The sequence below is a fragment of the Streptomyces sp. MK37H genome (genome assembly GCF_018035285.1).
GTDB classification, from domain to species: Bacteria; Actinomycetota; Actinomycetes; order Streptomycetales; family Streptomycetaceae; genus Streptomyces; species Streptomyces endocoffeicus.
In genome coordinates this window covers 1-54,245 of record NZ_JAAAYH010000014.1, presented here as the reverse complement: position 1 = coordinate 54,245, position 54,245 = coordinate 1, and the positions used below count along the sequence as shown (strand labels likewise).

Annotated in this window: 64 protein-coding genes and 2 pseudogenes; 58 read left to right on the top strand and 8 right to left on the bottom strand. The window is 70.0% G+C overall.

Features of this window, described 5'->3' with window-relative positions; genetic code table 11:
• The 10 genes from GWI24_RS04070 to GWI24_RS04025 all read left to right on the top strand — a co-directional run.
• A partial coding sequence (locus GWI24_RS04070; RefSeq protein WP_210944517.1) for a hypothetical protein occupies positions 1-711 on the top strand: 711 nt, incomplete at its 5' end.
• 151 nt (positions 712-862) lie between these two features.
• Complete coding sequence (locus GWI24_RS04065) at positions 863-1,702, top strand: protein transporter Sec31 (protein WP_210944516.1); 840 nt, start codon at positions 863-865, stop codon at positions 1,700-1,702.
• Positions 1,702-1,872, top strand: coding sequence for a hypothetical protein (locus tag GWI24_RS04060; RefSeq protein ID WP_210944515.1), 171 nt, complete (start codon positions 1,702-1,704; stop codon positions 1,870-1,872). The genes GWI24_RS04065 and GWI24_RS04060 overlap by 1 nt, the downstream gene beginning before the upstream one ends.
• A gap of 7 nt (positions 1,873-1,879) precedes the next feature.
• Positions 1,880-2,023: a hypothetical protein gene (locus GWI24_RS04055; protein ID WP_210944514.1), complete on the top strand. Its 144-nt coding sequence runs from the start codon at positions 1,880-1,882 to the stop codon at positions 2,021-2,023.
• The gene (locus tag GWI24_RS04050; protein ID WP_210944513.1) at positions 2,020-2,562 is read left to right on the top strand and encodes a hypothetical protein; all 543 of its coding nucleotides are present in this window, start codon (positions 2,020-2,022) and stop codon (positions 2,560-2,562) included. Before GWI24_RS04055 ends, GWI24_RS04050 begins: the two co-directional genes overlap by 4 nt.
• Positions 2,559-3,065, top strand: coding sequence for a hypothetical protein (locus GWI24_RS04045; protein ID WP_210944512.1), 507 nt, complete (start codon positions 2,559-2,561; stop codon positions 3,063-3,065). The genes GWI24_RS04050 and GWI24_RS04045 overlap by 4 nt, the downstream gene beginning before the upstream one ends.
• Positions 3,062-3,649 carry a hypothetical protein gene (locus GWI24_RS04040; RefSeq protein ID WP_210944511.1) on the top strand — a complete coding sequence of 196 codons (588 nt, stop codon included), beginning with the start codon at positions 3,062-3,064 and terminating at the stop codon, positions 3,647-3,649. Before GWI24_RS04045 ends, GWI24_RS04040 begins: the two co-directional genes overlap by 4 nt.
• Entirely contained in the window at positions 3,646-3,915 is a 270-nt protein-coding gene (locus GWI24_RS04035) for a hypothetical protein (RefSeq protein WP_210944510.1), read from the top strand. The genes GWI24_RS04040 and GWI24_RS04035 overlap by 4 nt, the downstream gene beginning before the upstream one ends.
• 86 nt (positions 3,916-4,001) lie before the next feature.
• The gene (locus tag GWI24_RS04030; RefSeq protein ID WP_210944509.1) at positions 4,002-4,139 is read left to right on the top strand and encodes a hypothetical protein; all 138 of its coding nucleotides are present in this window, start codon (positions 4,002-4,004) and stop codon (positions 4,137-4,139) included.
• A gap of 80 nt (positions 4,140-4,219) precedes the next feature.
• Positions 4,220-4,729: a hypothetical protein gene (locus GWI24_RS04025; RefSeq protein WP_247615838.1), complete on the top strand. Its 510-nt coding sequence runs from the start codon at positions 4,220-4,222 to the stop codon at positions 4,727-4,729.
• A gap of 82 nt (positions 4,730-4,811) precedes the next feature.
• Here GWI24_RS04025 and GWI24_RS04020 read toward each other — a convergent pair whose 3' ends face one another.
• Positions 4,812-5,402: a hypothetical protein gene (locus GWI24_RS04020; RefSeq protein ID WP_210944508.1), complete on the bottom strand. Its 591-nt coding sequence runs from the start codon at positions 5,400-5,402 to the stop codon at positions 4,812-4,814.
• A 146-nt stretch (positions 5,403-5,548) separates the two neighbouring features.
• Between GWI24_RS04020 and GWI24_RS04015 the strand changes: the two genes are divergently transcribed.
• The 32 genes from GWI24_RS04015 (at position 5,549) to GWI24_RS03860 (ending at position 31,847) form a co-directional block, all read left to right on the top strand.
• Positions 5,549-5,833, top strand: coding sequence for a hypothetical protein (locus GWI24_RS04015; protein ID WP_308343437.1), 285 nt, complete (start codon positions 5,549-5,551; stop codon positions 5,831-5,833).
• A 168-nt stretch (positions 5,834-6,001) separates the two neighbouring features.
• Positions 6,002-6,397, top strand: a complete 396-nt coding sequence (locus GWI24_RS04010) for a hypothetical protein (RefSeq protein WP_210944507.1) — start codon at positions 6,002-6,004, stop codon at positions 6,395-6,397.
• Between the two features lie 64 nt (positions 6,398-6,461).
• The gene (locus tag GWI24_RS04005) at positions 6,462-6,941 is read left to right on the top strand and encodes a helix-turn-helix domain-containing protein (RefSeq protein WP_210944506.1); all 480 of its coding nucleotides are present in this window, start codon (positions 6,462-6,464) and stop codon (positions 6,939-6,941) included.
• Between the two features lie 16 nt (positions 6,942-6,957).
• Complete coding sequence (locus GWI24_RS04000) at positions 6,958-8,250, top strand: PBSX family phage terminase large subunit (protein ID WP_210944505.1); 1,293 nt, start codon at positions 6,958-6,960, stop codon at positions 8,248-8,250.
• On the top strand, positions 8,250-8,453 hold the full coding sequence (locus GWI24_RS03995; RefSeq protein WP_210944504.1) for a hypothetical protein: 204 nt from the start codon (positions 8,250-8,252) through the stop codon (positions 8,451-8,453). The genes GWI24_RS04000 and GWI24_RS03995 overlap by 1 nt, the downstream gene beginning before the upstream one ends.
• Positions 8,437-10,023, top strand: a complete 1,587-nt coding sequence (locus GWI24_RS03990; RefSeq protein ID WP_210944503.1) for a phage portal protein — start codon at positions 8,437-8,439, stop codon at positions 10,021-10,023. The genes GWI24_RS03995 and GWI24_RS03990 overlap by 17 nt, the downstream gene beginning before the upstream one ends.
• Before the next feature lie 33 nt (positions 10,024-10,056).
• The gene (locus GWI24_RS03985) at positions 10,057-11,160 is read left to right on the top strand and encodes a phage minor capsid protein (RefSeq protein WP_247615837.1); all 1,104 of its coding nucleotides are present in this window, start codon (positions 10,057-10,059) and stop codon (positions 11,158-11,160) included.
• Between the two features lie 446 nt (positions 11,161-11,606).
• Positions 11,607-12,419: a hypothetical protein gene (locus GWI24_RS03980; RefSeq protein ID WP_210944501.1), complete on the top strand. Its 813-nt coding sequence runs from the start codon at positions 11,607-11,609 to the stop codon at positions 12,417-12,419.
• Positions 12,420-12,433: 14 nt separating this feature from the next.
• A complete protein-coding gene (locus GWI24_RS03975; RefSeq protein WP_210944500.1) occupies positions 12,434-13,498 on the top strand; it encodes a major capsid protein in 1,065 nt (354 codons plus the stop codon).
• Positions 13,499-13,500: 2 nt separating this feature from the next.
• Complete coding sequence (locus tag GWI24_RS03970; RefSeq protein WP_210944499.1) at positions 13,501-13,884, top strand: hypothetical protein; 384 nt, start codon at positions 13,501-13,503, stop codon at positions 13,882-13,884.
• Positions 13,881-14,438: a hypothetical protein gene (locus tag GWI24_RS03965; RefSeq protein ID WP_210944498.1), complete on the top strand. Its 558-nt coding sequence runs from the start codon at positions 13,881-13,883 to the stop codon at positions 14,436-14,438. Before GWI24_RS03970 ends, GWI24_RS03965 begins: the two co-directional genes overlap by 4 nt.
• A 13-nt stretch (positions 14,439-14,451) precedes the next feature.
• On the top strand, positions 14,452-14,964 hold the full coding sequence (locus GWI24_RS03960; RefSeq protein WP_210944497.1) for a hypothetical protein: 513 nt from the start codon (positions 14,452-14,454) through the stop codon (positions 14,962-14,964).
• Between the two features lie 12 nt (positions 14,965-14,976).
• Positions 14,977-15,396 carry a hypothetical protein gene (locus GWI24_RS03955; RefSeq protein ID WP_247615836.1) on the top strand — a complete coding sequence of 140 codons (420 nt, stop codon included), beginning with the start codon at positions 14,977-14,979 and terminating at the stop codon, positions 15,394-15,396.
• Positions 15,393-15,710, top strand: coding sequence for a hypothetical protein (locus GWI24_RS03950; RefSeq protein ID WP_210944496.1), 318 nt, complete (start codon positions 15,393-15,395; stop codon positions 15,708-15,710). The genes GWI24_RS03955 and GWI24_RS03950 overlap by 4 nt, the downstream gene beginning before the upstream one ends.
• Positions 15,711-15,721: 11 nt before the next feature.
• On the top strand, positions 15,722-16,066 hold the full coding sequence (locus GWI24_RS03945) for a hypothetical protein (RefSeq protein WP_210944495.1): 345 nt from the start codon (positions 15,722-15,724) through the stop codon (positions 16,064-16,066).
• A complete protein-coding gene (locus tag GWI24_RS03940; protein WP_210944494.1) occupies positions 16,063-16,500 on the top strand; it encodes a minor capsid protein in 438 nt (145 codons plus the stop codon). Before GWI24_RS03945 ends, GWI24_RS03940 begins: the two co-directional genes overlap by 4 nt.
• A gap of 10 nt (positions 16,501-16,510) precedes the next feature.
• Positions 16,511-16,984 carry a phage tail tube protein gene (locus GWI24_RS03935; RefSeq protein ID WP_210944493.1) on the top strand — a complete coding sequence of 158 codons (474 nt, stop codon included), beginning with the start codon at positions 16,511-16,513 and terminating at the stop codon, positions 16,982-16,984.
• Positions 16,984-17,481 carry a hypothetical protein gene (locus tag GWI24_RS03930; protein WP_210944492.1) on the top strand — a complete coding sequence of 166 codons (498 nt, stop codon included), beginning with the start codon at positions 16,984-16,986 and terminating at the stop codon, positions 17,479-17,481. Before GWI24_RS03935 ends, GWI24_RS03930 begins: the two co-directional genes overlap by 1 nt.
• 205 nt (positions 17,482-17,686) lie before the next feature.
• Positions 17,687-20,362, top strand: a complete 2,676-nt coding sequence (locus tag GWI24_RS03925) for a phage tail tape measure protein (RefSeq protein WP_210944491.1) — start codon at positions 17,687-17,689, stop codon at positions 20,360-20,362.
• The gene (locus tag GWI24_RS03920; RefSeq protein ID WP_210944490.1) at positions 20,362-23,088 is read left to right on the top strand and encodes a hypothetical protein; all 2,727 of its coding nucleotides are present in this window, start codon (positions 20,362-20,364) and stop codon (positions 23,086-23,088) included. Before GWI24_RS03925 ends, GWI24_RS03920 begins: the two co-directional genes overlap by 1 nt.
• A gap of 1 nt (position 23,089) precedes the next feature.
• Positions 23,090-24,313, top strand: coding sequence for a poly-gamma-glutamate hydrolase family protein (locus tag GWI24_RS03915; RefSeq protein ID WP_210944489.1), 1,224 nt, complete (start codon positions 23,090-23,092; stop codon positions 24,311-24,313).
• A gap of 9 nt (positions 24,314-24,322) precedes the next feature.
• Positions 24,323-24,727 (top strand): hypothetical protein, encoded by a 405-nt coding sequence (locus GWI24_RS03910; protein ID WP_210944488.1) that lies wholly within the window; start codon positions 24,323-24,325, stop codon positions 24,725-24,727.
• A 10-nt stretch (positions 24,728-24,737) separates the two neighbouring features.
• On the top strand, positions 24,738-25,790 hold the full coding sequence (locus GWI24_RS03905; protein WP_210944487.1) for a hypothetical protein: 1,053 nt from the start codon (positions 24,738-24,740) through the stop codon (positions 25,788-25,790).
• Between the two features lie 65 nt (positions 25,791-25,855).
• Positions 25,856-26,641: an N-acetylmuramoyl-L-alanine amidase gene (locus GWI24_RS03900; RefSeq protein WP_210944486.1), complete on the top strand. Its 786-nt coding sequence runs from the start codon at positions 25,856-25,858 to the stop codon at positions 26,639-26,641.
• A 109-nt stretch (positions 26,642-26,750) separates the two neighbouring features.
• A complete protein-coding gene (locus tag GWI24_RS03895) occupies positions 26,751-26,975 on the top strand; it encodes a holin (protein ID WP_210944485.1) in 225 nt (74 codons plus the stop codon).
• A gap of 8 nt (positions 26,976-26,983) precedes the next feature.
• Positions 26,984-27,238: a hypothetical protein gene (locus tag GWI24_RS03890; RefSeq protein ID WP_210944484.1), complete on the top strand. Its 255-nt coding sequence runs from the start codon at positions 26,984-26,986 to the stop codon at positions 27,236-27,238.
• Positions 27,235-27,924: a collagen-like protein gene (locus GWI24_RS03885; RefSeq protein ID WP_210944483.1), complete on the top strand. Its 690-nt coding sequence runs from the start codon at positions 27,235-27,237 to the stop codon at positions 27,922-27,924. The genes GWI24_RS03890 and GWI24_RS03885 overlap by 4 nt, the downstream gene beginning before the upstream one ends.
• Positions 27,925-28,111: 187 nt before the next feature.
• Positions 28,112-29,347 (top strand): helix-turn-helix transcriptional regulator, encoded by a 1,236-nt coding sequence (locus tag GWI24_RS03880; protein ID WP_210944482.1) that lies wholly within the window; start codon positions 28,112-28,114, stop codon positions 29,345-29,347.
• Positions 29,348-29,451: 104 nt separating this feature from the next.
• Positions 29,452-30,063, top strand: coding sequence for a hypothetical protein (locus tag GWI24_RS03875; RefSeq protein WP_308343435.1), 612 nt, complete (start codon positions 29,452-29,454; stop codon positions 30,061-30,063).
• Positions 30,060-30,305, top strand: coding sequence for a hypothetical protein (locus GWI24_RS03870; RefSeq protein ID WP_210944481.1), 246 nt, complete (start codon positions 30,060-30,062; stop codon positions 30,303-30,305). Before GWI24_RS03875 ends, GWI24_RS03870 begins: the two co-directional genes overlap by 4 nt.
• A gap of 250 nt (positions 30,306-30,555) precedes the next feature.
• Positions 30,556-30,699 carry a hypothetical protein gene (locus GWI24_RS03865; RefSeq protein ID WP_210944480.1) on the top strand — a complete coding sequence of 48 codons (144 nt, stop codon included), beginning with the start codon at positions 30,556-30,558 and terminating at the stop codon, positions 30,697-30,699.
• Positions 30,700-30,998: 299 nt separating this feature from the next.
• On the top strand, positions 30,999-31,847 hold the full coding sequence (locus tag GWI24_RS03860; protein ID WP_210944479.1) for a phosphotransferase: 849 nt from the start codon (positions 30,999-31,001) through the stop codon (positions 31,845-31,847).
• 131 nt (positions 31,848-31,978) lie between these two features.
• Here GWI24_RS03860 and GWI24_RS03855 read toward each other — a convergent pair whose 3' ends face one another.
• Positions 31,979-32,311, bottom strand: a complete 333-nt coding sequence (locus GWI24_RS03855) for a helix-turn-helix transcriptional regulator (RefSeq protein ID WP_308343433.1) — start codon at positions 32,309-32,311, stop codon at positions 31,979-31,981.
• Between the two features lie 996 nt (positions 32,312-33,307).
• On the opposite strand from GWI24_RS03855, the gene GWI24_RS03850 reads away from it, so the two are divergent.
• The 9 genes from GWI24_RS03850 (at position 33,308) to GWI24_RS03810 (ending at position 40,701) form a co-directional block, all read left to right on the top strand.
• Positions 33,308-34,099, top strand: coding sequence for a helix-turn-helix transcriptional regulator (locus tag GWI24_RS03850; RefSeq protein ID WP_308343432.1), 792 nt, complete (start codon positions 33,308-33,310; stop codon positions 34,097-34,099).
• A 5-nt stretch (positions 34,100-34,104) separates the two neighbouring features.
• Complete coding sequence (locus GWI24_RS03845; protein WP_210944477.1) at positions 34,105-35,295, top strand: M20 family metallopeptidase; 1,191 nt, start codon at positions 34,105-34,107, stop codon at positions 35,293-35,295.
• A gap of 137 nt (positions 35,296-35,432) precedes the next feature.
• Positions 35,433-35,606, top strand: coding sequence for a hypothetical protein (locus tag GWI24_RS03840; protein WP_210944476.1), 174 nt, complete (start codon positions 35,433-35,435; stop codon positions 35,604-35,606).
• A gap of 164 nt (positions 35,607-35,770) precedes the next feature.
• Positions 35,771-36,211, top strand: a complete 441-nt coding sequence (locus tag GWI24_RS03835) for an asparagine synthase-related protein (RefSeq protein WP_210944475.1) — start codon at positions 35,771-35,773, stop codon at positions 36,209-36,211.
• Positions 36,205-36,495 (top strand): PqqD family protein, encoded by a 291-nt coding sequence (locus GWI24_RS03830; protein ID WP_210944474.1) that lies wholly within the window; start codon positions 36,205-36,207, stop codon positions 36,493-36,495. Before GWI24_RS03835 ends, GWI24_RS03830 begins: the two co-directional genes overlap by 7 nt.
• Positions 36,459-36,908, top strand: a complete 450-nt coding sequence (locus tag GWI24_RS03825; protein ID WP_210944473.1) for a lasso peptide biosynthesis B2 protein — start codon at positions 36,459-36,461, stop codon at positions 36,906-36,908. The genes GWI24_RS03830 and GWI24_RS03825 overlap by 37 nt, the downstream gene beginning before the upstream one ends.
• A gap of 182 nt (positions 36,909-37,090) precedes the next feature.
• Positions 37,091-38,980 carry an ATP-binding cassette domain-containing protein gene (locus GWI24_RS03820; protein WP_308343431.1) on the top strand — a complete coding sequence of 630 codons (1,890 nt, stop codon included), beginning with the start codon at positions 37,091-37,093 and terminating at the stop codon, positions 38,978-38,980.
• 703 nt (positions 38,981-39,683) lie between these two features.
• Positions 39,684-40,190 carry a phage antirepressor KilAC domain-containing protein gene (locus GWI24_RS03815; RefSeq protein ID WP_210944472.1) on the top strand — a complete coding sequence of 169 codons (507 nt, stop codon included), beginning with the start codon at positions 39,684-39,686 and terminating at the stop codon, positions 40,188-40,190.
• Positions 40,141-40,701: a GNAT family N-acetyltransferase gene (locus tag GWI24_RS03810; protein ID WP_374103272.1), complete on the top strand. Its 561-nt coding sequence runs from the start codon at positions 40,141-40,143 to the stop codon at positions 40,699-40,701. The genes GWI24_RS03815 and GWI24_RS03810 overlap by 50 nt, the downstream gene beginning before the upstream one ends.
• A gap of 73 nt (positions 40,702-40,774) precedes the next feature.
• Here GWI24_RS03810 and GWI24_RS03805 read toward each other — a convergent pair.
• The 3 genes and pseudogenes from GWI24_RS03805 to GWI24_RS03795 all read right to left on the bottom strand — a co-directional run.
• Positions 40,775-40,930, bottom strand: a pseudogene (locus GWI24_RS03805) (GNAT family N-acetyltransferase); the annotation flags it as partial.
• Positions 40,931-40,989: 59 nt separating this feature from the next.
• Positions 40,990-41,367 carry a MerR family transcriptional regulator gene (locus GWI24_RS03800; RefSeq protein WP_210944471.1) on the bottom strand — a complete coding sequence of 126 codons (378 nt, stop codon included), beginning with the start codon at positions 41,365-41,367 and terminating at the stop codon, positions 40,990-40,992.
• A 36-nt stretch (positions 41,368-41,403) separates the two neighbouring features.
• A complete protein-coding gene (locus GWI24_RS03795) occupies positions 41,404-41,805 on the bottom strand; it encodes a MarR family transcriptional regulator (protein ID WP_247615835.1) in 402 nt (133 codons plus the stop codon).
• 108 nt (positions 41,806-41,913) lie between these two features.
• Between GWI24_RS03795 and GWI24_RS46055 the strand changes: the two genes are divergently transcribed.
• Positions 41,914-42,354, top strand: a complete 441-nt coding sequence (locus GWI24_RS46055; RefSeq protein WP_308343430.1) for an STAS domain-containing protein — start codon at positions 41,914-41,916, stop codon at positions 42,352-42,354.
• On the opposite strand, the gene GWI24_RS03785 is transcribed toward GWI24_RS46055, so the two are convergent.
• Entirely contained in the window at positions 42,332-43,081 is a 750-nt protein-coding gene (locus GWI24_RS03785; RefSeq protein WP_210944470.1) for a Clp protease N-terminal domain-containing protein, read from the bottom strand. The genes GWI24_RS46055 and GWI24_RS03785 overlap by 23 nt on opposite strands.
• A 54-nt stretch (positions 43,082-43,135) precedes the next feature.
• Positions 43,136-43,408: a hypothetical protein gene (locus GWI24_RS03780; RefSeq protein ID WP_210944469.1), complete on the bottom strand. Its 273-nt coding sequence runs from the start codon at positions 43,406-43,408 to the stop codon at positions 43,136-43,138.
• Positions 43,409-43,628: 220 nt separating this feature from the next.
• Here GWI24_RS03780 and GWI24_RS03775 point away from each other — a divergent pair.
• The 4 genes and pseudogenes from GWI24_RS03775 to GWI24_RS03760 all read left to right on the top strand — a co-directional run.
• A pseudogene (locus GWI24_RS03775) lies at positions 43,629-44,204 on the top strand (N,N-dimethylformamidase beta subunit family domain-containing protein); the annotation flags it as partial.
• 212 nt (positions 44,205-44,416) lie between these two features.
• Positions 44,417-46,918: a glycosyltransferase gene (locus tag GWI24_RS03770; RefSeq protein WP_210944468.1), complete on the top strand. Its 2,502-nt coding sequence runs from the start codon at positions 44,417-44,419 to the stop codon at positions 46,916-46,918.
• Positions 46,919-46,958: 40 nt separating this feature from the next.
• Entirely contained in the window at positions 46,959-47,348 is a 390-nt protein-coding gene (locus tag GWI24_RS03765) for a hypothetical protein (protein ID WP_210944467.1), read from the top strand.
• Positions 47,345-48,358 (top strand): glycosyltransferase family A protein, encoded by a 1,014-nt coding sequence (locus GWI24_RS03760; protein ID WP_210944466.1) that lies wholly within the window; start codon positions 47,345-47,347, stop codon positions 48,356-48,358. Before GWI24_RS03765 ends, GWI24_RS03760 begins: the two co-directional genes overlap by 4 nt.
• 110 nt (positions 48,359-48,468) lie before the next feature.
• Here the strand turns inward: GWI24_RS03760 and GWI24_RS03755 are convergent, their stop codons facing one another.
• Positions 48,469-51,360: a glycoside hydrolase family 48 protein gene (locus GWI24_RS03755; protein ID WP_210944465.1), complete on the bottom strand. Its 2,892-nt coding sequence runs from the start codon at positions 51,358-51,360 to the stop codon at positions 48,469-48,471.
• A gap of 342 nt (positions 51,361-51,702) precedes the next feature.
• Here GWI24_RS03755 and GWI24_RS03750 point away from each other — a divergent pair, with 342 nt between their 5' ends.
• Positions 51,703-52,890: a glycoside hydrolase family 5 protein gene (locus GWI24_RS03750; RefSeq protein WP_210944464.1), complete on the top strand. Its 1,188-nt coding sequence runs from the start codon at positions 51,703-51,705 to the stop codon at positions 52,888-52,890.
• Positions 52,887-54,245 (top strand): glycoside hydrolase family 6 protein (locus tag GWI24_RS03745; RefSeq protein WP_210944463.1); only part of this gene is annotated, 1,359 nt, incomplete at its 3' end. The genes GWI24_RS03750 and GWI24_RS03745, both read left to right, overlap by 4 nt.

The window sequence follows — 54,245 nt, the reverse complement described above, 5'->3', positions numbered from 1 at the left end:
CTCTCCGCCAAGGCCACCGAGGAGGCGACGGTCGACGCCTGCCGCGAGGACTACGCCACCGGTGCCGAGGCCCGAGCCGAACTCGACAGCGCCTCGAAGGCGAAGGCCGCCCGCCGCGGCCTCGCTCGCGGCGCCACGACCCTGACCATCGCCGCCGCGCTCGCCGCCCTGGCCCTCACCGGCTGCTCCACCGACAGCGGCAACACCGCGAAGCGCATCGTGGAGTCCGCCGAACCGAGCGCGACCGGCGACGGCGCCGACCCCAGCACCCCGGACGTCCCGACCGGCGAGCCCGACGACAGCCCCGACGACGGCATGATCGCCCTCGCCCTCGACGACACCGCGTCATACGAGGACGGCGTCAACATCTCCCTGGGCGGCTTCAAGCGAGGCACCTCCGGCCCGTACGCGGCGCCCGAGAACACGCCCTTCATCCGCTTCTCGATCACCTTCGAGAACAAGGGCGACAAGGCCGCCGACCTGTCCGGTGTCTACCTCACCTGCCAGCGCGAGAGCAGCCCCAGTGAGGAGATCTTCGACAGCGAGCACGGCCTGGACGGCATCCCGGCGACGCGCCTCCTCCCGGGCCGCACGAACACCGTCCCGGTCGCATGCTCGCTGCCCGCCGACGAGGACTACCTCCAGGTCGAGATCGCGCCCGGCCTGGCCGACGTCGCGGTCTTCTCCGGCCACGTGAAGGCCGCCAACTGATGCGGGCCTTCTGCCTCATCGCGATCGTCGCGCAGGTCGTGATTCTCGCCGTGGCCATCACCCTCCAGGTCACGCGCTGACCCCACAGACCGGCCGGGCCCCGCAAATCCCCCAGCGGGGCCCGGCCCCTTCTCCGCTCCAGGAGCACACAGTGAAGACGCGCACCGTCTGGCGCACCCGCGAAGTCCCCCACACCGAGGCTGGAGAGACCCGCCTCATCACCGAGGACTACCCCGTCGAGATCCCCGTGCCGCCCCCGGACTGGGACCACATCGTCCTCAACGCCGTCACCGCCATCGCCATCGGCCTCACTGCGGTCTCCGTCGCCTGGTCCACCGTCTCCGGTGGCGCTCTCCTCGACCGCGCCGCCCCGGCCGCCGCGGCCTACCCCGCCGCCCTCGTCTATGACGCTGCGTGGATCACCTGCATGGCGCTGGAGTGGCTTGCCCGCTACGACCCCGACCGGGCCCGCGCACCCCGGATCGCCGGGTATGTAGCCCTGGCCATCGCCATGGGCGCGATCGCCACCCACGGCTGCCTCGACGCGGGCAAGGCCGTCGGTGTGGCGGGTGCCGCCATCTCCGCGATCGCCAAGGGTCTGTGGCAGCTGGTGCTGAACCACACCGCACAGCCTCTCCCGGCCCGTACGCAAAAGTGGTTGAACGTCCGTCGCGGGGAGCTCGGCGCCCAGCTGGCGCTCGCAGCGCAGCAGCGGCAGCTGACCCGCATGCAGGAGCGGCACGCCGCGATGCTTGCCGCGTACGGGATGGCCAGTCCGGACACGGATCCGGACACGGACACCAGTCCGGCCCCCGATCCGGACACTGTCCGCCCCCTCCGGCCGAGCGTTCGCGAGGCTGTACGCACCGCCTACGCCAGCGGCATTGAAGATCCGGCGAAGGTGCTGGCCTACGTACACAAGGTGGCCGATCCGGATGCGCGTCCGGACACGGTGGACCGGTATCTCCGCGGTATCCGCCGGAGCGCCTGATGTCCGCCGCCGCACCCGTGTTCGTCGGCTTGGCCATGACCGCCGCCCTCACCGTCGCCATCTGGCCCCGCCGCGCGCCCACCGCCGGCGCCCGGGCCGTGCTCACTGCCCTCGTCGGCGCCAGCCTCGCCGTCACCCTCGCCGCGATCGCCGCGCCCTACTTCCACTGAGGCCCTCATGCCCTGGCTCTACACCGCCATCGCCGCCACCGCGCTGATCGCCGCAGCGGCCACCCGGGACGAGCGCCGCCGCGCCTGGCTCCTCGGCCTCGCGCTCGGCCTGATGCTCGCCCTCCTCGCCATGATCCGGAGGCGGAAGTGAGCGACGACCCGATCATCCCGGCCCGCGTCTACCCCGCCGGGACCCCGCTCCCGCCCGCCGCAGGCGCGCCGCCGCAGCCCCCGCTCGGGCCCGACTTCATCCCGCCCTGGCGCGCCGCGCCGCCTCCTCCGCCCGCCAAGGTCCCGCCTCCGGCTGCGATCGAGGTCCACCACGTCCACACCCACATCGTCGTCGCGCCCGAGCCGGAGCTCGAGGGCCCTTCCATCTGGGAGCGCCTCGCCGACTGGATCCGGCCCCGGCAGACCATCATCGGCCTCGCCGCCGCCGTGGTCCCTTACCCCGCCTACGGCCACAGCCTGGCCACCGCATGGGCCGCCACCCTCTCCGACGCACGCGACACCGGCTCCATCGGCGCCGCCTACGCCCTCGCCGGAGTCGCCCTGACCATTGCTCTCCTCATCAACCGCCGCCGCCACACCTGGTGGGCCCGTGCCCTCCTCGCCACCGCCGTTATCGGCGGCACCGGCGCCCTCGGCTGGTACGACCCCATCACCCTGCTCACCGGAGTCCGACCGTGACCAGCAACCGCCTCTCCCTCGCCGGGGCCGCCATCAGCCTCGCCGTGCTGTACTTCAACCTGCGCCCCTGGTGGCGCGGAGGGCGCAACCTGAAAGACCTCGTACCCTTTGCCCAATCGGCGCTGCTCGGCGCCTTCTCCACCATCTGCGCCGGCGGCCTCCTCGGCTGGCTCGCCGGATGCTCCGTCCAGAGCGCCAACACCGCCGGGTACAAGGCCATCCCCGGCACCACCGGCACCCAGGACACCGGCCTGTCCCGCGGCACCTTCGACCGGCTCACCCCGGAGGGCGGTGTCGTCGTCTTCCTGCTGACCATGGTCGTTGCTGCCGCGTGGAAAGCCGCGGGCAAGCAGAACCGGCGCCGCATGGCCGGCGGGGCGTTCGTCGGCGCGACGCTGTGCATGACCGCAGGCGTAGCCGGGATGCTCGGTGGCCTCCCCAGCGCCGCCAACCACCTGGGAGACGGGCTCAAGGCCGCACTGGAAGGGCAGGGCGTCCTGTGACCGCCCTCCGCCGTGCAGCCAACCGCATCCGCACCGGGTCGGCGATCGTCGCCCAGCGCCGCGCCAAGTGGGCTGCAGCCTGGTGCCGCAAGAGCTACCGGGACGATCTGACCGGCTGGAAGGCGGCCCTCGGCCCCATCGTCCGCGCCGTGGTCCTCGCCGGTGCGGGGGTCGTGGTGTGCCTCGTCGTCCGCGCCCGCCCGTGGCTCATGTGGGTGCTCACCGCGGGGTGGCTCATCGCCGCCTGGCGCGCCTCCCGCCCGGCCTCCAGCGAGGACGTCGAGGACGCCTCCGATGACGAGCCCGAGCAGGCCCCCCTGGTCCCCGGCCTGGAGGCCGTCCGGCAGCTCCTCGCCGACCTCATCGGCGACCGCCCCGGGGTGCACCTCTCGGCGGTCCTCGCCCACCTCCAGGAGCACGGCCAGGGGGAGGGCTGGGAGGTGGCCGAACTGCGCTCCCGTCTGGAGGCCCAGGGGGTGCCGGTCAGGAGGTCGGTGAAGGTGGCCGGCCGGGTGGCGTACGGGGTCCACCGTGACGACCTCCCGGCCCCTTCCCCAGGCGAGGCCGCCGACCGGGCCGCGTGACCGTCTACCCCCTGGTCTACCTGCACGTCTACCGCTCATCTACCGCCGTCTACCCGGCGATCTACCGCCCCGTCTACCCACCGAGAGGACACGAGATGACCAAGGAAGAGGCCGTTCGCGAGGCCGCGCGCGAGGTGCTGGAACACGGCGGCCCCGAGTGCCTCACCGACCCGCGCCAGGTCATGCGGGCCGTCGGCCGCGCGCTCGACGCGGGCGCCTCCAACGAGGACATCAAGGCCGAGATGCGCCGCCAGCGCAGCGCCTGACCCATCAGCTCCCGGGGCGGCCGCCATGCCGCCAAGCCGTCGACCGCCCCGGGTTCCCCATCCCGAACGAGACGAGGAGCCCCATCGTGGCACCCCTACGCAAGGACATGCCCATCCGCGACCCGAAGCGCGCCGAGGCCGAGCCGCAGCACTCTCGGCGGTACTCGCCCAGCACCGGCGGGTGGACCGAGCCCGTCCAGCCCAAGCGCGACAAAAAGCCGTGAGGCCGCATACAACCCATCGGCCCGCCCGACAGTCACACATCAGCCACCCCGCATCCACATCACCTCAAGAGGATCTCTACATGTCGAACACAACTCCGGAGACCGCACAGCGCAGCTGGTTCGCCCGGCACAAGCTCCTCACCGCCATCGGCGCGCTGATCGTCTTCATCGTCGTCATCAGCGTGGCGACCGGGGGTGGCAAGGACGACAGCGACTCCGGCAAGTCCGACACCGCGGCCGCCGCGCCGGAAGAGCCGAAGACCGAGAAGAAGACCGACGCTCAGCCAGCTGAGGACAAGCCGGCAGACAAGCCCCAGGCGCAGCAGTTCAAGGACTTCGTCACCAAGAACGGCACCCCCACCGAGAAGACTGCCGTCCAGCACGTGACCAAGGTTCAGGGAGCCGACGAGCAGAACGACGTGCTCGACTCGGCCGAGGTGTGGACGGACTACGCCGGCGGCATGATGGGTCCGCACGCGTCCGACGGCAAGCTGCTCGCCTCCGCGTTCGCGGACTGGAGGGACTCCAAGAACGGGCTCGTAACGGTCTACGACGCCAAGGGCGAGATCCTGGCCAACGGCAACTTCTGACGGCCTGCCACCCTGGAGGCTCACGCCGGGTAGTGCCCGGCACCGAGGCCCTGCCGCGTCCCCCGTCGCGGCGGGGCCTCATCTATTCCGGCTGCCCTTGAAGGTGTTCTTCGAGCTTCCCGTCTTGATCAAGATGCCAACGAACACCCACGTCATCCGTGAAGTAGACATGCGGACGGTTATTGTCCACGAACGCTTCGGTCCCGCTCTGGGACTCAAAGGTGACGGTGCGCCGGGGGCCGATCAGGTGGACGCGAGGTGGGCGCCGGCCAGCGTCGGGGAGGCGCGCAGCCTCCTGCTCGGTAGCTGACACCGCGACGTAGGCAGTTCCAAAGCGCATGTGTATGTCGTGGATTGGGCTATCGCTCCCGTTGTCCACGTGCACCCGCCAGTGGTCATACCCAACCCGTCCGCCGCCGCCATCGTCGCGGCCTCCATCGGTCTGTGGCCTCATCCTGATCTGTCGTGCCTGCGCAGTTCTGCGGTCCTCGGCTGCGGCACTAAGCTCGGCCCGCTCCAGAGCCATCGTTGCCGACTGCTCGGCAATGAACTCCCGCTGCTCCTGAATCTGCTTCTGCTGACTCCGCAGCGTCCCCCGCGCGTAGTATGCGGCCGCAGCTGCGAATGCCCCAGCGACCCATGTAGGGGCGTCACCCCAGTCGATCCCACCCATGCGCGCCAGCCTATGGCCGAGCCGCTGTCGGATCCTCGCCGTACGCTGGACGAGTCCCTACCCGAACTGCGTGGGCTGCGCAGCACTCGGACCTACCGCCCCGTCGATCACCGGCGGGGCGGCGGCACTTCACCCACGGAGGCAACGTGAAGCTCTGGCCCCGTCGGCGCCCGGCGTCCGCCCCCGAGCGCCCGCGCGCGAATCCCACCCACATCGCCGTCCTCGAACACGATCTGCTCGGTATCAAGCCCGAGCCCGGGAGCCCGGCCGCGCTCGCCATCGCCCTCCGGAAGACCGGCAGCTGCTTCGAGCACGACCCGATCGACACCAGCACGATGGCCGACCCACACCCGACCGGGCAGTGCGCGCGCTGCGGGCGGCTGATGCTCCAGGACGACGAAGGCCGCTGGCAGGTCGCACTACAACCGTAGTTGCGCGGGCAGCGGATCATGCCGCACACTGGCCCCACGTCCGGCGTGCCTGGACACAACAGACTCTCGGCCCCCGCTCACTCCAGCGGGGCCGTCTAGCGTCACAGACCAATCACGGGCAACACAACTCCCTCACACTTAGGTCGGACATCGGGCACCATCACCCCCATGCCACGACACATCGCCATCGCCGCCATAGCCGCCGCCTGCCTCCTCGCCCTCACCGCCTGCGACAGCGGCGACGACAAGGCCGACAACAGCAAGCCCAGCGCCACCCCGTCCGTCGACAAGAGCAAGATCGAGAAGGACTTGGGTATCCCACCCGAGCCGACCGGCGCCAAGCGGACCGCACTGATCGCCGCGCTCAAGGCCATCGACCCGCAGATCATCGCCGACGAGGACAAGGCCATCACCAACGCCCGGAACCAGTGCCAGGCGCTCCACAACGGCGGCCAGAGACCGGACTACTTCGCGGCCCAGCGCTTCGGCAACGACCAGCACCCGGTCAGCGAAGCGAACGGCAAGCTCATCAACGCCGCGCTCCGCAAGACCCTCTGCCCCTGAACCACCCCCGGCCCGGCCGCCCGCACCGTTGCGGCGCCGGGCCGACGCATGCCCGGAGGTGACCATGGCCCGGCCCACACCACGCCCGGTCACCGACGAGACCCGCGAAGACGTCCGCCGCCTGCACGCGGAAGGCTGCTCCCGCAACGAGATCGCCCGCCGCCTCCAGCGATCCGGACGCACCATCAGCGTCATCGCCGCCGAACTCAGCCTGTCCTTCGACCGCACCGGGACCGAAGAGGCCACGCGGGCGCGCATGGCTGACCTCGCCGAACGCCGCGCGATCCTCGCCGAAGCCCTCCAAGACGACGCCGAGCGCCTCACGGAACAGATGTGGCAGCCCGCCAAGATCTACAACTTCGGCGGCAAGGACAACGACTACAACGAACGCGACGTCCCCGAGCCGCCGGCCGACGCCAAGCGGGCACTCATGTCCACCGCAGCCCAGGCGATCGACCGGAGCCTGAAGTTGGTGCCGCCCGAGACCGACCAGCAGGGCTTGGCCGCTGTGGACGCCTGGCTGAGAGGAATGATGGGCGACTGATCAGGGGGTGACCGCGGTGATCGCTCCCCTCGTTGGCAAGCAGCGCGAGGCCGTACGCCTGGCGACCGCCCGCGGCAACCTCTGGGAAGGCGCTGTCCGCTCCTCCAAGACGGTCTCCAGCATCATGGTGTGGCTGCGGTACATCCGCACCGGCCCGGCCGGCGCGCTGCTGATGGTCGGGAAGACCGAGCGGACGCTGAAGCGCAACGTGATCGACCCGATCATCGAGATGGTTGGCGTGAAGCGCTGCAACTACAAGGCAGGCGCGGGCGAGGTCGTCATCTTCGGCCGCACGGTCTACGTCGCCGGGGCCAACGACGAGCGGGCAGCGGACAAGATCAAGGGCCTGACGCTGGCCGGGGCGTACTGCGACGAGGTGACGACCTACCCCGAGACGTTCTTCCAGATGCTCGGCACCCGGCTGAGCGTGGAGGGGGCGCAGTGGTTCGGCACCACCAACCCCGAGGGCCCGAACCACTGGCTCAAGCGAAAGTACCTGGACCGGGCGAAGTTGCACCTCGACCGCGAGGGCAACGTCATCACCTCGTCCGACTCGGCCGCGATCGACGTCCACCGCTTCTCGTTCTCCCTGGACGACAACCCGTACCTGCCGCCGGCCTACGTCGCAGCGCTGAAAGTCGAGTACCAGGGCCTGTTCTACCGCCGGTTCGTGCTCGGCGAGTGGTGCCTAGCCGAGGGTGTCGTCTACGACATGTTCGACGAGGCCCGGCACGTCGTCGACATCCTCCCGGAGATCCGCCACTGGATGGCTGTGGGCATCGACTACGGCACGATCAACCCGTTCGCCGGACTGCTGCTCGGCGTGGGCGCGGACGATCGGCTGTACGTGGCCAGCGAGTACCGGCATGACTCGCGGGTCGCGCGGCGGCAGCTGACGGACGCGGAGTACAGCCGCGGCGTGCGGGACTGGCTCGGCTCGTACCGGCATCGCGACGCCCAAGGGGTGGCCCCGCAGTGGGTGTTCGTGGACCCGTCCGCGGCCTCGTTCATGACGCAGTTGTGGTCCGACGGGCTACCGGGTGTGGCGAAGGCGAACAACGACGTCAAGGACGGCATCCGCTCGGTGGGCGTGGCGCTCGGTTCGGGGCTGCTGTCCATCCATCGCTCGTGCGCCGGCCTCCTCCAGGAGCTGCCCGCGTACGCGTGGGACGACAAAGCGGCGAAGAAGGGCGAGGACAAGCCGTTGAAGGTGGATGACCACAGCGTGGACGCGCTGCGGTATGGGCTGCACAGCGCGGCGCACGAGTGGCGGGGCCTGGTCCGCCCGGACTTGGAGGTGGCTGCCTGATGGCCGTGGACATTCAGCTGCCGGTACACGTCCGGGTCGGTGAAACGGAGGCGTGCTGGGGCAGCGTCACGGTGCCGGTAATCGATGGCGCGCTCGATGAGGCCACTCTCCGCCGGGAGATGGCCGGGTTCCTGCGCGCGGCGGCCGACCAGTTGGAGAACCCGGGCAACGTCGAGGAGGTGGCCGATGCCGCTCCCTTATAAGGGCGCCCCGTGGCCGCCGATCAACCCCGCGATCTGGTCCGACCTCGAGGACTGGTCGGCCTGGTACTCCGCGAACCCCGACCGGCTCGCCTACCGGTACCTCAACCGGCACCGCGACGGCGGACGCTTCGGCCAGCCCCAGAACAGGCCCAGCCAGTACCGCGGCGGCCTGGTCGGCACGATCGCCCGCTGGTTCTGGGGCGAGCCCACCCCGCTCGGCGAGAAGCGCGCCAACCTGCACATGCCGCTCGCCCGCGACCTCGCCCGCACCTCATCGGACCTGCTGTTCTCCGAGCCGCCCACGCTGAAAGCCGAGGCCAAGGACACCCAGCAGCGCCTCGAAGAAGTGATGGACCTCGGGCTGAAGAAGACCCTCATCGCAAGCGGCGAGGTCAGTGCGGCGCTCGGCAGCGTGTACCTGCGGCTGGTGTGGGACGACCAGATCAGTGACCGGCCGTGGATCAGCGCTGTCCACGCCGACGGCGCGGCCCCCGAGTTCGCCTACGACCGGTTGCGCGCGGTCACCTTCTGGACCGTGCTCGCCGTGGATGGACAGAAGGTCGTCCGGCACCTGGAGCGCCACGAACAGGGCTGGATCCTGCACGGCGTGTACGAGGGCACGGAGGACAACCTCGGCAGGCCGATCGACCTGGGCGCGTTCGCAGAGACCCGGAACCTCGTCCCGGCCCGGCAGTTGGACATCGGCAAGCGGCTCACGGTCTCGCACGTCCCGAACACCGTGATCGCCCCTGACTGGCGTGACATCCCCGGCGGCGCATGCCTGGGCACGTCGGACTACCAGGGCGCCGAGACGTTCCTCAGCAGCATCGACGAGACCTACACCTCGTGGATGCGGGACATCCGGCTCGCCAAATCCCGCATCCTGGTCCCCTCCGGCTACCTCACCAGCAACGGCCCCGGCCTGGGCGCAGCGTGGGAAGACCGCGAGGTCATGGTGGAGATGAACATCCCGCCCACCTCCGACCACCAGATCACGCTGAACCAGTTCGCGATCCGGCACGAGGAGCACCGGGCCACGATCGAGGAACTGGTGGGCAAGGTCATCCGCAACGCCGGATATTCCGGCAACACCTTCGGCGACGACTCCAGCGGAACCGCGGTCACCGCCACGGAGATCAAGGCCCGCACCGCGCGCAGCATGAGCACACGCGCGCGGAAGGCCGAACTGTTCGAGGTGGGTATCGCGGACATCATCGAGGCGCAGCTGGCCCTCGAAGCGTCCGGCCTCTTCCCCGGCGTCCGCGGTGTGGAGGTCGAGCGGCCGGAGGTGCGGTTCCAGGACTCGGTACAGGACGACATCAAGACGTTGGCCGAGACGGCTGAGCTGCTGCGCCGGGCTGAGGCGGCCTCGACCGAGACGCTCGTCGCTCTGGTGCACCCGGACTGGGACGAGCGGGACCAGAAGGCCGAGACGGACCGCATCCTGGCGCAGTCCGGGCGCGCTACAGAAGACCCCACCCGCTTCGGAGCGGACCGGCCCGACTTCGGGGACCAGACCGACGACGGCCCGGGAGACCAGGGCGCCGACGGGGACGGATCCGGCGGCTAGTAGCGGAGGTGCCCGATGCCGGTCAGCCCTGGCATGGCTGAGGACTTGGCGGCCGCGGTGTCCAGCCTCTACGAGCAGGCGGAACTCACGCTGATCGAGAAGCTCCGGCATGCGATCGCCGAGGGGATCGACTCTCCGCTGTGGGTGGAGCTGAAGCTGGCCGCGCTAGGGAACTTCCGCACGGCGATCGAGGCGGTCATCGCGGCGCTCCAGGTGGATGCGTCTGGGGCGATCCGCCAGGCGGTCGCGGAGGCGTACGAGCGCGGGCAGCAGGCCGCGGTTGCGGAGTTGGGTGCGGTGTCGGTGGGGCAGGCGGTAGTCGCGGCGGAGGCGCTGCCGTCTGCCCCGGCGGTCGACCGGCTCGCCGCGGCGCTGGTGCGCGAGACCGCGCCGGTGCATCTGCGGATTCTGCGGGTCGCGGTGGACGTCTACCGGCAAGTGGTAGCTGAGGCGTCGGCGGCTCCGCTGTTGGGCGCGAACACGCGCAGGCAGGCGGCCGCCCGCGCGCTCGCGAAGTTCGCCGAGCGGGGCGTGACCGGCTTCGTGGACCGGCGCGGCCACGCCTGGAACATGGCCTCGTACGTGGAGATGGCGACCCGCTCGGCGGTGGGCCGGGCCGCGGTGCAGGCGCACACGGACCGGCTGGCGGCGGCCGGCGTCAGCCTCGTGGTGGTGTCGGACGCCCCGGAGGAGTGCCCGCGGTGCAAGCCATGGGAGGGGAAGGTGCTGACCCGGGAGGGGCCCGGAGGCACCCGCACGGTGGAGATGCGGCACGCCACCAAGGACGACCGGACTATCCGGGTACGGGTCGCTGGGTCCCTACCGGAGGCCCGTGCGGCCGGCCTGCTGCATCCGAACTGCCGACACAGCATCTCGGCCTACCTGCCCGGCCTGACGAAAGGCCCGGGGCCCAAGGAGCAGCGGTCGCGGGCGACGTACGAGCAATCGCAGCAGCAGCGGTATCTGGAGCGGCAGGTGCGGGCGTGGAAGCGCCGTGCGGCCGGGGAACTGGACGATGGCGCGCGCAGCGCCGCCAACGCGAAGGTGCGCGCATACCAGGGCAGGATTCGTGAGCTCGTTGCCGAGTCCGGCCTGCCCCGTAAGTCGCATCGGGAGCAGACCGAAACGGCCCGGTGACCTACTACCGGGTTTGGGGCCTCGACGAATACCTCACGGATGGTCCGTCGGAGCGGTGTTCGCTCGGTGCGCTCTTGTCGATGATTACGAAAGCCTCTGCCATCGCCTTTGCTGCCTCTCCGTTGCCTGCCTCGGCGGCGCTGATGACCCCTTTCAGTAGGGCGGTTCGGGCCTCGTCTGCGAGCTGCGGCTCGCTGCTCTTTTCTGTCATGAGCCGACGGTAAGGGCGTTCGCCGGATTCATTGCCCCGGGTGCCCGTCACCGCAGGTCAGAGACATACAGACTTCCGCTCGTCAGGTGCGAGCGGGACCACCGATCCGCCAGGTGCGGGTCACTCCTGAAGGCCCGCCAGGCGCGGGCCGTCATACACCCTCGGTCCGCCAGGCGCGGCCCGAACCTCTGACGCCCGCCAGGCGCGGGCGCGTTCATGCCCTGGAGGGCACACGATGCGGAAGACGACTCTGCCCCGGCTCCAGGCCGCGGGCTCCGGCTGGGCGCACCCCTACGGCCACGGCCCTTTCTCCCCGTTCCTGTACGCGGACGGAGGGGGCGGCGACGGCTCCGACTCCGGCAGCAGCAACGGCGGTGACGGCGGCGGCTCGGTTGATGGCAGCGGTACCGACGGCGGGGGCGACTCCGGCAGCAGCGACGGTGGCCAAGGCGCCAGCGACAGCGGCGCGGGCAAGAGCGACGGCCAGGGGAAGGACGGCAAGGGCGATGACCTCACGACCCAGGTGAAGCGGCTGGAGAAGGAACTCGCCGACGCACGCCGCGAAGCCGGGAAGTCCCGCAACGACGCCAAGAAGCAGGCAGCGGACGACGCGGTCAAGTCGCTGACCGAGAAGCTCGGCAAGGCCCTGGGGCTAGTGAAGGACGATACCCCGCCTGACCCGGCCAAGCTCGCCGAGGCCATCGCGCAGAAGGACACCGCGATCGCCGAGCGGGACTCGACGATCCGCACGAAGGACGTCGAGCTGAGTGTGTGGGCCCGCGCCGACAAGCTCAATGCGAAGGCCGGGGCGCTCCTCGACAGCCGCTCGTTCCTCAAGGCCATCGCCGACCTCGACCCGGGGGCGAAGGGCTTCACATCCTCCCTCGACCAGGCGATCAAGGATGCGGTCAAGGACAACCCCTCTTTCGCCGCCGCCCAGCCCGCCGGGAAGTCCGGCGGCGACCTCTCCGGCGGCACCGGCGAAGGCACCACCAAGAAGCGCTCCACCTCCCTGACCGGGGCGGTCGGCGCTCACTACCAGACCTGAACCAGGAGTAACCCATGCCCGTGACGCTCGCGCAGGCACAGATCAACACCCAGGCCGACGTGAACTACGCCGTCATCGACAACCTCCGCCGCTACAGCTGGCTCTTCGACCAGATCGTCTTCGACGACACGGTCACTCCCGGCACCGGCGGGGCCACGCTGACCTACGGCTACACCCGTCTCACGGCGGCCCGTGGTGCCCAGTTCCGCGAGTTCAACAGCGAGTACACCACCGCGCAGGCGTCGCGGCAGCGCTACACCGTCGACCTCAAGCCGCTCGGCGGCGCGTTCTCCGTGGACCGCGTGCTGGCCAACCTCGGCGCGGCGCAGACCAACGAGATCACCTTCCAGATGCAGCAGCTCCTCACCGGAGTCCGCACCCGTTTCCAGGACGAGCTGATCAACGGAGACACCGCCGTCGACTCCACCGGCTTCGACGGCCTCGACAAGTCCCTCACCGGCACCTCAACCGAGTACCTGCCGCTCAACGAGGGCGTCACCACCGGCTACCTCGACTGGACTCGCGGCACGATCGACACCCAGGCCGAGGCCATGAGCCAGCTGGACATCATCGACGACTTCCTGTCACGGATCGTCCCGTCCCACACCGGCGGCGGAGACCAGGGCACCCCCGGCGCTCTCCCGCCCGGGATGAAGGCCATCCTCGGCAACACCAAGAGCATCACCCGCATGCGCGCCCTGGCTCGCTGGGCCGGGATCTACACGCAGATGAAGGACGACCTCGGCCGCCAGATCGAGATGTACGGGCCGTGGACCCTGGTCGACCTCGGCGACAACGCGACCGGCACCGCGCCGATCATCCCGACCGAGACCCGTGACGCCGACGGCGCGGGCGGCGGCGGCAACATCACCAACCTCACCGACCTGTACGCGGCATCCTTCGGCCTCGACGCGCTGCACGGCGCTTCCCCGGCCGGGCAGCCGCTCGTGCAGACGTGGATGCCGGACTTCACCCAGCCCGGCGCGGTCAAGTCCGGCGAGATCGAGATGGGCCCGGTCGCCATGGTGCTCCGCAACACCAAGGCATGCGGCGTCCTGCGGAACGTGAAGGTGGCCTGACCATGAACCAGTTCACCGTGACCACCCCGACGAAGCAATTCACCGGCGAAAGCGCAGGCGTCGTCTTCAAGGACGGCGTCGGCCACGTGGACGACAGCACGAAGGAAGGCCGGGCGGCGATCGAGTACTTCCGCCGCCGCGGCTACGTCCTCACCCGCGAGGACGCCGAGGAGACCACGGGGGACGGCCCGCAGGAGCCGAACGGATCGAGCGGAGACGACGAGCTGTTCGACCCCGGCGAGCACTCCGCCGACGCCGTCCTCGCCTACCTCGACACGACCACCGATGAGGACGAGATCGCGCGCGTCCTCGAAGCCGAGAAGAACGGCAAGCAGCGCAAGACGATCCTCGCCCGCGGCGAGCAGCAGCAGGAGGCACAGAAGTGACCGTCCACGGCGCATACCGCGGGATCCCCCGCGACGACCTCGGATACCTCAACTCCGCCGGCCGCCCCAACGTCTTCCACCGGGCCAACCTCCCCAGGGTCGGGTTGGACGACGTGGCCGCGCTCGCCACTGGCGTGATGACGTCGGCCGACCTGTGGCTGAACGAGGGCGACCTCGTCACCAACCTCACCTTCATCTCCGGCGGCACAGCGGCTGCTACACCGACCGCATGGTGGTTCGCGCTGTACGACACCACCGGTGTGCTGATGGCGCAGACCGCGGACCAGACGTCCACGGCGTGGGCGGCCGACACCGTGAAGACGGTGGCGCTGGCGACGGCGCAGCGGATCACGAAGTCGGGCCTGTACAAGGCGGCGATCAACGTGACCGCGGGTACGGTTCCCACCCTCGTTGGCACGGTCGGCGCAAAGCCCGTGCTCACCGGTGAGGGCAACCTGTGCCAGACATCCGGCAGCTCCCTGACCACCACGGCCCCGGCGACCATCGCGACCCCGGTCTTCAAGCGGCAGGTCCCGCTGGCCATCGCGAGCTGAACGGAGGCAAGGCATGGGATTGTCGAGCAGCATCTCCGTATCGGCCTCCGCCGAACTGACCAGCACCCTGGACCTGGGAACGGCGTCGGCGCCGCTGAGCCTGCGACGAGCCGTCTCCCTGGCCTCTGGCACCGGGGCGGGCAAGGCGGACAAGGTGTTCTCCGACCGGCGCACGCTGGCCGCGTCCGCGAGCGAGGATCTCGACCTGGCGGGCGTGCTTCTGGACGCCTTCGGGGGCTCGATCACCTTCGCCCGCATCAAGGGTCTGGTCATCAGCGCGTTGGCGGCGAACACGAACAACGTCATCGTCGGCGGCGCGAGCAGTAACGGCTTCGTGTCGTGGGTCGGCGGCGCCACGCACACCGTGACCGTACGGCCCGGCGCCACTCTGGCGCTCATGGCTGGGGGTACCGACGCCACCGGCTATGCGGTCACGGCCGGGACCGCCGACCTGCTGCACATCGCCAACAGCGGCGCCGGCACGTCGGTCACGTACGACGTCGTCCTCATCGGCGCGAGCGCATAAGGGGGATGCCCGGTGGCCAGGATCTACGCCACAGCGGCCGACTTCCAGGACTACACCGGGCAGGCCCCGCCCGCCGACGTCGACCAGCTGCTCACCCGCGCGACGGCGATGCTGGAGGCCCAGGTGCTCCGGTTCTGCTGGTACGACGTCGACAGCGATGGCATGCCCACCAACCCGCTGGTGCTGGAGGCGATCCGGCGGGCGGTGTGCGCTCAAGTGCAGTGGTGGGGCGAGGTGGGCGACAGCATCGGCGCGGCCGGCGTCGGCTGGGGCTCGGTGGCGATCGGCTCGGTGAACCTCGGCCGCTCGGTCACCTCGGTGTCCGGCGCGGATTCGGCGGCGCGGCAGATCGCCCCGCAGGTGGCCGACGAGCTCCAGTCGCCGGACCTGACCCCGGACGTCTTCCGGCTCGGGGCGGTGTGCAGCTGGTGAGCGCGATCCCGGGCTGGCTGCTACGGCACCGCATCACGGTGGAGGCCTACGAGGGCAGCGGCGCGTACGGCGATGTCTACGGCGAGCCGGTCACGGTGCGGTGCTTCCTCGACGAGCAGACCCGCCTCGTGCGGGCGGCGGACGGGGCGGACACTACGAGCAGCAGCACCGCGTACTGCCCGCTCGCCACGGTGGCGCCGTCCGGGTCGCGGGTCACGCTGCCGGACGGTCGGCGCACGGTCGTCATCAATGCGCTCCGGCGAGACGGCGGCGGCCTGGCGACCCCGGATCACCTTGAAGTCCAGATGGAGTAGGAGGCCCCGCGATGCCCCGTGCACGCCTGACCTTCAACGGCCCGCAGGTCACCGCCGCCGTGCGTGAGGCTGCGGGCCGCGGTCTGTTCCTCGGCGCCGAGCTGGTGCTGAGCGTGTCCAACGAGCGGGTGCCGCTGGACGAGGCGGCCCTACAGCGCTCCGGTACCGCGTCGGTGGACGAGGGCGAACTGCTCGCGGCGGTCAGCTACGACACGCCCTACGCGGCGAGGCAACACGAAGAAATGACGTGGCGGCACGCGCCGGGTCGACGGCCGAAGTACCTCGAATCCGCGCTCAACGACTCGGCCGGTGACGTGCTCGACGTCGTCGCCGCGCAGATCCGGCGGGCCCTATGAGCTGGACCACCGATCTCCTCGGCGGGCTCGCTCGCTTCATCTCCGACACGGGCATCGGGGTCTACCGGGACTCCGGCGTCTACACCGCGGACGAGGTCGGCATCACGATCACGGCGGTGCCGGACACCCCGGAACAGATCATCGCCATCACCCCGTACCCGGTGGACGACACCAGCGGCACCACCGACGTGGTCACGGGGGTGCAGTTCCGGTTCCGGGCCGGGGCCGACCCCCGTGCGGTCATCGCCCGCGAGGACGCCGTGTACGAGCTGCTCCACGAGCGCGAGCACACCGAGATCGGCGGCATCCACGTCGAGATCATGTGGCGCCAGTCCGGCGGCTGGATCGGCAAGGACTCCCGGGATCGGCAGGAGATGACCGCCAACTACTACCTGCGCGCCACCCGGCTCGCACCGAACCTGATCGAGACATGAGGAGGATGCGATGAGCACCCCCACCCCTGTGACTGCCCTCGCCCGCCGGTGGCGGCTCGAAGCCAACATGGGCACTGAGACGACGCCGGACTGGCAGCTGTGCCCGGCCGTGACAGAGTTCCAGTGGGAAGCGCCTCCCAACTTGGAGGACAGCGGGACGTACGACGATGACGGCTGGGACGGCAACACCAAGACCGGCCAGGGCTGGAGCGTCACCGTCACGTTCAACCGCAAGACGTCTGCCGACTCCACGGTCTACAACCCGGTCCACGAGAAGATCCGAGCTACGGCGTTCGGCTGGGGCGTCGACAGCGAGATCCCCATCCGGTGGATGGACCGCAACGGGCTGCCCGAGGCATACGAGGGCTCGGCGTTGGCCGAGTGGGCCCCGTCCGGCGGCAACAAGAACGACCTCGACCAGGTCGAGGTCACCTTCACCGGCAACGGCCCGCTGGCGCAGATCACCAACCCCCTGGCGGCCTGATGGGCGCCAGGTTCGAGGCTCTCGACGAGCTGTTCGACGACACCCTCACGCTGCCCATCGGGGACAGGGAGTACGTCATCCCCTCCCCGTCAGCCGAGGACGGCCTACGGGTGCAGCGAATCACCACGCTCGCCGCCCGGCTCCAGTCCGGCGGCGAGGCAGTCGACACCACCCTCCTCGACGACGAGGAGGAGATCGACCTGTTCCAGCTGTGCCTCGGCCCGGTCTATGACGAACTCCTCGCCGAGGTCGACTGGGTGCAGCTACGGCACGCCGGGCTCACGGCGATGTTCTGGATCGTCAGCGGTGTGGAAACCGCTGAGAAGTACTGGAGGTCGAAGGGAGACCCTTCTCTCCTGGCCCCGAATCGGGAGACTCGCCGCGCCCAGAAGAAGAGTGGATCGGGTACGGCGAGCAAGACCCGGTCACGGGGCTCTACGAGTGGTACGAGCGGCCGCAGGGCTACCGCGAGCGGCCGCAAGGGCGGGAAGACCTGACGTGGGGGCTGCTGCTGGAGCAGTGGCCCCTCATCGAGGCTGACCTGCACGAGGTCTACGGCATTGACACCGGCGCGCCCGGCATCCTCCGCGAGCGGTCCTGGCGGTGGCTGCGCATCCGCGTCCTCGGCCTCCTCTCCGCCGATAGCCGCCTGGCCCGGCACTTCGCACCCCCCGACGACAAGATCCCTAAGGGAGGGCGTAAATGGGCCTCACCATCGGCGAGCTGACCGGGTACGTCAGCCTCGACGTCCGTGATGTCGACCGTGGTGTCAGCCGGACTGGGCAGGCCATGACCCGGCTCCGAGGCCAGATGACTGCAGACGGCGACCGCGCCGGGCAGGCCGCCGGACAGGCCATCGGCGACGGCATCACCCGCGGCGCCGACGGCCGACTCCGGGATGCTCGCGGCCGGTTCGCTACCGCTGGCCGCCAGGCTGGGAACATCTTCGGCGACGGCCTGGCCGATGGCACACGGGACGGCGCGGACGACGCAGAGCAAGAGGCCACCGGCATGATGGGCCGCCTCAAGCTCGCCGCGGTCGGCGCCGGTGCCGCGATCGGCGGGGCGCTGGTAGAGGGCTTCGGGCAGCTCATGGAGCAGAGCCAGATCACCGGCCGCCTCGGCGCCCAGCTCGGGGCGACACCGGCTGTGGCGCAGCGGTACGGGCAGATCGCCGGGCAGATGTACGCGGACGCGGTCACCGAGGACTTTCAGGGCGCGGCGGACGCGATCAGTGCGGTCATGAGGGCGGGTATCGCGCCGCCGGACGCGACGAACGCGCAGATCAAGAGCATCGCCACCAACGTGTCTGATCTGGCGAGCACCTTCGAGCTGGACTTGGGGCAGACCGCGAACGCCGTGGGCCAGATGATCAAAACGGGCCTGGCCAAAGACGGCACTGAGGCGGTCGACGCGCTCACCGTTGGGCTCCAGAAGATGGGCCCGCGGGCCGACGACATCGCCGATACGTTCAACGAGTACTCCACGATCTTCCGGCAGATGGGGATCTCGGCGACCGACGCCACCGGGCTGCTCTCCCAGGGCATGAAGGCGGGCGCGAGGGACACGGACGTGGTCGCGGACTCGCTGAAGGAGTTCGTGCTGATCACACAGGGCGGCGGGAAGGACGTGGACGCCGCGTTCAAGAAGATCGGTCTGTCCGGCAAGGACATGCAGGCCGCGTTCACCAAGGGTGGGCCCGCAGCCAAGCGGGCGCTCGATCAGGTCTTCGATGGGATGCGGAAGGTCAAGAGCCCAACCGACCGCGCCCAGATCGCCCTTGCCCTCTTCGGCACGAAAGCGGAAGACACCCAGAAAGCCCTCTTCGCTCTCGACCCGTCGAAGGCTGCGGACTCGCTCGGCAAGGTCGGCGGCGCAGCCGACCGCATGGGCAACAGCCTCCGAGACAACGCCGGAGTGAAGGTCGAGCAGTTCAAGCGCAGGGCGATGCAGGGCCTGGTGACTTTCCTCGGAGGGACGGTCATCCCTGCCCTCACGAAGATGTTCGGCTACATCCGCGATCACTCGGGCACGTTCAGGGTGGTCGGGGCGGTCATCACCGGCGTGCTGATCCCCGCTCTGGTCCTGATGGGCGTGGCGGCCACGGTGCGCTCGGCCCAGGTTGTGGCGGGGTGGGTTCGCTCTGGTGCTGCGGCTGTCGCGTCCGCTGGCCGGCATGCGCTGGCAGCTGGGCGTGTGGTGGCCGCTTGGGTTCGCATGGCGGGGGCGGCGGTGTTGCAGGGTGCCCGGATTGCTGCGGCGGCGGTCGCGTCGGCGGCGCGTACGGCGGCCGTGTGGGCGGCGAGCGCGGCGCGGATGACGGCGACGTGGCTGGTGTCGATGCTGCGCGTCGCCGCCACGACGGTCGCGCAGTTCGCTCTGATGGCCGCCCGGGCGATCGTGTGGGCTGCGACGATGGCGGCTCAGTGGCTGGTCGCGATGGGGCCGATCGGCTGGATCATCCTGACCGTGACCGCGCTGGTGGCGCTGATCATCGCGAAATGGGACACCGTCAAGGCGGCCACGCTCGCGGCCTGGACCGCGATCAAGGGGTGGATCGGCACGGCGGTGGACGGCATCCTCGCCGCGGTCAACTGGCTCGCCCAGATCCCCGGCAAGATCGCGCGCTGGTTCGGGCAGGCGAAAGACGCGGCCGTGGCCAAGTTCAACGCCGCGCTGTCATGGCTGAAGGGCTTCCCCGGCCGGGTGGTCGGGGCTATCTCGTCGCTCGGCGGCCGGTTGTGGAGCACTGTGTCGGCTGCGGGGGGCCGGATGGTGTCGGCGATCCGCAGCAAGATCGCCGACGCGATCAACTGGGTGCGCGGTCTGCCCGGCCGGGCGAAGGCCGCGCTGGGCAACCTGGGCGGCAAACTGTGGGACTCCGGTGTGGCGCTGATCAAGGGCTTCATCGGCGGCATCAAGGCCATGGCGGGCAAGGTCGCTGACGCCGTCGGCGGCGTGCTGAGCAAGGCGAGGAATTTGCTCCCGTTCTCCCCGGCGAAGGAGGGCCCGTTCTCGGGCCGCGGCTACACCACCTACTCGGGCCGGGCGCTGATCGGCGGCTTCGCGCAGGGCATTACCCAGCAGCAAGGCGCCGTCACCGCGGCCATGGCCCGGGTGGCGCAGGCCGGGCAGGACGCCCTCACCGGCTCGGCGCCGGAGCTGACGGTGGGGCAGGGCGGCACGGCCGCTCTCACTGCTCCGCGCGCGGGCGCGCCCGGCGCGCAGACGGGCGGGGCCGCCGCCCAGCAGCAGACCCCGGTCGTGCGTGTGGTCGTGGACGCTTCCGGTGGGGGCGACGATCTGACCCGCTGGCTTCGCAAGACGGTCCGTGTCCAGGGGCGCGGCAACGTGCAGGTTGCATTCGGAGGTTCCTGATGGCGTTCCCTGACCTTCGGGTGGAGATCCAGGCGGGCGGTGTCTGGACCGACGTCACGGCCGACACGTTCACCCGGCGACAGCAGGTCACCATCACGCGCGGACGCGCGGACGAGGCAGTGCGTACGGACCCGGCGCGCTGCCAGCTGGGCCTGAACAACAAGGACGGCCGCTACTCGCCCCGAAACCCCATGTCGCCCTACTACGGGCTGATCGGCCGCAACACCCCACTCCGGGTAAGCGTGGCGGGGTCCACGCCGCGGCTGGTCCTCGACGGCTCCGTTTCGGGGACGGTGAACACACCGGATGCCGCGCCGCTGGACATCGTCGGGGATATCGATCTGCGGGCAGAGGTCGAGATCGACTGGACGGCGGGCGATCTCAACCAGACGCTGATCGGCAAATGGGACGGGGGATCGGCCCAGCGCTCATACGCCCTGCGCGTCTTTGACCAGCAGCTCCAACTCAGCTGGTCCCCGGACGGGGTCGCGAGTCTGGTGGCCGCCGTTCCCGTGCCCACTCTCCCCGACCGCGCCTGCGTCCGGGCCACGCTGGACGCGGACAACGGGGCCGGGGGCAGGACGGTCACGTTCTTCTGGGCCGCCTCTATGGCGGGGCCGTGGACGCAGATCGGTGACCCCGTCATCCAGGCCGGGACGACGAGCATCTTCGCGAGCACCGTGCCGCTGCGAATCGGCAGCCCGGACCCCAGCACCACCCCGCCGCGCGTCCCCTTCACCGGCAGCGGCTACCGGTTCGAGGTCCGCTCCGGCATCGACGGCACGGTGGTGGCGGCCCCGGATTGCACCACGCTGACGCCCGGGACGACCTCGTTCACCGATGCCGTGGGCCACACCTGGACGCTCCAGGGCACTGCCGAGATCTCCGACCGGCTCATCCGGTTCGTGGGCGAGGTGAGCAGCTGGCCGTCCCGCTGGGGCGTGGCCGGGCAAGACGTGTGGGTCCCGCTGGAAGCCTCCGGCATCCTGCGCCGCCTCGGCCAGGGCGTGAAAGCACTGGATTCCACCCTGCGCCGCCGCATCCCGACCGATCCCAATCTGCTGGCCTACTGGCCGATGGAGGAAGACCGGGACGCCACCCGGGCCTACAGCCCCCTGCCGGGCGTGGTGCCCATGGCCGTCACCGGTGTGGAGTTCGCCGCAGACGACACGCTGCCCGGTTCCTCCCCACTCCCCAAAATCGGCACCACCAGCACGCTCAGCGGCCGCGTGCCGCAGGGTCCGGACGGGGTCTGGCACGTCGAGTACGTGTACTACCTCTCCGGCTACCCGACGACACCCACCACCCTCCTCGAACTGCGCACCACCGGCTCCTACACGAGGATTCAGCTTGAGATTCGGCCGGACAACCTCCGCGTGTACGGCATCAGCGTCTCCGGCGACAGCTCTTCCACCACCCAGATCTTCACGATCGGCCCGACGACCGACTTCACCCAAAGCTGGAATCGGCTCCAGATGCGGGCACAGACGACCGGCGGATCAACCACGTTCACCTGCCAATGGGTCACTATCGGTGGAGGTGGGTTCTTCGTTTCGACCACCCTGCCCGTCACCGCCGGGCACGTCACCGCCGTCTCCTCCGCCCCGGGCACAGGACTGGACCAGCTCTCCCTGTCCATGGGTCACCTGTCCGTCCTGGGCGCCCTCACCACCTCCGTCTACGACTTCGCCGACCACGGTTTCACGAACGAGACGGCAGGAGCCCGCACCCTCCGCCTCACACAAGAGGAGGGAGTGCCGGTCACTCTCGCCGGTGCCGGGGAGGACACCCTCGGCATGGGGCCCCAGCGCCCGGATACCCTGCTCGATCTGCTCGGCCAGGCGGCCGACACTGACGGGGGGATCCTCGGCGAGCAGCGTGATCGGCTCGCGTTGCGGTATCGGGTGCGGAACAGCCTCTACAACCAGCCGCCGACCTTGGAGCTGGACTACCAGGGGCCTGGCTTGGCGCCGCCGCTGGACCCCCAGGACGATGACGCGGGCGTGCGCAACGACATCACGGTGTCGCGGATCGGCGGTTCCAGCGCTCGCGCGGTCCTCGAGGAGGGCCCGCTGTCCACTGCGTCCCCGCCCGCTGGTGTGGGCGTGTACGACGAGTCCGTGAGCCTGTCCCTGGCCGACGACGATCAGGCCGAGCCCATTGCCAACTGGCGGCTGTGGTTGGGGACGCAGGATGAGATCCGGTATCCGAGCGTGCATGTCGACATGGCCAAAGCCACTCCGGAAATGCGTGAGGCGGCCGCGGCCGTGGTGGAGGGGGACCGCATCACGGTCGCCAACCCCCCTCCGTGGCTCCCCCCAGAGATGATCGACCTGTTGGCGCAGGGCTACACCGAGGTCTTCCTGCCGAACAAGTGGGACATCGTCTTCAACTGCACGCCGGGGCGCCCGTGGCTTGTGGCGCGCACCGACGCCCCCCAGTTCGGCCGCGTGGCCACCGACGGCACCGAGCTGGCCGCTGCGGTGGACGCTGACGACACCACGCTGTCGCTGGCGGTCGACGGCACGCTGTGGACGACCAACCCCGCCGATTGCCCCCTGGACGTCCGCATCGGAGGGGAGATCATGACCGTCGCCCGGATCACGGGCGCCGTCGCCGACCGGTTCGACCGCACCATCACCGGCGGCTGGGGCACCACGGACACCGGCGAGACCTGGACCCTGACGGGCGGCAGTATCTCCGACTACAGCGTCCAGGGGGCATGACGTGCCGGACCTCTACTCCTCGTACACCGATCTCGCCGCCCACGAGGTGGAAGGCGTGTCGTACGAGCGACGCAGCGTGCCGGTGGCCAGCGCGACATGGTGCAGCATCGCCATCCATGGCGGCGGCATCGAGGCCGGATCGGGCGAGATGGCCCGCTACGTCGCCGCGGGCAAGATGGCCCACTACGAGTTCGCTGGCATCAAGGCCACGGGGAATTTTGATCTGCACGTCACCTCGACGAACTTCGACGAGCCGATCTGCCAGGGCATCGTCTTCAACGCCCGGAGATGCCTCTCATTCCACGGCTACACCGGCGCGGCCGGCGTGCCGGAGACCTCATTGGGCGGGCTCGACACCGACACCGCGGCCCGGATCGGTGACGCGCTCACCCGGGCCGGGTTCAGGGTGGTCACTGCCGCGCAGGAGATCAACGGGAACGACCTGGACAACATCGCCAACAAGACGCTCCTCGGCGCTGGGGTGCAGCTGGAGATGTCCAACGCGCTGCGGGCCTCGTTCTTCCCGGGCGGCGATCTCAGCCGAACGATGCGCGACTCCGGACAGCGCACGCCCACCTTCTACGCCTACGCCAACGCGGTCCTGTCCGCCTACAACAACCAGGGCATGGTCTCCCAGGGCAGCATCAACGTCAGCCGGTGGACCACCATCCCGTGGGCATCGCCGGACCTGGACATCGTCGCCGCCATGGGCACCGACAAACTCGCGGTCGGCGGCCCCCACTTCCTGCACCTCGCTGGCCGGGTACAGGACACCAACAATTGCTATCTGGCCCGGATCGCGTGCAACACCGACCAGACCCTCACCCTTACCCTGCGGAAACGGGTGTCGGGTACGGAATCCCTGCTCGCGACGGCCTCCAACACCGTCGGCCTGGTCCACGCCGCTGGCCGCATGTTCTGGGTCCGGTTCCAGATCACCGGCAGCACTCTGCGGGCGAGGATCTGGCAGGACGGCACGGCAGAGCCACCGGACTGGGCGGTCACCACCACCGACACCAGCCTCACAGCGGCCGGGGCGATCGGCACCCGCTCGATCCTGTCGTCTGCGAATACCAACACCCTGCCGGTCGTCGCGTCCTACGACGGGTTCCAGCAGCTCACCCCACAGCGGATGACCGTCACCCGTTCCGTGAACGGCATCGTCAAGACCCATGGGCCCGGCGCGCCGGTGCAGTTGGCCCAACCCGCCATCGTCGCCCTGTAAGGAGGCCCTATGACCTGGCAGCCAGGCCAGATCATCGACGCCGACGGCCTGAACAACCCCACTCCGACCACCATCACCACCGGTGTCACCGCTGCCAGCGGCTGGGTGGTCACGCTCCAGACGCTGGACATCGTCAGCGGCGTACGGATCGCCAACGTCGTCGTGCAACGCAGCGGCGCCGACATCACCAACCCCGGCGGCACCAGCGGCAATATCACGCCGGACCTTGAGCTCTGCACCGTGGCCGACGACTGGCGGCCACGGGACTCCGTCTACGTGAGCTGTTCGACCGGTATTGGTGACGGCTCGATGCGCATCCAACCCGACGGGTCGTGCCAGTGGCTGACGTGGATTCCAGGGGCTTCGGTCACCTCGGGGTCGAGCATGCGCTGGACCTGGACATTCGCCAGATGAGGAGGCTGATGTGGCACTGACGTATGTCGAGGTCCGGGACCACGTCTTGGGCCCCAACGAGCAGCCGGCGCGCGGCCACACGGTCTATCTGCCGTCCGGGCCGATTCGCAATGGCACGACGGCGCAGGCCGTGAAGCCCGTCGTCGGTGTCTACGACGACACCGGCCACTGCACCGTACGGCTGGCCGCTGGGGATGATGCGGGTACGGAGCCGGAGGGGCTGACGTATTCGGCGGTGCGCATGGTCCGTGCGGACGACGGAACGTGGCTTCCGCCGGAGACGGCGTTCTCCATCGAGGTGCTCGCCTCGGATGCGGCCGACGGCATCGACCTGCCCGAGCGGGCGACTGTCGATGTGCTCCCCACGCTGATCCAGTACGCGCTGACCGTGGCCGGGGTCGAGCCAGACCCGGCGACGGGCGATGTGCCGCTGACCGCTGCGAACGTCGGGGCGGACCCGGCCGGGACGGCGAGCGCCGCGGTGAGCGCGCACGTTGCGGCCACGGACCCGCACGGTGACCGGCTGGACGCCGCCGGGCGGTACGTGCCGTTGACGGACCCCAGGCTGGGGGACGCGCGCACTCCTACCGCCCACAAGAGCAGCCACGCGATCGGTGGGTCGGACGTCCTCGCCCCGGCGGACATCGGCGCCCTCACGCAGGCCCTGGCGGACCTGCGGTACCTGCTCCTGACCGGCGGGACCATGACGGGCTCCGTCACCAACAACGTCGCCACCGCGACCACCCCGGCCTTCGGCGGCGGCGTCAGCGGCGACGCGTTCGACCGGTGGCGCATCCTCGCGAGCGGCACCCTCGAGGCTGGACCGGGGAACGTTAGCCGGGATGTCAACTGGCGTCGGAGCGCTGCGAACGAGTGGACCACCGATGATGCCGTGATCGTGTCGCTGATGTTCCGGCACCTCGGCACCACGCTCGGTTTCTACGGCGCCACTGCCGCCAGCAAGCCCACGGTCACCGGGTCCAGAGGTGGCAATGCCGCTCTGGCGTCCCTGCTCACCGCGCTCTCCACCCTCGGCCTGGTGACCGACAGCACCACGGCCTGACCCGCCCGCACCACGCCCGCCCCGCGCCGTCCGGCCGGGGCGTTTTGCATGCCCAGGAGTTCTGTATGGCTACACCCCTGTCCGCCGCCGAGTTCCTCGCCGCCCTGAAACGCGAGGGAGTGAAGGTCGTCGAGGTCGGCGACTGGCGACACCACAACCGCAACTCGAAAGGCCCGTGGGGGCCCATGAACGGCGTCATGATCCATCACACCGTGACATCCGGCACGAAGGCGTCCGTCGACATCTGCCGCAACGGATACTCGTCGCTGCCCGGCCCGCTGTGTCACGGCGTCATCGACAAGGACGGGGTCGTGCACCTCGTCGGGTACGGGCGCGCCAACCACGCGGGCGGCGGGGACCCCGTCGTGCTGGAGCGCGTGGTCGAGGAGCGGTACGGCGATCGGCCGCCCGCGCCGAAGAAGGGCAACCTCGACGGTGTCGACGGGAACGCCCACTTCTACGGCTTCGAGTGCATCAACCTCGGCAACGGCAAGGACCCTTGGACCGAGGCCCAGCTCGAGGCGATCGAGCGCGTCGGGAGCGCGATCTGCCGGGCGCACGAGTGGGGCGCCAAGTCGGTGATCGGTCACCTGGAGTGGAGCCGGGACAAGATCGACCCCAAGGGGTTCGGTATGCCGGGCATGCGTGACCGGATCGCGAAGCGGCTGAAGATCAAGCCCGGCGGCTCGACCGCCGGTACGTACACGGTCGGCAAGGGCGACACCCTGTGGTCTATCGCCGCCAGCAAGCTCGGCGACGGCAACCGCTGGCGCGAGATCGCGAAGCTCAACAAGCTCGCCGACGCCGACAAGCTCACCCCTGGCCAGAAGCTCAAGCTCCCCAAGCGCTGACAGCTCCAGAGCCCGGGGACCTGGGCCTGCGTAACACAGGTCCAGCCCGCTGGCCTGCGTCTTCCCGGCGCCGGGAAGACGTGCCCACCTGCAGAAACGGAGAACCCTCATGGCACAGTCACCGCCCATCGAGGCGAAGGTGAAGGCCGCGACGGCCAGCACCTTCGTGATCGCCCTGGTCCTCGCTGTCCTCAATGACCTCAACGGCGACGCCGAGCTGCTGGCCCCGCTGCCCGCCTGGCTGCAGGCGATCGTCATCGCGGCCGGGCCGCCGGTGGTGACGTTCCTGTCCGGCTGGCAGGCCCGCCACACCTCGCGTATCTCCCAGCTGTAGGAGGACCGTTGGACGCCACCACCATCGGCGCGCTCGGCGCCCTGCTCGTCGGTGCCGGCGGACTGGCGACGGCGGTGGTGACTGCCATCGGGAAGCGCGGCGAGAACGCCCTCAACGGGTATTCGAGCCTGACCAACGATCTGCAGGAAGAACGCGATGGCCTCCGGCTACAGCTCACGGAGGCATACGCTCAACGGGCCGCCGACCAGGCCGAGATCACCCGGCTCCGTACAGAGATCATGCGCCTGGGAGGTAGCCCGTGACCCGCACGCAAAGGGCCCTCGCCCACCGTTGGCGCACGATCGCGCTCGCCTGCTGGCTGGTGGCCATCACCGGGGCGGTGCTGCTGGTGTGGGCGCGCATCGAATCCGCCGACCACCGCGGCGACCAGCTGGCGGCGGAGGCAGACCGGCGCGGCACCGCGGTGAGCACTTTGGCGACGGATGTGCGGCGGCTGCGCACGCAGATCAAGAGCGCGGGGAAGACCCCGGTGGCGCCGGATCCGACCCGGGCGGTGGAGAATCTCCCGGACCGGGCCGCGGTGCCGGTGCCGATCCCGGGCCCGAAAGGCGACCCCGGGGCCCCGGGCAAGGCCGGGAGCAACGGGGCGCCGGGTAGGCCCGGAGCCACGGGCCAGCCCGGCAAGGACGGGCAGTCGGGGGCGGACGGAGCAGACGGCGCAGCCGGGCAGCAGGGGCCGCAGGGTGAGCCTGGCCCGGCTGGCCCGCAGGGGCCTGCGGGGCCGCCGGGCGCGGACGGGAAGGACGGAGCCGACGGCCGTGATGGGAAGGACGGCCAGACCTGCCCGGATGGGTACAGCCTCCAGGCCCCCAGCTGGGATCCGGATGCGCTGGTGTGCCGGCGGACCGGGGCACCGCAGCCCCAGCCGGAGCCGACCGACAGCCCGACGACCCCGGCCGCGCTCGCTCCCGATCGACGCCGACTCTGACCCTTAACTCCGGGCGTGAAGATTTCACGCCCCTGGCTAACCCCCTCGTCTGGCCTCGGGCCGGGCGAGGGGGCTTTCGTCGTGTCAAGGAAGCGCGACGGCCCCCACCGAAATGGGGGCCGCTCACCCGTACCGGCGGAGCCGACCGCGGGTACCGTTCTGGTGTCGAGTCAGAACGGAGCCAAGTATGCCCGAGCACACTGACACCCCAGGGCCCAACGCCATGTTCGGCCAGAACGTCCAACGCGTCCGCGAGCGGAATGGTCAAACTCGCGCCGTCGTTGGGGGTCTTATCGGACGCAGCGCCGAGTGGGTGAAAGCCATCGAGAAAGGACGCCTCGGCGTCCCCCGCCTGCCGTTGCTCCTACGGCTCGCCGATGTCCTCGGACTACGCGATCTCGCCGAGCTGACAGGAGACGAACGACTGACCGCCGTCAGCTACAGCAAGGCCGCTCACACCGCCCTCCCCGCCGTGAAAGAGGCGCTGACCACCTACCAGTTCAATGGCACCGACGAGGAGCCGGAAACCGTCGACTCCCTCCGCGCACGTGTCCGCCAGGCATGGCAGCTGTGGCACGGGATCGGGGAGCACCGGACAAACGTGGCCGCCGTACTGCCCGACCTACTCGCCGACTTGCGGCACGCCGCGCGCGTCCACGAGGGGGTAGGCCGACGGCGTGTACTGGTGGCGCTGGCCGAGACGTACCACCTCGCGCAGCTATACCTCAGCTTCCAGCCTGTGCCCGAGCTGGTGATGCTGACCGGCGACCGAGCCATGACCGCGGCCCAGGACGCCGACAGCCCACGTGCCATCGCCGTAGCAGCGTGGTACATGAACCACGTCTTCCGGGACGCGGGTGAGCGGCACGAGGCACGCGTGGACCTGGCGATGAAGGCAGCAGATCTGATTCGGCAGGGGGATACACCGGAGGATCTCGCGCGCCGGGGCCTCCTTCAGCTGGCAGCGTCGCTGTCATATGCGAAGATCGGCCGGAAGGGCGATGCGGAGCGGTTCTGGGACCAGGCTGAGAGCACGGCGAAGCGGCTGGGCAGCGGATACGCACACCCCTATCTCATCTTCGGACAGGGCATGGTCGATGCCTACGCAATCACCATGAACGCGGATTTGGTGCGGAGCGGCGCCGCGGTTGAATCGGCTGAGGCCGTGGACGTGACGCCGATGCCGTCCGCGACGCGGCGCAGCTTCCACATGATCGAGTCAGCCCGGGCGTACAGCATGCAACGCGAGCCGGTCGCCGTGGTGCACCTGCTGAAGAAGGCGCACGAGGAGTCGCCGGAGACTGCACGGTTCAATATCTTCGCACGGTCCGCTGTGGCGGATTTGGCCGAGACTGGCCCAGCGACCGTGCGGGGCGACGCTCGGTTCCTACGTCAGGAGATGGGGCTGTCCGTCGCAGCTTGAGGGGTAGGAACTGTACCCCGGGTTAAGGGGGTAGGGAGTGTACCCGCCGGGCCCTCCCCACCCTCTTACTGTCGGTGATCAGCCCATCACCGATGATGCCGGGGGTGCCCGTGCCTGCGCATATCCGCCAAGACGTCCCGCCGTGGACACCGCCGAACACCGAGGACGTCGAGGCATTACCCGCAGGTAAATGGTGGGACGCCGTGCGGGCCGCCCCGACCGTCGGCGAACGCGCGCTTAAGGCCCTCGGCGATGAGACCGGCGCCGTCATCCAGGACAAACACGGCCCCCTGTACTGGTTGATCAAGGTGGGCTCCGTTGAGAGCTGGCGCCTGCGGCAAGTCCGCGTCCTCACCGAGCTCGCCGACGAGAGCACCTATCTCGGCGTGCCCCCGGCCTCCTGGACCGAAGGCCCCGAGACCCACTGGCGCGTCCCGCTCTCGGCCGACCACTACCTGACCGACACCTGGAAGCTGTGGGAGGCACTGGCCGAGGCCGACCGCGCCGAGAACGGCCGCGTGCCCGAGGGACGCCAACTCTGCTTCCGCTGCAAGCTCCCGACCGACGAGCCGATCCCAGTCGACGTGGAGGACGGCCGCAGCGACGTCGGCAAGGTCACCTACGCCTGCCCCCCGCATGCGCCGCTCTACACCAGGCGCCAGCCGCGGACCCTCACCAGCGCGGCCGCGGCCGAGCACGAGGGGCGGCTCCGATGACGACCTGCCCACAGCCCTCCCTGCTCCCGGGCATATCGCTGCCGGACCCCGAATCCCTGACCGGGCCCCAACTGCAGGGCTGGAACTGCGCCCTGTGCGGACAGCGGCTGTACGCCGACCAGCTGCTCGGCACAGTCGAGTGGACCTGCGGGGGCGTCACCAAAGAGAAGGTGGAACTGTACGTGTGTCGGCCGCTGTGCGGCGAGGCTCGTGTAGCTCAGCAGGGTGGTGGTCACGGATGAGCGCCTGGACGAAGGCGTCGTCTCCCCGACAGCGCGCCGAGTGGGCCGAGCGGCGTATCCGTGCGGCTGGCTACGTGCCTCTGGAGCCGTACCCGGGCCGCGCCGATCTGCCCTGGCGGTCTCAGTGCGCCACATGCGACAGAGTCCGGTATCCCAGAGTGACGGGTGTGCGGCAGGACCGGTGCAAGCACGTCAGGCGCGAGCAGCCGCCCCCACCCCGCCGGGAGAGGCGGAGTCCGGGAGGCGCCGGATGAGGCACCGCCGAAAGCCCCTCGCGGTGCGGGCCGGGCTCCTCGCCTTCCGCGCCGCCCGGCTGGGCCTGCTGCTCACTGCGATCCCCGCGCTGCTGGTGCTCGCCGTCTGGCTCTCCTTCGCGAGCACCCCGGCCCCATAGACCGGGTGGGTCGCTGGTGTTCCGGGCCCCCGTACCGGACGACGGCGCCAGCGGCCCACCCTCAAACTCCCGCCCGGCTCTCTGGTGACAGCCAGCCGCCGGACGGGCCAGCACACACCGAGAACACCAATGAGAGGAGCGCGCAGTGCGCCATATCCTGAGCGAATGCGACCACGACTGGGTGGGCTGGAGCGGCAAGGTCCGCTGTCGTAAGTGCGGCGCCACGCAGTAAACGGCCAAAGCCGGAAGGGGTGCCGGGAGACCGGTACCCCGACCGCCGTATCCAAGGGAGAGACGACGTGATCGAGCGCGTCGAGTGGGACGACCTTCCGGCCGAGCTGCGCACTGCCGTAGAGGCCCGCACTGGGAAGGTGATCGCGGCAGAGGGGGTGGCGGAAGGTCTCAACTGTTCCGCCGCACTGGTCTTGACCACGGCTTACAACGGACCTCTGTTCTTCAAGGGCGTCCGCCACGCGGACGAGCCGGGGATGGCTGCCCTGCGATGCGAGGAACGCGTCAATGCGACGGTGGGCGGCATCAGCCCCACGATCCGCTACCGGTTCGACGCGGGCGGATGGTTGGCTCTGGCCTTCGTCTACGTCAATGGTCGGCATGCGGACCTGGGCCCCGGCTCGAAGGATCTCGACGCCCTAACGGTCACCATGAAGCGCATGCATGACCTGAGGATTCCGGATTTCCCCGTTCCACAGTTCGGGGAGAGGCTTCGGAAGTTCTGCGAGCCTGGGGAGCTGGAGTACCTCAAGGGCAACCATCTGCTGCACACGGACACCAATCCCCACAACATCATGATCGGCGACTGCGGCGGCGATGCCTACGTCGTGGACTGGGCCATGCCCGCGATTGGCCCGGCCTGGGTGGATCCGGCGTACACCGCGGTGCGGCTCATGGAGTGCGGGCAGTCTCCCGACGATGCCCTGGCGTGGCTGGGCGGCTTCGCGAGTTGGCGCCAGGCCAGCGAGCGAGCTGTTCGGGTGTTCGTGGACGCCACCTGCCGGCACTGGGCTGCGACGGTTGGGGAGGGAATCGCGGAGTCCAGCAATGCACGGTTCCGGCAGCTGCTTGATTACGACCGAATGGCGACCGTCCGGAACCCTGCGCCGCGGCGCAGGGTGCAGCAGCCGTCCTAGTCTGCCGCCGCGTTCCGTTGGTGCGTCGCTCTCGTGACGCGCGGGCGGGGCCTCTGGCCGATCACTGATTTTTGCCTCTCGGGTACTGCCGGTAACGCGTACGCGCAGGTAGTCGCAGATGCTGACGGCACCTAACTGAATAGGGCAGCGATCTCGACACGGAGCGCGCGGGCGATCAGCGCCAGATGATCGATGCTCGTGCCGTACTGCGCCAACTCGATCCGGTAGATGGTGTGACGTGACAGCCCGGCGAGCTCGGCGAGCTGCTCCTGCGACAGCTCCCGCTCCTCGCGGAGGTCCCGAATGCGGTCGCCTACCCGGCGGCGCTGCTGGAGCACCCAGTCGGGAAGCGGATCGGTCGGCACCTGATAACGCTCGGGGTGACCGTGATCATTTGTCTGCCGCAAACTTGCAGCAACCTCTACCGCCCGGTAGGTATCCAGGCGCCAGCGCTGCGCGTTCACACCCGCTCACGCGGGTCACCCGATCGGCCCTCCCCCTCATCGCCCCCCAGGCGCGAGGGGGAGGGCTCCGAGCCCCCGGCCTTCCCGGCCGGGGGCTCACCCGTATTGCGGCAAGGCCGTTTGCTACTCACCCCGTGGGCCAGCCCGACGAGACGGCCAACCCGTTTGGCCGGGGCCAAACCGCCCCCCACCGAGACTCCATAACCGTCATCCAGTGTCATCGAGCAGCATCGAATCTCGCCCGTATGTCCCGAATTTGAGCATCACCGCAGGTCACAATGGGGCAAAGGATCTGGTTCGAGTCCCGTTACTCACCCTGAACGATCAAGGACCGACCTGTGAAAACAGGTCGGTCCTTCGTCGTCTCGAAGATTATGGGAACACGATGGGAACACAACTCCCCTGGCCAGTCCTACTTCAGGACATGACGAGCATCGTGGAACGCCCAAGGAAGGACGGCGCCGTCACCTACCAGGTGAAGTGGCGCCAAGACGGCGAGTGGCAGACCGAGCGATTCGGCGACCCCGGATCAGCTGATCAGTTCAAGGGCCTCGCCGAAGCCCACGGCGGGAATGGAAACCGTAAAGCACCTTTACGTTCATTCGAACTAGAATTCGAACCGTGGATATGGCGGATTGGCGATCGAAGGCCGGGCCATGGGCCAGGGCCACACTCCCGGACGGCCAGGAGCTCGACGTCATCGTCACCGGCCGCACCCGCACCGTGGATGGCCGCTGGTGGTACGAGTGCGAGGCCATCCTTCCCGCTCGATACGAGGACGCAGACGGCACCACCAAGGCCATGGGCGCGCCCACCCGATCAGCGTCTCGGCCGACGACACCGCCCCCGCCAGTTCGGCGGGGCGGTAGCACGTCAGGCCCCTTCAACCAGTCGTTCGCGCTGGGTTGCGGCCCATGCCGCGAGAGCGGTGAAGTGCTGAACGCCCGGCGCGTGGGGAAGACTCGGGGACACATGCCGGTCGATGGGGAGGGGGCGGTGTCCGTGGCCGTGGTCGGCAGTACGGACTCGGCACTCAAGCGGGCCAGGGCAGCGCGGAACATGACGCTGGAGGAGGCAGCCGACGCCCTGAACGCGATCACCGGAGGCGCGTCGGACGCGAGCCTGATGAGCGCGTGGGAGTCCGGCCGGCGCCGGACCGGCAAGCGGAACCGGGCCGGGCTTTGTCAGTTGTACCGAGAGCGGCCGGAGGTGCTGTTTGCCCACCAGGACGGGGCGGCCACCAGCGTGCTGGAGTCCTCCGGCACCGCGGTGGTGGTCAAGGTGCTCACCCGCTGGACCGACCTGGTCGAGGCGATGGTGGATGTCGCCGCCGGAGCGCGCGAGCACCTGGTGGTCATCGGTTCCCGCAGCCGGGAGAAGGCGTATCTGGCAGCGATCGAGACGGCCGTGGCCCAGCATCCGGACCTGGTGCACTACCGGGTGCTGTACGGGGAGCCGCGGCACCGGGCTCTCACTGACCACCTGCTGCGGCTACTGGAGCTGCGCGATCCGTCCGCGCGCCGCAACGGCGTTAAGACGCTGCACATCGGGATGGTGGAGCAGGCCGAGGCGCTGGAACGGTTCTTCGTCGCCTCCGAGACCGCGGCGGTGGTGCCGCTGCCCAGTTTTCATGGGGCCGAGGGCTTTGACTGCGGCGTCTTACTCAGCCGGGAGGCGGCCGTTGGACTGGTCCACCATGGGCGGGAGGCGTGCGCGTCCGCGCGGCCGGTGGAGACGATCGAGGCCGTCCGCGGGCTGCCGTACGGCACAACTAGAAGAGGCGAGTGAGAGGCGTGAGCGACAACCTTCAGCAGGCGGCCGAGGCCCGCGCGGCATCCGTGATCGGGCTGGCCCGGGAGCTGATCCGGCGCCCGAGCCGGGCCGGAATCGACGACTACGGGCCGGTCCTGGGCGTGCTGGAGGACTGGCTCACCGCCCATGGCCTGCCGCACCGCCGCCTGCACGACGCTGCGGGCGAGTTGGTCGGGCTGCTGGTGGAGATCCCCGGCGGCCGACCGGGCGCCTGGTGGACGCTGGACGCGTGCGTGGACACCGCCCCCTACGGCGACGAGACCGCCTGGTCCTTCCCGCCGGACTCCGGCGACATCGTGGACGGCTGGCTGCGCGGCCGGGGTGCGGCCGACTCCAAGCTCGCCGCAGCGATGTTCTGTCACATCGCCGCCGACCTGATGTCCCACGCCGCTGATCTGCACGGCGGGCTCGCCGTGCTCCTGGACGTGGATGAGCACACCGGCGGGTTCGGCGGCGCCCGCGCCTACCTCACCGACCCCGCTGCGGCTCGCCCGGCCGGGGTGATGATCGGCTACCCCGGGCTGGACGATGTCGTGGTCGGTGGTCGGGGCCTGTGGCGAGCCAGCGTCGCGGTCCACGCCCCATCTGGGCACTCCGGATCGAGTCGGGCCGTGGTCGGCGCCATCTCCCGGGCCGCGCACCTCGTACGCCTCCTGGATGCCGCCGACCTGCCCAGCGTCGACGGCGCCTCGGTCTTCCCCCTGCCGCCGAAGCTGTCGGTCACGTCCTTCCACGGCGGCCAGGGCTTCTCGGTCACCCCCGACCGGTGCGACCTCAACGTCGACATCCGCACCACCCCGACCTTCGACGCCCACGACGCCGAGACGCTCATCCGCAAGGCCGTCGCCGAGCTCGATGCAGAGTTGCCCGCCCCGAAGCCCACCGAGATCACCCCGGTCGCCACTTGGCCGCCCTTCCGCCTCGCCGAGGGCGAGCAGCCCGCCGCCGCCCTGCTGAACGCCGCCGCCGAGGCCGGGGTGATGGTGCGGGCGAAGACCGCGGGGCCGTCGAACATCGGCAACCTGCTCGCGGGGGAGGGCATCCCGGCCACGGCCGGCTTCGGCGTGCCGTACGAGGGGCTCCACGGCATCGACGAGCGCGCCCACCTGGCCGAGCTGCCGCAGGTCTACACCGTCTACCGGCGGGCCGTGCTCCAACTCCTTGGGGGCTGACGTCCCAGGCCCGTCCCAACTTCCTCCCAGATCCACTCCCAGGAAGCGCCCAACTCCGTCTCTGGGAACGGGCCTTGTCTCGCGGTGACATAGAGGCAGCACCACCTCCACATCCACGGAGACAAGGGAGGCCGTCCATGGCCGCACAGATCACCGTCACCACCCAGCCCGCCGCGGAGAGCACGCCCATCCCGGCGCCGCGCACCAGCCGGTTCGCACCGCAGGTCAACACCCACCCGGTGGCCACCCTCACCCTGGGCAGGCAGACCGCCAACGACTCGGACAAGAGCAACTACTTCGAGAGCCCCTGACCGTCCAGGACACCACCGAGCACCCCGGGGGCCGGCCGCTTCGGCGGCCGGCCCCCGGGCCCGTCACAGGGGAGGCGAACAGATGGAACGGGATCCGCCAGTCCTCCCGCGACCGGCAGCCGGAACTCGCTGACGAGTTCGACCAGTGGGCCGCCCTGCGGGCCGTGGGCGCCTCCGCCCGCGGCTGGGCCCCCTACGGCCGCGCCCTCGGCGTGACGCCGGTATTCCCGTACCTGGACAACACCGTCGTCCGCGCCTCTTTCGCCGTCCCGGCCCTGGCCAGGCGCGGCCTGGTCGCGTACAAACCACTGCTGCGGGCCGCTCTGCCGCAGCTCCCCGACTGGCTCACCTCCCGCCGCTCGAAGGGCTCGTTCACCGCCCAGCGCATCGCCGGACTCGCCCGGCACCGGGCCCAGCTCGACGAGCTGATCGCCTCCAGTCCGCTCGCGGATGGCGGGCTGATCGACCCTGCGGCCGTCAGTACCTCGCTGGCTCAGGCGGCCCGAGGGCAGAGCGCCACGGTGATTGCCGACCTGCACCAGCTGATCGTGACGTGCTGGTGGCTCACCGGTCAGACGACCAGGGAGGAGGTGGCGGCATGCTGACCCCTGCCCCGCACGTCCATCACGCCACGGGCCCGTACGGCACGGCGGTGCTCGACGTCCGGCGCGGAGCGTGGCTGATGCTCGATCCGGACGCTTCGAAGATCTGGCGCGCCCTCACCATCCGCGGCGGCATCGCCGGGCTCACCGACGAGATCGCCGTCCCGACCGGCCAGGACCCGCGGGCCGTCGATGAGCAGATCGCCGCGTTCATCGGCGAACTGATGGCCGTCGGCGTCCTCATCGACACATGCCGACCGCACCAGCGGGGGCGGTGGCGCCGATGACGGTCATGGTCCCGACCGCCCGGCCCACCGCCCCGAGGCGCGACCGCCTGGTGGCCGCCGTCGCGCTCGCCCTGTCCCTGGCGATGAGCCGGTGGCCGCTGCGCTGGCAGATCGCCGCCGTCCGTCTGCTGCGCGGCCTGCCATACGCGCGCCTTAACCGCCTCGAGGCCCTCTACGCCGCGGTGCTGGCGGTCATCCCTTCCTGGTGGCCAGGCCGGATCGCCTGCATGGAGATCAGCCTCGCTACCGTCATCGCCACCGCCCTCACCGGCCGCCGCTCCCGATGGGTCCTCGGCGCCCGGTTCCTGCCCGACGCCGCGCACGCCTGGGCCGAGGTGCCCGAAGGGGCGGTCGGTCGGGACATCGGCGACGCCGTCGACCGGCCGTGGCTGCCCGTCCTGTCCGTGCCGTAGCAGCCCCGACTGCCGTGGTCCGGGGCGGGCCCCAGCCTCCCCGGCCCCGGACCACAGCTTCACTCGAACAGGTGAAAATCGGGAAGCGCTGCTGACGGGCGGGCGGAGCAACCAGCACCGATGCGGCGTGCGCGGGACAATCCCGTTGCCCGGCCGTATGGTTCGGCCTCTTCATGGGGCGCGTGAGTCCTTCTGCACCCTCCTCGCCTGCCGCCACGGCGGGCCAGCCGCCGGTCATGCGTCTGGCCTCCGACCGGCACTTCGAGGCGAGCGTCAATTTGTCCGCGCGGGCGATAGCCCGCCGCCTGCCATCCACCCTCGCTCAGGCGGTCCGGCTCGGATGGCGCACCGACCGCCACGCCGCTCTGGCCCTGCTGGCCTGCCAGATCGGCGCCGCCGTCCTCACCGCGACCGCGCTCGCGGCCACCACCCGCGTGCTGGCCGCCGTCTTCACCGGAGGCGACATCGCCGCTGGCCTACGCGAGAACCTGACCGCCATGGTGGTCGTTGCCGTCGCTACCTCCGGCCGTTACCTGCTGGACGCCACCGCCCGCGCGTCCGCCGCCCGGCTCGCGCCGAAGGCCGTGCGGGAGGCTGACCTTGAGGTCATCGCGGCGGCGACCGCCGCTGAACTGGTGGCGTACGAGGACCCCGACTTCGAGGACGCCCACGCCGCCGCCTCCGACGGCGTCGAGAAGACCGGTGGCCTCATCCTCGACGCCCAGCTCCTCACGTCTGCGGCGGCGCAGATGGCCGCTGCGGCGACGGTCGTCACCGTTCTGCACCCGGTGATGCTCCCCTTGCTGGTCCTCTCCGTCGTCCCCTGCGCGTGGGGCGCCGTACGCGGCGCTCGGATCGAGCACGCGGCCCACCACCGCAACCTCGCCGACTCCCGGCTCCGCAACGTGTTCCAGTCGTACACCACTGAGCGGAACACCGCCGACGAGGTCCGCGCGGGCACCATGGCCGGGTTCCTCATCCGGCAGTACCGCATTGTCTCCGGCCGCCTGGAGGCCGAGCAGCTCAAGGCCACCCGGCAGGCTCTGGTGATGCAGGGGATCGGTGACGCGCTCACCGCGGTTGGCACTGCTGCGACTGGGGGTGTGCTCGTGCTCCTGGTGGCGAGTGGCCGGATGGAGCTTGCGGCCGCGGGGACCGCAGCCTTGGCGGTACGGACCTCTGGGGCGGCTCTTGCGACGACGGTGCGGGCCGGGGCCCAGCTGTTCCGCACCTCGCTGTCCCTGGACGACTGGGCCCGGTTCCTCGCCGTGGCCAAGCCGTGGACGACCCGCCGTGGCGTGGCCCCGGTCGCCGAGGACGGGCCGCAGGTGATCACCGCCACGGACGTCTCCTTCACCTACCCCGGCGCCGACACCCCCGTGCTCGAGGGCATCACCCTGGACCTCAAGCGCGGTGAGGTCATCGCCCTGGTCGGCGAGAACGGTGCCGGCAAGAGCACCCTCGCCCGCATCCTGACCGGTCTGTTTCTCCCCACGGCAGGCTCGGTACGGTGGGACGGGGTGGACCTGGCGGACGCCGACCCGGCCGGGGTGCTCGCCAAGGTGGCGCTTGTGCCGCAGGACTACACCCGCTGGCCACTGGCGGCGCGCGAGAACATCACCCTCGGCCAGCCCCGCCCGGAGGGCGACACCGCCGTGCACGCCGCCGCTGAGGCGGCCGGCGCTGACAGTGTCATCGCCGCGCTGCCCCACGGACTGGATACCTCGCTGGCTCGTTCCTGGTGGGGCGGACATGACCTTTCGGGCGGGCAGTGGCAGCGCGTCGCGGTCGCTCGCGCCTTCCATCGCGACGCTCCCGTCCTCGTGATGGACGAGCCGACCGCCGCGCTCGACGCCCGTGCCGAGCACCGGATTTACACGCGGCTCAGGGCACTCGCCGAGGGACGGGCGACCGTGTTCGTCACCCATCGGCTGGCCAACACCCGGCTCGCCGACCGCATCATCGTCCTCGACCAAGGGCGCATCGCGGAGACGGGCACCTTCGATGATCTCGTCAGTCGGGGGGCGACCTCGATCTTCTTCGAGATGCTCAAGCTGCAAGAGGACCGGTAGCCCCGGCCAACCGGGCCGGGTCAGGTCAGGTCAGGTCAGCGAGACTGGACCGGCCCGGCACCGCTCGCTCCCGATCGGCGGCGTCTCTGACAGGCCGTGATTGGCAGCTATTGCAAAGGAGTTGGCGAACCTTGATGTGATCTACGCCACTACCATTTCCCGCGTTGGGGCGGATTGCGTCACACGTCGTGGTGTCCCGTGGTGTCCTGTGGTGTCCCATGGTGTCCGGCGTTATCCGTCAAGGTCACGGCGTCAGGGCGTTGGCCCGAAGCTGTCGGAAACGCGGAGTATGGTTTTTATCAACGGTCCGTCAGGTGTACGACGGGTCGCCCAAATGAAGTGCGCCCTCGCACGGGCTAGGGGCCCGCCGAGGGCGAAGACCAAGAGGTAATGGCTCCATGGCACACCCCAACAGTAACGTGCCCGCCCGCCGTGAGCACCCCGGGGGTCGTAGTCCGTTCGATCGAATTCGCCGGGAGGACGAAGACGGCGAGTGGTGGTCTGCACGTGACCTCATGCCGCTGCTCGGGTATCAACGTTGGGAACGCTTCGAGGATTCCATCAACCGCGCTCGGACGGCCATCGTCCATAACGGCCAGTCGGCCGAGTTGCACGTTTCGCAGCGCCGCGAACGCGTCGTGCCAGGAACAATGCGCCGAACATCGTCCGCTCGAACTACAAGCTCACACGGTATGGCGCCTACATGGTCGCCATGAACGGCGAAGATCCTCGAAAGCCTGAGGTGGCCGCAGCGCAGACGTACTTCGCGGTCCAGACTCGGAAGGCAGAGATCGCAGCCGCGTCCGCCCCATCGCTACCCCAGGATTACGAGGAGGCGCTCGTCGCCCTCCTGGACAAGGTCCGCGAGAGCAAGGCTCTGGTCGCGGAGAACAAGGTGTTGGCTCCGAAGGCCAGCAAGTGGGAACGCTTCATGAACTCGGATGGTCTCATCGGCATGACGGCCATCGCGGACATGCTGAACGTGCCCGTCAAGGAGATGACGAACTGGCTCGTCGACGAGGGTGTCTTCCGTAAGCAGCTCTCGAGGTTCGGCGCGAACCAGAACATGCCGCGGCGCATGTACCAGAAGGCGAACTACTTCTGCATCAAGGTTGAGAGCAACGGCAAGGTCTCTTACGAGGTCGCCTATGCCACGACGGATGGCGCGGACTTCATCTTTGATCGCTGGCAGAACCGCGCTGCGGCCTGAGCGCCGTTTCGTCGGGCCACGCCGGTGGCCACCCGGGATCTTGAGAAGAGCCCGGCCGTCCGAGCTGTTCGCATCGCCGGAGGTGCGTACCTACCTCGGTGGCCCTCGATCGCGTGCTGAGCTCGAACGCGCGGTGCCTGAGGTGCCCGGGCGGCGCCCTGGTCTTTTCGTGATCGATCTCGGCGGAGCGATGATCGGCACGATCACGCTCGACCGGCGCGACGCGGAGCGTCCGGGTCACGTCCGTGTGGATGCCGGGGAGGCCGAGCTCGGCTACCTGTTCCTGCCGGAGGCGTGGGGACGCGGGTACGCCGTCGAGGCGTGCGCGGCGGCGCTCGGCTGGTTCGCCGACGCGCTTCCCGGCGAGCCGGTGGTGCTCTGCACCCAGACCGCCAACGACCGCTCGATGCGCCTCGCGGCGAAGCTGGGGTTCACCGAGGTGGAGCGGTTCGAGGAGTACGGCGCCGAGCAGTGGTTCGGCGTGTGGTCCTCGGTCACGCCGACCGGTTGACGCGGCAGGCTGGTTGCCTTAGCCAAAGCGGCACGAACGGCATTGGAGGACGAGGGTCCCACGCCTGACGGCCCTAGCCCAACGGCAGCTCCGCGAGCATGACGGCGCAGACCGGGGAGTCCGGGAAGGGTTGGCGCTCCCCCACCTCGCGGAAGCCCCAGGACTCGTACAGGGCCTGCACCCGAGGATGTTCGATGTCCACGAGCAGCACCACAAGGACCTCGTCCCGCCCTGCCATCAACGTGCGGGGCAGCCGCTCGGCCAGTCCCTGCTTTCGCCACTCCTGGGTCAAGCGCTCTGCGCGATGCAGCTCACTTCGCCTGCGGCAGTGCCACTGGCCGCCGCGATGACGGCATCGAGGCGGTCGCGGGTGGTGGCCAGGTCGGCCATCTGGGCGTTGATGCGGTCGCGTTCGGCGGTCAGGCGGTCGATGGTGGCGGGGGTGGCGACGCCGGTGTACGTGCAGGGGAGGAATTCACGGAGGGTCTTGCTCGACAGGCCCGCGGCGTAGAGGCACTGGATCCACAGGACGCGGTCGACCGCGGTGTCCGCGTAGTGGCGCTGGCCGCTGGGGCTTCGTTCCGAGGTGAGCAGGCGCTGCTCCTCGTAGTAGCGCAGCGCTCGCACGCTGACGCCGGTCTTGGCGGCGAGTTCGCCGATGCGCACCGTGACTCCTCCTGGCTCTGACGTCAGGGATCGGCCTCAGAGTAGTCGAGGCGTGTGCGAGTCGGAGGTCGGTTGGGCAGGGCCCTCATCCGCCGCCGGCCCCCCGTCGTCGAGGGGGCCGTCGGGGTGTTTGCGCCGCGCCTCGTCCTCGAGGAGCAGCGAGAGGAGCGAGGCCACGGGGAGCCCGGCCTCGGCCGGGTGGCGCAGGACCTTCCCCGGCTCGATGCGGTACGTGTTCGTACGCCCCTCACGGGTGTGGGACAGATATCCGTCCTGCTCCAGATCGCCAATGATCTTTTGGACGGCACGCTCGGTCAGCCTGCAGTGCGCGGCGATGTCGCGAATCCGTACGTTCGGATCATCGGCGATCGCGGCCAGCACGCGGGCGTGGTTGGTCAAGAACGTCCATCCAGTGTGCGATTCAGGCACTCCTCCCATGGCCTCATGATATTGCCGAAGCAATAGCGCATCTGGAAACATGAATCTTACTTCTTGTATAGCAAGCCGTGTGACGTCAGCGAGGCGACCTTGAGGGGAGACAGACAGGTGCACGCACGAGACATCTCCGTGCCCGAGCCTGGACATCGCTCGCCGTACAGGCCCGCGATCGGCACGGCACCGGGAATACCGGTCGGCTCGACGCCACCGAGCCCCTCATCCATCCTCCTCACCGACAGCTACCCGGAGGGACCCCGGAAGGTCGTCGTGGTCAACGGAGAGGTGGACTACGAGACCGCCCCCGTCATGTCCGCCGTCCTGGGCAACGCCCTCCGCGATTCCGCCGAGGGCGTTGACGTGGACCTGAGCGCGGTGAGGTTCTGGGACTGCGCGGCGCTCAACGCGCTGCTGAGGTTCCGCCGGGAGGCGCTCGCACACGGCAAGACGGTCATCGTCCGCTCCCCGAGCCAGATGGTCAGGCGGGTCCTCGGCCTGACCGGCACCTCATGGCTGTTCCGGCCCTCGGCTATCCCTTCCCCTCGTTACTGACGGCCTCGGCGACGCGGGTCAGCGCCTGGGCGATGGACTCCGCGGAGGCGGCCTTGTCGATGCCGAGGCCGGTCAACAGGCCCGCGCCGCCCTCATGTTCCAGGAGGGCGAGGAGGATGTGCTCGGTGCCCACGTAGTTGTGGCCCAGCCGCAGGGCCTCGCGGAAGGTGAGCTCAAGGACCTTACGGGCGCCCGCGTCGTACGGGATGAGCTCGGGCACCTCCTCGGCGGCCGGAGGCAGGGCCTCGGCGGCCGCCTGGCGGACGGTGTCGAGCAGGACGCCCTGGGCGAGGATCGCCTTCGCGGCGAGGCCCTCCGGCTCATGGAGCAGCCCCAGGGCCAGGTGCTCGGGGCGGACCTCGTCGTTGGAGGCCGCGCGGGCCTCGTTCGTCGCCGCCACCACCGCGTTCCGCGCCCGCGGGGTGAAGCGGCCGAAGCCCTGGCTGGGGTCGAGGTCCGACGGCTCGCCGGACGCCTTGGGGACGAAGCGCTTCTGGGCCGCCTGCCGCGTCACCCCCATGCTCTTGCCGATGTCGGTCCAGGAGGCGCCGGAGCGGCGGGCCTGGTCCACGAAGTGGCCGATGAGATGGTCGGCCACCTCGCCGAGGTGCTCGGCGGCGATCACCGCGTCGGTGAGCTGGTCGAGGGCGTCGGGGTGGACCTTCTTGATGGCCTCGATCAGATCGTCGAGGCGCACGGAATGGGTGAGTCCGACTGGTTTCGTCATGTGTCAACCATAGGTTGACACCCCTTGGACGTCAACGCCGGGTTGACAGTGAATCTAGCCCCGGTGTTCGTGGCGCGGCTGGTGCGGGGGCCAGAACGACGTCCAGGTGAACTTGTCGCCGCCCACCCACCGGACCACATCCGGATCGTCCAGATCGACGCCGTCCAGGCCGACCTCCCGGGCGATCTCGATGACGTCCAGGACCGAGTGCGCCTTGCCCGCCAGCTCACCGGCGATCTCGACCAGACGGTACGGGGGATCGTTCTGCTGGACGCCGTGCACCACGATCGGCGGCCGGTGGATGCGCGGCGCCTGGGATTCGGTCATATGTCCCAGGCTGCGCCCCGCGCCCTCCCGCCGCACGTCGGAAGCGCGGACCGCGCGGCCGGACACTCCGTCGGACCGCACCGGCTCGCCCGCGTCCGCGGCGCGGCCCACGATGATCCGGTGGACGGAGAACAGGGCCGCATAGCCGGCGGGCTGGGCCGCCGGGGCTTCCTCGGGGCCGCCGCGGCAGCCGGTGCCGGGGCCGCCGGGGTGGCCGCGACTCGGTCACGACGAGTACTGGACCCCGCAGCAGCGGCAGTACGTGACCCGGGCCCGGGACGACGGCACCAATCTGGCCTTCCTCGGCGCCAACACCTGCTTCCGCCGGATCCGGCTGGAGCCCGGCCCCGGCGGTGCCCCCGCGCGCACCGTGGTCTGCTACAAGACCGCCTACCGGGATGACCCGTACCTGGTGAACCATCGCGACCCACTGGTGGGTGTGGAGTACGACCGGGTCATCCCGGGCGATCCCACCCCGGCGCCGCCGCGGATCATCGCCCACTCCCCCCTGGTCTGCCGGGGGCGGCACAGCCACGCGGACTCCGCGTACTACACCGTGGCGAGCGGGGCGGGGGTCTTCGCCTCGGGGACGATGCGCTGGGTGGAGGCCCTGATGGCGGGGACCCGCGAGAACGGAGGCGACCACGGCATGGACGCGCGGACCGCCGCCTTCGTCCGCCGCACCACCGAGAATCCGCTGCGCGCCTTCGCGGCGGGCCCCTGCGCGGAGCACCGGCCGAAGCCGACGGACAACGTGGCCGCCGTGTACGCCGGGGTGTCACGCGTGCGGGCGTGACGCGCGTTCTCCCTGGCGGGGCGGACTGGTATGCAGGACAGGACCGGGTCGGTACCGAACGGGTGCTGTTCTCGGTGCCGTTGTCCTGACTCGGCCGACCGCCGCCAGCAGCACCTTTCCCGCCCGGTCCGACGCGTGCGCTGGGCCGGGCGGGTGATGTTCCCCCCTCGCGCCGCCCGCCGGTGGACACGCCCCGCGAACATACTGCGCAGATGCCCGAGACGCGGGGAATCGCACCCCTGATCCACCAGACTTGGAAGAACACGGACGTACCGCGCGAATGGCGGACCTGGTCGGAGTCCTGGCGTCGACACCACCCCGACTGGGAGTACCGGCTGTGGACGGACGAGGACAACCGCGCGTTCCTCGAGGAGCACTACGCGTGGTTCCTGCCCGTCTACGACGGCTATCCCGAGCCGATCAAACGGGCCGACGCGATCCGCTACTTCCTGCTCGACCACTTCGGCGGGCTGTACGTCGACATGGACTTCGAGTGTCTGCGCCCGGTGACCGGACTCCTCGCCGGGAAGGAGCTCGTCCTCGGTCTCGAACCGGAGGAGCACGCCCGGCTGCCGTGGAGCCGCCGGAACGGTATGCGGCGCATCGTCTGCAACGCGTTCATGGCGTCGCGGCCCGGCCATCCGTTCTGGTCTCATGTGCACCGGCAGTTGGTGGGCGCCCACACCCTGCCCGACCCGCTGGGCGCGACGGGCCCGTTCTTCCTCACGCGCGCGGTCGACAGCGCCCCCGAGGGCTGCTCCCCCACGCTGCTGGGGGCCGGCACCCTGTACCCCGAGCTGAGCCCGGCCGCGGCGGAGCTGTTCGGGCCGCGACAGGTGGACCTGGACCGGGCGCATGCCGTGCACCACTGGTCGGGCAGCTGGGACCGGGAGGACTCCGGGGCACCGGAGACCTCCACCAGGCGCCAGGTCAGCTTCTGGACGAGCCAGGATCTGCAGCCCTGCGCCCACGGCCTGGTCGACCTCGACGCCCAGCGCAGGCGCTGGGCCGCGGGTTCGCCCGCGCCCACGGTGTCCTGTCTGATGGTGACCAAGGACCGGCTGCCGCTGGCCGAGCGGGCCATCCGGTGCTTCCTCGCCCAGACCTACACCCGCGCGGAGCTGGTCGTGGTCGACGACGGCGCGGACGGCGCCATCGGGGACCACGTGCGAGACCTCGCCGACGAGCGGATCCGGCTGCACCGGCTGCCACCGGAGGGGCGGACGCTGGGCGAGCTGCGCAACCTCGCCGCGGACCTGGCCACCGGGTCCTACGTGTGCCAGTGGGACGACGACGACCTGTACGACCCGGAGCGGATCGAAGTGCAGTTGGCGGCGGTCCTCGCGCTGGACGCCACGGCGTGTTTCCTGGCCCGGGAGCGGCTGTGGTGGCCCGCGCGCCGCACGTTGGCGATCTCCGGGGTACGGGTGTGGGAGGGCTCCATGCTCTGCGCGAAGGAGGCACTTCCCCGCTATCCCCAGCTGCGGCGTGGCGAGGACTCCCCGGTCGCGGAGGCCGTGGTGCGCGGCGGACGGACGGTGTCCCTGGACGCGCCCGAGCTCTACACCTACGTGTTCCACGGGGCCAACACCTTCGACGAGCCGCACTTCACGAGCCTCTTCGACGCCGCGACCCAGGTGTGGTCCACGGGCAGCGCCTACGTGGACCAGGTGCACGCGATGGCGGCGCGGCTGCCCCTCGACCCGGCGGATGTCCCGGAGGCGGATGTCCCGGAGGCGGATGTCCCGGAGAGGGAAGACACCACGGAAGACACCACGGAAGCCACCGCGGAGAACACCCCCGACCCGTCGGCGCGCGTCCCGCACGCCAGACGGCCCGCCCCCGTGCACGTACGCGCGGACGCGGACGAGCACCCGCCGCTGCTCGTCCTCACCCCCGTGAAGGACGCCGCCGCCTTCCTCCCCCGCTACCTGGACAACCTGCACGCCCTCGACCACCCGCGCGACGCGCTCTCCGTCGGCCTGCTGGAGGGCGACAGCCGTGACGGCACCTGGCAGGCCCTCCAGGACGCCCTGCCCGCGCTGGAGGCGGACTTCCGGCGGGTCACCCTCGTACGACGCCACTTCGGCCTGCGGCTCACCGGGCCGCGCTGGGAGCGGAGCGTCCAGCGGCAGCGGCGGTCGGCGCTGGCCATGGCCCGTAACCACCTCCTGTCGCGCGCGCTCGCGGACGAGCGGTGGGTCCTGTGGCTCGACGTCGATGTGACGGACCATCCGGCCGACCTCGTCCAGCGGCTGCTCGGCGCGCGTGAGGAGATCGTCGCCGCGCACTGCGTCACCGAGCCCGGCGGGCCCAGCTTCGACCTCAACACCTTCGTCCTGCACCCGGACGCCGGCGCTTTGGACTGGGACCGATGGCTCCGGGACGGGATTCTGCAGCCGCCCAAGGGATTCGGCCGCAGCTATCTCGACGAGCTGCGCGGGCACGAGCGGGTCCGCGTCGACGCGGTCGGCGGTACGGCCCTGCTGGTCCACGCCGATCTGCACCGCGACGGGCTGGTGTTCCCGGCCGTCCCCTACCGGCGGCTCATCGAGACCGAGGGGCTGGCCGCACTGGCCCAGGACATGGGCGTCGCGTGCTGGGCGCTGCCCGGGGTGGAAGTGGTGCACCCGGCCCACCCGGGTGGTGGCCCGGTGAGCCAGGCAGGTGAAGCCGCCGCCGAGTGCGAAGCCCGTGGTGTCGAGCGTCGTTAGCCAGGCGTCCGCAGGTCTCTGCGGAGAGGAGGAGAATCACATGAACATCGGCAAGACGGCCGCGCTGGTGACGGCGGCGGCCGGGGCAGTGGTCTTCGGCGGGGCCGACGCCGACGCGCTCTCTGGGGACAACCCCACCCAGCAGGTCAACGACTGCGATTCCAAGAGCGGGGTGGGCGTCTCGGGTCCGGGGGCGGGGTCGGACTGCCTCAACTTCGCGCGGATCTTCGGCGACCCGCACGGCGTGGTGCAGCGGAACCACTGCGACACCACCATCGGCACCTCGGCCAACGTGACCATCGTCGCTCCGCCCGGCGGCTCCGGGCCGCGCTCGCACTGCGCCAACATCGCCGTCTCCGGCCAACCAAGGTCCAAGGCGGCCCAGCCCGGCGGGTCCGGGCAAAGCCGCTACGGCGACGGGCTCCGATGACCTCGGCTCCCTCCGGCCCGGAACGCGGCCCCCTGGAGGCTGGATGCCTCCCGGGGGCCGCGGCGTCGTCGGCGTCGCCGTCCGAGGGGTGCGGCTCGCCTGCCCTGGTCTCGGTGGTCATCCCCTGTCACGACTACGGCCACTACCTGCCGCAGGCGGTGCACAGCGTGCTGGCCCAGACCTACCCGGACTGGGAGCTCGTCGTGGTCGACGACGGCAGCACCGACGACACCGCGGCGGTCGCCCGGTCGCTGATCGCCGGCCACCCCGATCGGCGCATCCGGCTGCTGCGCCAGGCCAACGCGGGTGTCTCGGCCGCCCGTAACGCGGGCATCGCGGCCACCACCGGCCGCTACGTCCTGCCGCTGGACGCCGACGACGTGATCGCCCCCACCATGCTGGAGCAAACGGTGGCGGTGCTGGACCGGAGGCCGGAGATCGCGATCGTCTCCACCGATGTCTCCGTCTTCACCGACGACGGCCTGCCCGCGCAGGCGCTGGAGCTCCCGGCGTACGACAAGGACCTGCTGCTGCGGCGGCTGATCATGTTCTACTGCTCGCTCTACCGCCGCGAGGTGTGGCAGACGGTGGGCGGCTACGCCGAGGACATGCGTACGGGGGAGGACTGGGACTTCTGGATCGCCTGCGCCGAACGCGGCTTCACGGCCCATCACCTCCACGAGGCGCTGTTCGGGGCGCGCAACAAGGACGACGGACTCCATGTGGAGGCGGCCGAGAACGACCTGGCGGTCCGCGCCAGGATCGTGGCGGGCCACCCCACGATGTTCAAGCCGGTCACCCTGGCCTGGGCACAGGCCGTGCTCGCCCAGGACGAGCGGGAGTGCCTGGCCGATGATCGGGTGCCCGACGACATCCTCACCCGCGCGGCCGATATGGACCAGTTTCTGCGGGTGGTCATGACGCTGCAGCGCTCGGCGAGGCTCCAGCACCGTCACATCCAGCGGCTGGAGCGGGCACTGGCCGAACGGAACGACCCGGTGCCCGTCTGAGAGCAGCGAGAGCGGGGCTCCTGGTGGAGCCCCGCCCCGCGTCCCGGGTGGCGCGTCCCGGGATGTGTGTGCCGCTGTTCGTGCGTGTGCCGCTGTTCGTGCGTGTGCCGCTATTCGAAGAGATCCGCGTACGACCCCATCGCCAGCGCGATGTCCGCCTGGGCCCAGAACCGGTGGTACGTGAAGCTGGGCACCGCGCCGCCCTTCAGATACGCCTCGACCTTCGACCAGGCCGGGTCGGATCTGTAGAAGGAGCGGATCGACATGAAGGTGGAGCTGGAGTCGATCTTGTCACCGTTCGGCATGGTCCCGGTCCAGCCGCTGGGGACGTAGACCGGGTCGTCGAAGCGGTTGTAGTCGGCGCGGGTCTCGGGGACCGCGATGCCGAGGGCGTCCTGGTAGTTGTCCCACATGCCGTCCAGCAGCGCCTTCGCGGTGTCCCTGGCCTTGGTGTCGCCGGACTTGGCGGCGTAGTAGGACAGGGTCTTGGCGTACGCGGCCGCCACGCCGACGTCGTTGGTGTAGTCGGCGACGGTGACGTGCAGGTTCGCGTTGGCGCCGGGGCTGGAGGCGTTCCAGGTGTCGGGCTGGCCGGACCACTGGAGGGTGGACGGGATCTGGTACGTGCCATTGGCGTTGACGGTGGTCTTGGACAGCGCCCACTTCACCCACTTGTCCAGGACCGTCTTCGCGGAGGCATCACCGGTGCGGTTGTAGTACTCCGCGACGCGCTCCATGGACCACGCCTGGAAGCCGAACCACTGGTTGGACGGCGGGTCGTGGTAGACCGGCGCCTCGTCGTAGTACATGCCGTAGAAGGTGGACTTGCCCGCCGGCGGCGTGGCGTAGCGGCCCTGCCAGCTGTTGGTGGCGCCGCCCGCGATGGCGCCCTCACTGGACTGCAGCCAGCGGTAGAACTCCAGCTGGCGCTTGAGGCTGGTGGACCAGTCGCTCGCGCCCGTCGCGGACTTGGGCTTGAGGTCGGCGTACGAGCTGAGGGCCCACGCCGCCATGGGGTTCTGGTAGCCGCCGTGGGCGTAGCTGGAGCCGATGCGCCAGGACCAGCCCGCGGAGGTGTCGGTGGCGCCGCCCCAGGCGTAGTACCAGGACAGCAGGTAGTGGGAGCTGTCCTTGCCGCTCCCGGCCGGGCAGGTGGTCTCACCGGCACAGTTGCCGATCTTCTTGAAGTACTTGTCGTACATCGCGTAGCGCAGATAGTCGCCCATCTTGGCGGCCTTGGCGATGTTGCCGGAGATCTGGCCGCCCTTGCCCTGCGCCTTGGCCCACTCCGAGGCCCAGTAGGCGGCCTGGACGACCCGGGCGTCGGCGTCGGGGGCGTTGGTGAACTTCCACTGCTTGGCGTACGAGGCGTCGCCGGTGAACAGGTCCAGATAGCCGTTCTTCCCGCCGTACTTGAAGCCGTCGCAGGTGGGCTGGGTCACGGTCTCCCAGACCGACTCCTGCGGGCCGCGCTGGAAGGTGTTGACATAGCTGGGGCCGGTGTCGCTCGGGCCCGCCTCGCACTTGCCGGGCGCGTTGCCGTAGCCGTAGACGTTGTCGACGTCCTGGATCCAGTGCATGCCGTAGATGTCATCGGTGCCGTACGCGCTCTTCAGCTCGGCGGCGATGGGGTCGTTGCCGACCGGGACATTGCCGTTGAGCTGCGAGGGGTACTGGGAGGGCTGGTCCCACTCGGGCGCGTAGGTGGCCGGCTTGGAGGCGTTGTAGAAGCTATTGGTGGGCTGGTCGGCGTGGGTGGGGATCATGTACTTCTCCATGAGGTCCCACGCGCTGTTGAACTTGGACCAGTCGCCGGTGACCTTGCCGTACATCGCCTGGAGCCAGATCAGGTAGCTGTACGCCTCGGAGGTCGTCTCATGGCCGTGGTCGGGGGCCTCGACGATCAGGGTCTCCACCGAGTGGTACGGAACGCCCTCGGGCGAGAAGTAGCCCGCCGAGGGCGCGGTGATCTTGTTGTAGAGGTCCAGGAAGCGGGCGTCGTAGACCTTCGCGGCGGCCAGCTGGGTGACGGTGACCTCGGCCTTGGTGTGCCCGGCGGCGGTCGCGGTGAAGGTCGCGGCGCCGGTGCCGGAGTTCGCGGCGGCGACGGTCACCTGCTGGGCGGTGTCCCAGTTGGCGGGGGTGAAGGTGAGGGTGGCGCCCGAGGAGACCGTCAGACCGGTGTTGCCCGAGGTGCGGGCGACGGAGACGGTGACGTTCGCGGACGGCTTGGTGGACAGCTTGACGCCGAACGTCCCGGTCTTGCCCTGCTGCACGCCGAGCTGCCCAGGGCTGGCCACCAGCGCGGGCCCGGCCGCCACATGGATGCCGACGGGGGTGGACTCGGCGGCGGCGCCCTGGCTGTCGTACGCCTTGGCGTAGAGCGAGTAGTCGCCGGCCGGGACGTCCTGGTAGTCGAAGGCGTACGGGGAGGTGGTGTCGGTGCCGAGGAGCTTGGTGTCGCTGTAGAACTCCACCTTGCTGATCGTCGCCCCGTCGGCCGCCGCGGCCGTGGCCGTCATCGGGACGGTGCCACCGGAGCTGAAGACGGCGCCGGGTGACGGGCTGCTCAGCACCGCGATGGGCGGCTGATGGGCGCCCCGGCAGGCCACGCCGTTGACGGCGAAGGAGGTGGGGGCGGCGTTGGTGCCGCTGTAGGTGAACTGGGCGCCGGTGGTGACATTGCCCCCGGCCGCGATCTTGGCGTTGTGCCCGGCGTTGGTGACGGTGACGGTCTTGCCGGACTGCGACCAGCCGCCGTTCCAGCCGTTGCCGAGCTTCTGGTCGCCCGCGTAGTCGTAGGTGAGGGTCCAGCCGTCGATGGCGTCGGTACCGGGGTTGGTGATGGTGAGATCGGCGGTGAAGCCGGAGCCCCAGTCATTGGTCTTGTAGTCGACCCCGCACTGGACCGCCGCGGCGTGCGCGGGGGCGGCGCCGCCCGCCGCGGTCATGGCCACGGGGAGCGAGAGGGCGGCGGCGAATGCGGTCACCAGCCGTCTCATTCGTCGTCGTGCCCCTGACCGTCGTGGACCTGATCGTCGTGGACCGGATAAGGGCGAGCCACGCTGTAGGCGCATCGGGGGACCTCCTCGCGGTTCGTGCGGGTGGTGGGGAGTGTGCGAACCATGTGTGCGAACCAGTGGGAGCGCTCCCAAGGTTCGTGTCAGCCCGAAGGAGTGTCAAGTCTTTGAACAACACCCGGTCGTCGAACGCTTTCGACCGATGATTCGTGAACGGAGCTGTTGACATGCGCCCGTCGAGCGCTACCTTCACTTCAACCAGTGGGAGCGGTTCCAGCAGTCTGCGCCGCGTCGAACGGCGCTTGGACCTCGAGGAGTCGCTCCATGCGAGCACCCCCGCGCCTTTACGCCTTGGTGGCCGCCGCGGTCCTCTCCGTGGTGGGTACCGCCTTGGTGCCCACGGCCACCGCCACCGCCTCGGCGGCGAGCGGCCCGGCCGTGTCCGCCCCAGCGGCCGACGCATCGGCCAAGTCGCCGAAGCCGTTCCGCCCGAACGCCGCACCGCCCAAGCTCCGCGCCTCCGGCAACAAGCTCGTCGACGAGAACGGAGCCACCCGGCGGCTGCTCGGCGTCAACCGCTCCGGCGGTGAGTTCATGTGCGTCCAGGGGCGCGGGATCTTCGACGGCCCCGTGGACGACGCGGCCGTCAAGGCCATCGCCGACTGGAAGGTCAACGCGGTCCGGATCCCGCTCAACGAGGAGTGCTGGCTGGGCCTTTCCCACATCAACGCGGCCTACGGAGGGGCCAACTACATCGCGGCCGTCAAGGCACTCGTCGCCCGGCTGGAGGCCCGTGGCATCACGCCCATCGTCGAACTCCACTGGTCCCACGGCAGATACACCGGCGGGGACAGCCACTGCGCCGGCACCGAGTACGCCACCTGCCAGAAGCCGATGCCGGACGCGCGGTACACCCCGGCCTTCTGGACCTCGGTCGCCCAGACCTTCAAGGGCGACCAGGCCGTAGTCTTCGACCTGTTCAACGAGCCGTTCCCGGACCGCGCCACCTCCGACCTCACGGCGGCGTGGAAGTGCTGGCGCGACGGCGGGAGCTGCCCCGGGATCGACTTCCAGGTCGCCGGGATGCAGACCCTGCTGAACGCCGTACGGGCCGCCGGCGCCAGGAACCTGGTGCTGATCCCCGGGGTCGCCTACTCCAACGATCTGCGCCAGTGGCTGACGTACAAGCCGAACGACCCGGCGGGCAATCTCGCCGCCGCCTGGCACACCTACAACTTCAACACCTGTGCCAACGAGAGCTGTTTCGACGAACAGCTGGCCCCGGTCATCGCCCAGGTCCCGTTCGTGGCGGGCGAGATCGGCGAGAACACCTGCTCCCACGGCTATGTCGACCGGGTCATGGCCTGGCTGGACGCCAAGGGCGCCTCGTACCTGGGGTGGACCTGGAACACCTGGGACTGTTCCTCGGGCCCGTCCCTGATCAGCGATTACAACGGCACGCCGACCAACTACGGCGTGGGACTCCGCGATCACCTGAAGGGAATGCGATGAGCCGCAGAATCCGAATGGCGGGCACCCTGCTCGCTGCCTCCGCGCTCACCATGGGGGCGCTGACCGGCGTGGCGTCCGCCCAGGTGGACAGCGGCAGGGCGGCCGCCGCGAAGGTCGACAACCCGTACTCGGGCGCCAAGGTGTATGTGAACCCGGACTGGTCGGCGAAGGCCGCCGCCGAACCCGGCGGCAGCAAGGTCTCCAACCAGCCGACCGGCATCTGGCTGGACCGGATCGCCGCGATCAACGGCACGGGCGGCGCGATGGGACTGCGCGCCCACCTCGACCGGGCGCTGCAGCAGTCAGGGGGCAGCCCGACCGTCGTCCAGTTAGTGGTCTACGACCTCCCCGGCCGTGACTGCTCCGCGCTGGCGTCCAACGGCGAGCTGGGCCCGACCGAGATCGACAAGTACAAGACGCAGTTCATCGACCCGATCGCGGCGATCCTCTCCGAGTCGAAGTACGCCAACTCCAGTCTGCGGATCGTGACCACGATCGAGGTCGACTCGCTGCCCAACCTGGTCACCAACACCGGCGGCAGCGCCACCGCGACCCCCGAGTGCGACACGATGAAGGCGAACGGCAACTACGTGAAGGGCGTCGGCTACGCCCTGAACAAGCTGGGCGCGATCGGCAACGTCTACAACTACGTGGACGCCGGTCACCACGGCTGGATCGGCTGGGACAGCAACTTCAACCCCACCGCCCAGGTGATCAAGCAGGCGGCGACGGCCGAGGGCAGCACGGTCGACAAGATGGCCGGCATCATCGTCAACACGGCCAACTACAGCGCGCTGAAGGAGAACAACTTCACCGTCAACGACTCGGTCAACGGCACCACCGTGCGCCAGTCGAAGTGGGTGGACTGGAACCAGTACGTGGACGAGCTCTCCTACGCCCAGGCGTTCCGCCAGGAGCTGGTCAACGTCGGCTTCCCGAGCAACATCGGCGCGCTGATCGACACCTCCCGCAACGGCTGGGGCGGCTCGGCCCGGCCCAGCGGCCCCGGCGCGAAGACGGACGTGGACACGTACGTCAACGGCGGGCGCTACGACCGCCGGATCCACATCGGCAACTGGTGCAACCAGTCCGGCGCCGGGCTCGGCGAGCGGCCCAAGGCGGCACCCGCGGCCGGGATCGACGCGTATGTGTGGATGAAGCCCCCGGGCGAGTCGGACGGGGCGAGCTCCTCGATCCCGAACGACGAGGGCAAGGGCTTCGACCGGATGTGCGACCCGACGTACACCGGCAACCCGCGCAACAACTACAACATGTCGGGTGCGCTGCCGAACGCTCCGCTGTCGGGCCACTGGTTCTCGGCCCAGTTCCAGGAGCTGCTGAAGAACGCCTATCCG

What these genes read in the sequence shown, in the direction of transcription:
- GWI24_RS03830 (WP_210944474.1), top strand. Translation starts at nt 36,205, where the DNA reads ATGCTGACCCCTGCCCCGCACGTCCATCACGCCACGGGCCCGTACGGC.
- GWI24_RS03935 (WP_210944493.1), top strand. Translation starts at nt 16,511, where the DNA reads ATGAGCACCCCCACCCCTGTGACTGCCCTCGCCCGCCGGTGGCGGCTC.
- GWI24_RS03840 (WP_210944476.1), top strand. Translation starts at nt 35,433, where the DNA reads ATGGCCGCACAGATCACCGTCACCACCCAGCCCGCCGCGGAGAGCACG.
- GWI24_RS03770 (WP_210944468.1), top strand. Translation starts at nt 44,417, where the DNA reads ATGCCCGAGACGCGGGGAATCGCACCCCTGATCCACCAGACTTGGAAG.
- GWI24_RS04010 (WP_210944507.1), top strand. Translation starts at nt 6,002, where the DNA reads ATGCCACGACACATCGCCATCGCCGCCATAGCCGCCGCCTGCCTCCTC.
- GWI24_RS03795 (WP_247615835.1), bottom strand. Translation starts at nt 41,805, where the DNA reads ATGGGAGGAGTGCCTGAATCGCACACTGGATGGACGTTCTTGACCAAC.
- GWI24_RS03930 (WP_210944492.1), top strand. Translation starts at nt 16,984, where the DNA reads ATGGGCGCCAGGTTCGAGGCTCTCGACGAGCTGTTCGACGACACCCTC.
- GWI24_RS03895 (WP_210944485.1), top strand. Translation starts at nt 26,751, where the DNA reads ATGGCACAGTCACCGCCCATCGAGGCGAAGGTGAAGGCCGCGACGGCC.
- GWI24_RS03920 (WP_210944490.1), top strand. Translation starts at nt 20,362, where the DNA reads ATGGCGTTCCCTGACCTTCGGGTGGAGATCCAGGCGGGCGGTGTCTGG.
- GWI24_RS04025 (WP_247615838.1), top strand. Translation starts at nt 4,220, where the DNA reads ATGTCGAACACAACTCCGGAGACCGCACAGCGCAGCTGGTTCGCCCGG.
- GWI24_RS03995 (WP_210944504.1), top strand. Translation starts at nt 8,250, where the DNA reads ATGGCCGTGGACATTCAGCTGCCGGTACACGTCCGGGTCGGTGAAACG.
- GWI24_RS03750 (WP_210944464.1), top strand. Translation starts at nt 51,703, where the DNA reads ATGCGAGCACCCCCGCGCCTTTACGCCTTGGTGGCCGCCGCGGTCCTC.
- GWI24_RS03810 (WP_374103272.1), top strand. Translation starts at nt 40,141, where the DNA reads ATGGCGCGGACTTCATCTTTGATCGCTGGCAGAACCGCGCTGCGGCCT.
- GWI24_RS03870 (WP_210944481.1), top strand. Translation starts at nt 30,060, where the DNA reads ATGACGACCTGCCCACAGCCCTCCCTGCTCCCGGGCATATCGCTGCCG.
- GWI24_RS03825 (WP_210944473.1), top strand. Translation starts at nt 36,459, where the DNA reads ATGCCGACCGCACCAGCGGGGGCGGTGGCGCCGATGACGGTCATGGTC.
- GWI24_RS03990 (WP_210944503.1), top strand. Translation starts at nt 8,437, where the DNA reads ATGCCGCTCCCTTATAAGGGCGCCCCGTGGCCGCCGATCAACCCCGCG.
- GWI24_RS03975 (WP_210944500.1), top strand. Translation starts at nt 12,434, where the DNA reads ATGCCCGTGACGCTCGCGCAGGCACAGATCAACACCCAGGCCGACGTG.
- GWI24_RS04020 (WP_210944508.1), bottom strand. Translation starts at nt 5,402, where the DNA reads ATGGGTGGGATCGACTGGGGTGACGCCCCTACATGGGTCGCTGGGGCA.
- GWI24_RS03980 (WP_210944501.1), top strand. Translation starts at nt 11,607, where the DNA reads ATGCGGAAGACGACTCTGCCCCGGCTCCAGGCCGCGGGCTCCGGCTGG.
- GWI24_RS03900 (WP_210944486.1), top strand. Translation starts at nt 25,856, where the DNA reads ATGGCTACACCCCTGTCCGCCGCCGAGTTCCTCGCCGCCCTGAAACGC.
- GWI24_RS03785 (WP_210944470.1), bottom strand. Translation starts at nt 43,081, where the DNA reads ATGACGAAACCAGTCGGACTCACCCATTCCGTGCGCCTCGACGATCTG.
- GWI24_RS04060 (WP_210944515.1), top strand. Translation starts at nt 1,702, where the DNA reads ATGTCCGCCGCCGCACCCGTGTTCGTCGGCTTGGCCATGACCGCCGCC.
- GWI24_RS03755 (WP_210944465.1), bottom strand. Translation starts at nt 51,360, where the DNA reads ATGAGACGGCTGGTGACCGCATTCGCCGCCGCCCTCTCGCTCCCCGTG.
- GWI24_RS03880 (WP_210944482.1), top strand. Translation starts at nt 28,112, where the DNA reads ATGCCCGAGCACACTGACACCCCAGGGCCCAACGCCATGTTCGGCCAG.
- GWI24_RS03970 (WP_210944499.1), top strand. Translation starts at nt 13,501, where the DNA reads ATGAACCAGTTCACCGTGACCACCCCGACGAAGCAATTCACCGGCGAA.
- GWI24_RS03765 (WP_210944467.1), top strand. Translation starts at nt 46,959, where the DNA reads ATGAACATCGGCAAGACGGCCGCGCTGGTGACGGCGGCGGCCGGGGCA.
- GWI24_RS03945 (WP_210944495.1), top strand. Translation starts at nt 15,722, where the DNA reads ATGCCCCGTGCACGCCTGACCTTCAACGGCCCGCAGGTCACCGCCGCC.
- GWI24_RS03925 (WP_210944491.1), top strand. Translation starts at nt 17,687, where the DNA reads ATGGGCCTCACCATCGGCGAGCTGACCGGGTACGTCAGCCTCGACGTC.
- GWI24_RS03910 (WP_210944488.1), top strand. Translation starts at nt 24,323, where the DNA reads ATGACCTGGCAGCCAGGCCAGATCATCGACGCCGACGGCCTGAACAAC.
- GWI24_RS03760 (WP_210944466.1), top strand. Translation starts at nt 47,345, where the DNA reads ATGACCTCGGCTCCCTCCGGCCCGGAACGCGGCCCCCTGGAGGCTGGA.
- GWI24_RS03940 (WP_210944494.1), top strand. Translation starts at nt 16,063, where the DNA reads ATGAGCTGGACCACCGATCTCCTCGGCGGGCTCGCTCGCTTCATCTCC.
- GWI24_RS03865 (WP_210944480.1), top strand. Translation starts at nt 30,556, where the DNA reads ATGAGGCACCGCCGAAAGCCCCTCGCGGTGCGGGCCGGGCTCCTCGCC.
- GWI24_RS04055 (WP_210944514.1), top strand. Translation starts at nt 1,880, where the DNA reads ATGCCCTGGCTCTACACCGCCATCGCCGCCACCGCGCTGATCGCCGCA.
- GWI24_RS04005 (WP_210944506.1), top strand. Translation starts at nt 6,462, where the DNA reads ATGGCCCGGCCCACACCACGCCCGGTCACCGACGAGACCCGCGAAGAC.
- GWI24_RS03815 (WP_210944472.1), top strand. Translation starts at nt 39,684, where the DNA reads ATGGTCGCCATGAACGGCGAAGATCCTCGAAAGCCTGAGGTGGCCGCA.
- GWI24_RS03780 (WP_210944469.1), bottom strand. Translation starts at nt 43,408, where the DNA reads ATGACCGAATCCCAGGCGCCGCGCATCCACCGGCCGCCGATCGTGGTG.
- GWI24_RS03985 (WP_247615837.1), top strand. Translation starts at nt 10,057, where the DNA reads ATGGCTGAGGACTTGGCGGCCGCGGTGTCCAGCCTCTACGAGCAGGCG.
- GWI24_RS03960 (WP_210944497.1), top strand. Translation starts at nt 14,452, where the DNA reads ATGGGATTGTCGAGCAGCATCTCCGTATCGGCCTCCGCCGAACTGACC.